This is a genomic window from Nocardia sp. (genome assembly GCF_025465275.1).
Classification (GTDB): Bacteria; Actinomycetota; Actinomycetes; order Mycobacteriales; family Mycobacteriaceae; genus Nocardia.
Genome location: NZ_JAODNK010000112.1, coordinates 1 through 56,013, shown reverse-complemented (window position 1 = coordinate 56,013; position 56,013 = coordinate 1). Strand labels below are relative to the sequence as shown.

The following is a 56,013-nucleotide window of genomic DNA, read 5'->3' as shown; positions in this document are numbered from 1 at the left end:
CGCTCTCCGGAACGGCGAGGACACGGGCGGCGGCGGCCACCATGCCTTCGAATTCGATGACACCGCCGTCGAGGCGGACCGATACGGACCGGACATGTTCGGTCAGCGGCGAATTGCGCGGTCCGAGTGCGCCGGCCGCCTGCTCCATGGCGACCACATCGGAGGACAATGCATGCAGCGCCGCGGCACCCGACGAGGCCGTTTCCATCATGTCGGTCAAATCATCGACCGGTAGCCGACCGGATCTGGCGATCTGCGCGCCCAGGCCGTGCAATGCCCGTTCCGCGCGCACCAATCGGGCGATCGAGGCCCGCGCCGCCGAACGCAGGGGCGGCAGCCGGCGCGGCACGAATGTCGCCTGCGGCAACGGTTCCCGGCGCAGCTGCAAATACCGCTTGGCGGTCACGGCGGTACCGGTCACCAGTGCGACGGCGCCGCCGCCGACCACGATCACCGCCCAGGCGGGCGCCGAAATCAGCACCAGCCCAACAGTTCCCGCAGTGGTCAGTCCCGATGCTGTGCCCAGCCGCAAACTCCGCCGCCGAGTCCGGCGCCGCTTGCGCAACTCCCGCTCGCGCGGATCCGCCCACTTCCGCACCGCGACCAGCGCCTGCTCCCCCACCCCCCTCAGGGTGTCGGGTAACCGCTGTGCCAGTTCTTCCGGACCAATCCCGGTGGGGGCCAACATCTCCCGCGCCGCCTGGGCCGCCCGCGCACGCTTACCACGCCGGGACGAACCCTTCGCAGCGCGGGCATCCGCCGTATGCCACTGCTCGGATCCGGCTGCCGCACCGGCAAACCTGCCCTGCACAGATTGCGCCCATCCGGGATCGGATTCAGCTGCCGGACCGCCGAACCCGTACTGCGGCCGCGTATCCGCCGCAGGCGGCACCCAGCCGCCCGCCGAATTCGCGGCCGTCGGCCCCGATGCGGATCGTCCTTGATAGTCACCAGCCCGGCGCGCTTGGCCATAACCAGGATTCGCGCCCGGCTGCGACGCCGCACGCGCTGAAGTAGTTGTGCGCCGCTCTCGCGACGCGGTGTTCGGCCCGGGCCCGGCCATCGGACCGCCGAACCCGTTCCGCGCCTGCGTATCCGGCTCCGAAAGCAGCCAGCCACGAGCTGAATCAGCAGCGGCGGGTCCGGTCGCTCCGGATTCGGGTCGTGACGGGGTGTCACTCGCAGTTGCAGTAGCCGAAGACCATCCCGTTGCCGGGACGGAATTCGGTGCCGGATAGCCGGATTCGGAGCTCGGCGAATCCGGCTGGGCCGCTCCACCCTCGGCGGCGGGGCCGAAGGGTGAGGGGAAGCCGGGGATAGGGGCGGCTTCCTTCATGCGCGAACGGCGGCGGAAACGGGCAGGGGAGGTCGCGGGATTGTCTTGCGCCCGCGAACTCCCCATCAGCAATCGCCTTCGTTCCAAGGACCCAGCGCTACTGCTGAGCGGCCTGGCCCTTGTTGGTGTTGATCTGCGGCGCGGCCGCAGGATTCGGGACAGCCTGCGGCTGGTTGTTCCCACCGGCGGGCAGCGCGTCACCGCGCATGGAGGCGCGGATCTGCTCGAGGCGGCTGTGGCCGGCCATCTGGACGCTGGCCTGCTGCACCTCCATCATGCGACCCTGGACGGTGTTCTGAGCCAGCTCGGCCGAACCGAGCGCATTGGCGTAGCGGCGTTCGATCTTCTCGCGCACCGCATCCAGGCTCGGGGTGGTGCCCGGCGCGGAAAGTGTGGAGTCCATCTGCTGCAGCGAGGCCGAAACCTGCTCCTGCATCTTGGCCTGCTCCAGCTGGGACAGCAGCTTGGTGCGCTCGGCGACCTTCTGCTGCAGCAGCATGGCGTTCTGCTCGACTGCCTTCTTGGCCTGCGACGCGGCCTGCAGCGACTGGTCGTGCAGTACCTTCAGGTCCTCCACCGCCTGCTCGGCGGTCACCAGCTGAGCGGCGAAAGCCTCAGCGGCATTGGTGTACTGGATCGCCTTCTCGGTATCCCCCGCAGTGCCCGCCTGATCGGCCAGCATGACCGCCTGGCGCGCATTGGCATTGAGCTTCTCGACCTCGTCGAGTTGGCGGTTCAGCTTCATTTCCAGCTGACGCTGGTTGCCGATCACCGACGCCGCCTGCTGCGACAGCGCCTGGTGCTGCCGCTGGGCCTCCTCGATGGCCTGCTGGATCTGGACCTTCGGATCCGCATGCTCTTCGATCTTCGAATCGAAGAGGGCCATCAGGTACTTCCAGGCCTTCACGAACGGATTAGCCATCGATTGATCCCGCCTCCATCTGACGTGCCACGCGCGATCGCGCGACATAGTGCGCGACCGTCACGCACCCGGTTGTCCCTATCCTCCACTGCGCGGCAGAGAACCGGAAAAACCCGCACCCGTATGGCGCCTCCGGCTCAAAGCCTACAGAGAATTTATCCCTTTCGAGTCCTGTGCACCGCGATCACTTGGCTGCCACCAAAACCAGGCGATCCGACTTGGGTGCCGGAATGACGATGCGGGGGCCGAAACCGGCATCCCCGGAACGCGGCGTACCGGCGTCCCCACCGCGCGGCCGGACACCCGCACCGGCGGTCGCGAGCGAGGCATTCGCCGTGGCCACAGACTTTTTGGCGGTAGCGCGGTCGGCATCGGCCAGGGCCGAGCTGACGTCGAAGAGTACCTGCGCCAGTGGCACATCCAGGGCCGTGCAGATGGCCGCCAGCAGCTCGCTGGAAGCCTCCTTACGACCGCGCTCCACTTCCGACAGGTACCCGAGACTGACCCGCGCAGAGGTCGAAACCTCACGCAGCGTCCGGCTCTGAGCGACCCGAGCGCGCCGCAAACTGTCCCCGATCGCTTCTCGCAGCAGCGTCATCCCGTTCTCCTCACACTCGTCTCGCCGGACCCAGCGTTTCACTGGACAACGTCCGGCGTCGGCCGCGCGTTCCCGGCCGCTTCACCCGTTTCGAACCCTCCGGACGAGCTCTGCGACCGCGGCGCGGACCGCGCCCACCCTGATAGTCCACCGGTCGCCCGACAGTTTCAACCGGATGACCTCCGTGCCCTCCGCACCGGCGATGCCGAGGAACACGGTGCCGACCTCGCGTCCGTCCTGCGGATCCGGCCCGGCGACACCGGTGAGACCGATTCCCCAGTCCGCTCCGCAGCGCAACCGCGCACCCACAGCAAGCTGCTGCGCGGTGCTCGCGGCGACCGGGCCGTCGGTAGCGAGAGTGTCCGCGCTCACACCGGCCAGATCGCGTTTGAGCTCGGTGGCGTAGACGATCAGTCCACCCCGCAACACTGTGCTCGCGCCCGGAATTCCCGCAATGGTGGCGGCCAGCAGGCCGGCGGTCAGCGATTCCGCGGTCGCGACGGTCTGCCCGGCGGACTTCAGGGCATCGACCAGATCGGCGGCGGGCACGAGCGAAGTGAGTGGATCTCCCGATCCGGGGTCTGAATCAAGCGCAGGATGCGCTAGCTCAGGCGGCACGACTGCCGCCGGGCGAGCCGAACCACAACCGGGCCGCCTGCACCACATAGTCGAGGCCGGTGACGACCGTGAGCACCACGGCTACATACATCAATGCCATTCCGGCACTGGCGAATCCGCCGGAAAGGGGCAGCAAAATCACAGCAATCGCGACCGACTGCACCAGGGTCTTGAGCTTGCCGCCACGTCCGGCCGGGATCACGCCGCGGCGGACAACGGCCAGCCGCAGCAGGGTCACGCCGAGTTCGCGAGCCACGATCACAATGGTCATCCACCACGGCAGATCGCCCAGCATGGACAGGCCGATCAGGGCGGCGCCGATGAGCGCCTTGTCCGCGATCGGATCCGCGAGCTTGCCGAAGTCGGTGACCAGGCCGTACTTGCGGGCCAGCTGACCGTCGATGCGATCGGTGATGGCGGCGACGCCGAACAGCGCCGCGGCGCCCCAGCGCCAATGGGCATTGTGGCCATCGGCGGCGAACAGGGCGGCCAGGAACAGCGGAACAATCAGAATCCGCAGGATCGTCAATATATTGGCAATATTCATCAGCGGCACTGCCGCCGGTTCCACTACGCCGGGGGTGGGCACGAACCCCGATCGCGCTGGACCGGCATCGGCCCAGCGACCTTCCAACTCATCGCGCTGCACCGTCACCAGCGCCCCCACCGGCCGCGAAACCCGACAGGGTTTCCGGACCATTCCGGTATGCGGGGAGGCTGGATGTACGACACACGTAAAGACTATCCGCACGGGGGCCGACTACTGTGCACCCCATGACAACACGGGTACCTCACAGCGGTTCGGTCGGCGGCGAGTCGGGAACACAACCGACCATCCGCCGCGCCCGAACCTCTGATGTACCCGGGATAAAACGACTCATCGACTACTACGCCGGCAAGATCCTGCTGGAAAAGAACCTGGTCACGCTGTACGAGGCGATCCAGGAATTCTGGGTCGCCGAACGCGACGGGGAACTCATCGGCTGCGGGGCGCTGCATGTGCTGTGGGCGGACCTCGGTGAGGTGCGCACTGTTGCGGTGCATCCGGATATCAAGGGCACCGGCGCGGGGCACCTGCTGGTGCAGCAATTGATCACCGTCGCGCACGAGCTGGCGCTGGGACGGGTCTTCGTGCTGACCTTCGAGGTGGACTTCTTCTCCCGGCACGGGTTCGTCGAGATCGAGGGCACGCCGGTCACCGCCGAGGTGTACGCCGAGATGTGCCGGTCCTACGACACCGGTGTGGCCGAGTTCCTCGACCTCAGCTATGTGAAGCCGAATACGCTCGGCAATACCCGAATGCTGTTGACACTCTGATTCATTCGACCTCAGAAAGCGGAACCGTGCCGATCTTCGCCGTCCACTACACCTACTCCGACGCCACCGTTCCCGGTCGCGACGAGGTCCGTCCCGTGCATCGCGCCTATCTGGGCGGCCTGGCCGAGCAGGGCATACTGCTCGCGCGCGGGCCGTACCCGGACGGGTCGGGTGCGCTGCTCATCTTCCAGGCCGACGATGCCGACGCGGTATCGAAGCTGCTGGCCGAAGACCCGTTCGCGCTGGCGAAGCTCATCGACGACACCCGGATCGTGGAGTGGCTGCCGACGGACGGGTTCCCCGGCGCCGGTCCGGCGTAACCGGTCAGCGAGTAATTCGCACCCGGGCGCCGGTCTCGGCTGATCGGCGGATGGTGTCGAGCAGGCGGTGCAGGTGCACGCCGGTCTCGAAGGTCGGCGCGGTATGCGTGCCGGTTCGGATGTCCTCGGCCAGCCACTGATACAGCCTTGCCACATTTTTGGATTCGACGGGCAACTCGGAGAAGGGCTGCTCGTCGGATTCGGTCAGGTCCTGCCAGGCTCCTGCCGGGCCTTGTGCGCCCAGCAGGCGCAGTTCGCTCATCTGAATACCGCCGGGGCCGTGCGGGCCTGCGGAGATAATCGCCAGATCGCCTTCGATGCCTGCGATTTCGATACGCGTACGGCCATCGGTGAGCTTGGCGTCGTGAATATGGGCCGAGACGACTGCGCCGCTCGCAAGCGTGGCGTTCAGCAGCAGGTGGTCGGGACTGGTGACCGTGATTCGCGCGCCTGTTTCGGCAATCGTGTTGTGTGAGTTACGAATAGCCAGGTCCGCCGACAGTTCGGTGATATCGCCGAGTAGGTATTCGAGCGGGTCCAGAGTGTGCCCGCCCGCGACCTCCAGTAGGCCAGCGCCATTGTGGCGATCCAGCGTGTAGGCGGCCCACTCCGGGATCAGCCCGCCCGCGCCCTTTCCTCGGGCGGCGTATACGGTCACTGAAATCACCTGCCCCACATAGCCTTCGGCGATCAATCGCCTGGCCTTGTCGATGGCTGGCGAGAACCTGGCCTGCAGGCCTACCGTTTGATGCCCCTCGCCACCGAGCGTGATGACGGCTTCAGCTTCCTCGGTGGTCCTGGTCAGCGGCCACTCCGAGTAGACATGCTTGCCCGCTGCCAGCGCCGCCCCGATCAGTTCGGCGTGTGCGGGCACCTTCACCGTGATCGCCACCAGGTCGACGTCCGGGTGCTCGGCGAGCCGACGCGCATCGGTGAAGGCATGCGCGGCCCCGAACAGTCGCGCCGCCGCGTCCGCGCTCTCCTGCCGACTGGTCCCGACGGCCGTGAGTTCGAAGTCGGGCAATGCCCGCAGGGCTGGAATATGCGCCCGCGCCGCCCAGCCCCGATCCGGGCTGGCGCCAATGATTCCGACTCGGATCCTGTCCGACATCTGCCGCTCCCATCCATAAACGGACTCACTTGGTCCGTTTACTACGGTAGCTAACCGGACCCACTGAGTCCACTTTTGTTAGGATCGCACCCATGACCGCCGTCGATCGCCTCCTGACCCGCGAATCCGGCCCGGCTCCACGCGCGGATGCCCGCCGCAATTTGGAGCGGCTGGTCGTCGCGGCCCGCTCGGCCATCGCGGACACCGGCGTCGCGGTGACCGCCCAGGAGATCGCGCAACGCGCGGGCGTCGGCAAAGGCACCTTCTACCGCCGCGTCCCCTCCCTCGAAGCGCTACTGCAAGCAGTGCTCGAAGAAGTCCTCGAAGAAGCCGTGGCCGCCGCCGACCGCGCCCTCGCAGATCCCAACCCCTGGAACGGTTTCCGCGACTTCGCCGCCACCTACGTCCGCCTGCGCGCCGAAAGCTGCGGCGTCAACGAAGCGCTGGGCGGCACCGGCGCCTGCGACCTCGAAACCACCATCACCGACCTCCGAGAATGCCTCCGCACCTTGGTCGAACGAGCCCAATCCGCGGGCTCCCTGCGCACCGACATCACCTGGCAGGACGTCGCGTTCGCCCTCGCAGGCGTGGCCACCGACCCCCACACCATCGGCCTGCAGGCAGCCCCCGACCAATGGAACCGCAACCTGCGAATTGTCCTGGACGGCTTAGAAATTCGGCATTGATCAGCTGCGCGCGACTGCCTGCCGGGTGTCGGCAACGATCTCATCGATGCCGGAATGCTTCGGCGACCAACCGAGTTCGGACTGGGCCTTCGCCGGATTGCTGATCAAAGCGGCGGGTTCGGGGGTCACGGGGCCGTAGACCCGGGCGACTGTTCGCCCGGTTACTCGTTCTACCGCGTCCACCACGTCGAGAATGCTTGTTCCACAGCCGCTTCCGATGTTGTAGCGGGTGTGTGCGCCGGGTGACGGAACACGTTCGATGCAGGACACAAAGGCTGCGGCCGCGTCGTCGACGTGAAGGTAGTCGCGTACTGCCGTGCCGTCGCCATTGATGTGGAGCACGCTTTCGCCTGCCGCTGCGGCGATTACGCGGGGGATGAGGCGAGTCGGGTCCGGGTCCGCTCCCCCGGCGACATTCAGCAGCCGGACAATAACTGCGCCCATGTTCCCCGCCTGCGCTTGAGCTTCGATTGCGAATTCGGCGGCAAGCTTGCTGGCTGCGTACGGATGAGGCGGGGCATCCGGTAGGTCCTCGCCCATCGGCTGCCGCTCCGGCGATCCGTAAATGGCTCCGGTCGAAGAGAACACGATCTTGGACACCCCCTCGTCGGCCATTGCCCCGAGCAGCGCAACGGTCCCCGCGGTATTCACACGGAAGAACGGCAACGGATACCGCACCGATTCGCGAGCGCGGCCGAGTCCGGCCAGATGGCACACCACCTCGACCCCGGCCACTGCACGCCGCAACCCCTCAGGATCGAGGAGATCAGCCACTCGCACCTCACTCACTGCGGGAACCTCCCCGCCGCGGGTGCTCACCATCGCGACCGGCTCATGCCCAGCCGCACCCAGCGCCACCACAACAGCCCGCCCCAGATAGCCACTCGCCCCAGTCACCAGCACTCGCACACCCCCATCCTGTCATCACGGGCAATCGCTCAGATAGAAAGGCGCTGACAAGATCACCAGGACCTGAGGGCGGCATAACGCGAAAGACCACTACCGGCGCGACAGATGGCGTCCACACGCCGCAGACTCCGCTGTCCGCATCGGTTCAGTGCCGACACATACCGAGGCGCTACGGCACATCGCCGCGCTAACGATCCGCGCCCTGGATCCGACAAGGGATACAGATCATGCATTTCGAGCACAGGGGGGAACCTATGCCCAAGAACATTTTCGACAGCGCCGGGCCTGTTGCCGGTCCGAGAACTCTGCGGATCATGGTGGGAATTCTCGGTATTGCCACCTGTGCGGTCACGATCTGCGGGTGCACGAGCACATCGACGGTGTCGTCCACAGCCTCACCTACGACTATTGCCTCGACGGTGCCCGCCGCGCCACCGGCATCCTCGGAGCCCGCCGTGTCCCCGCCCCCGACATCCGCATCGGGGCCTTCTGAACAGCCCGGGTCGAGTAACCCACCGTCGTTGAGTATCCCGCCGTCATCGACGGCCCAGACCCCTACCACCGGAACGACATTCAGCGGAGAAGGGCTCAGCGCGCAGCAGAGCACCGCGTTGCAGGATGCCGTAAACAGCGGCCACCAGCCGTGGCGAACGGATCCGGTCCAGGTCGCGGAGTCGTTCATGCTGGGAACATTCGGATGGACCGGCGTCCAGGCGAGTGCCGGTAACCCGGCGGCCGTCGTGGTCACCGACCACAGCGGCCACCAGGTCACCTTGCATCTCTCCCAACCGGCGACACACGGAAAGGGCGGAATCTGGGTTGTCGATAGTGGCGTGTGGAACTGACGCCGATGCCGCGCAGCGGGGGGCAGGGGTTCAGACGCTGGATGAAATCGGCGGAGTCGATCACGTCGGCCTGCGGCGGGAACACCTTGTCCAGCAGGACCCGGTTCACCTCGGAGTCGGTGTCGGTCACACAGTCCGACAGCACGATCACCCGGTAGTCGAGGTCGGCGGCCCCGCGTAGCGTCGAGAGCACAACTCCGCTGGTGGCGATGCCGGCAGAATCTGGTCCAGCGATGTCGAGCCGAACGCTCCCACACGATGTTTGGTGATCACCGGCTCGTCTGCGACGTCAGCGTTCGAAGACGCCGGTCAGCCGGCCGCGGTCGAGGACGGGTGCGGTAATGCCGGGCAGGAAAGCGCGGGGCCGTGCCCGGTGCGCGCCGGAAGCGCTGCCCACGGGGGCGGCGAGGGCGAACAGCTGGAAGATGTAGTGGTGTGGCCCATGGCCTTTGATGGGTGCGGGACCGTGGTACCCGCATCCGACGGTGGACCGCAGCAGCTGCACTCCGGCGGCCGGCTGCCGTGTGTTGAGAGCGCCGGGGTCCAGGTGCCCGATGGACGGGTCGATCAAGGCGGCGCAGTGCACGGCGGGCTTGGCTATCGGCACATCGATGTCTTCGACAACCAGCAGAAGTTGCGCGGTGCCCGATGGCGGCGGGGTCCAAGCCAAGTGGGGAGACAGGTCGTCGCCGCCGATGGTCTTCGCGCACTGCTCGAGCGGGATGGCGTCACCGTGGCCGAAGTGCTCGCTCGTGAGGGTCAGCAGCTCAGGGCCGCGGAGGTTGGGCAGGTTCCAGGCAATGTGGGTATCGCCCGCTCTGCGCTTGTTCAGGAGTCGGCCGAGCAGCGTCATCGTGTCGCCTCGACCATGTCGATAACCTCTGCGGTGGTGGCGGTTTCGCCGAGCTTGGGGAAGACGCGTTCGATGCTGTGCCGGTGCGAGTCGGCATCGGGGTCGATCATGGCGTCGGTGGCCAGGACGACGTGGTACCCGTAGTCGGCGCCCGAGCGTGCGGTCGACTCGACGCCCGCACTGGTCGAGATGCCGGCGAGCACGATCTGGGTGACGCCCAGATCCCGCAGCAGCGTGTCGAGGCCGGTGTCGTGGAACGCACTGCGCCGCCGCTTGGTGATCAGATGGTCGGTCGGCTGCACGTCGAGTTCGCCGATGAGATCGGCCCAGCCGGGCGGCAGTGCGGCGCCGCCTCCAGACCGTCCGGCCTCGGTGCGTCCCGGCGCGCGGCCGGTGACATTGACCAGCACCACGGGCAGGCTGTGCCGGCGGAACTCGGCGGTCAGGTGCGCCGCCTGCTTGACGACATCGGTGACCGCGGGGTCGCTGTGGGCGGAGACGATGCCCTGCTGCAGGTCGATCACGACGAGCGCGGAGGTGGGGTCGATCGTTGTCAATGTCATGGTTGCTCCTCCTGAGGTGGGCTGGTTGCCGGGGGTGGGCGATCCCGGAGTTCTTGCGGCAGAGCTGGTTCCGCGCAGCAGGGAGGCGATCGCGGCGAGGACTGCGAGTACGGCGCCGAAGGCGAACACGATGACCAGACCCGAGTGGAAGGGCCCGGAAATCAGGGTCGGGAAGAACTCGCGTCCGGTCAGGGTCTGCTGCTGCGCTGCCGTCAGGTGGGACAGCGCCCCACTGGGCTGGAGCAGGTTCTGGATCGGGTTGACGCCGAGTTGGGCGGCGAACAGAGACGAGACCGGGGGCAGATTGCCGACCTGGGCGGCGACGTCGGCCGGCACGCCCTGCTGTTGCAAACCGCTGGTGAGGGTGTGCGGAAGGCTGCTCGCCAGCCCGGCGATCATGAGGGAGAAGAACACGCCGATCGAGACGGCGGTGCCGGAGTTCTGGAAGGTGGCCCGCATACCGGAGGCCACACCTCGCGACTGCGCGGGCACGCTGCCCATGATCGAGGACGAGTTCGGGGAGGCGAACATGCCGCTGGCGATTCCATTGAGCGCTATCAGCACCGCGAAGATCCAGTAGCTGAAGTCGATCGGCAGCAGCATCAGGCCCAGGAAGCTGGCGCCGAACAGCAGCGCACCGCCGGTGGCCAGGCCCCGGGAGCCGAGGCGGTCGGACAGGTACCCGGAAACGGGCCCGGCGGCCAGGAATCCGGCGGTCAGCGGCAGCATGAAGATGCCCGCCCACAGCGGTGTGCTCTCGAAGTCGTAGCCGTGCAACGGAAGCCAGATGCCCTGCAGCCAGATGATCAGCACGAACTGCATTCCGCCGCGGCCGATCGAGACGGCCAGGCCCGCCAGATTGCCGAAAGTGAAGGCGCGCAGGCGAAAAAGACTCATCTGGATCATCGGCGCACTGACGCGGTTCTCGATGACGACGAATGCTGCCAGCAGCGCAAGTCCGCCGATGATCAGCCCGTCGACCAGCGGGTTGGTCCAGCCCATGGTGTGTCCGCCGTAGGGCTGCAGGCCGAAGGTGACCGCGATCAGGACCGAGCTCAGGCCCACCGCGAAAGTGATATTGCCCCACCAGTCGATCCGGCCACCGTCTCGCTTACCCGTCTCGCGCAGGGTGCGGTAGGCCCAGATCGTAAAGAACACTCCGACAGGCACATTCACCCAGAACACCGCCCGCCAGTCCCACGCCGCCAGCAGACCACCGGCGACCAGGCCGATGAACATCCCGGCCAGGGCGGCGACCTGGTTGATGCCGAGGGCGAAGCCGCGCTGCTCCTCGGGGAAGGCGTCGGTGAGGATCGCGGCCGAGTTCGCGGTCAGCATCGACCCGCCGATGGCCTGCAGCACACGCCACGCGATCAACCACATCGCCGCGTGGCCGCCGTCGAGCGGATCGAAGGACAGCAGGATCGAGGCGAAGGTGAAGACCACGAACCCGGCGTTGTAGATCCGGACCCGGCCGTACATATCGCCCAGCCGGCCCACCGTGACCACCAGAACGGCTTGGACCAGCCGGTATCCCATGATCATCCACAGCAGGTAGGCGATATTGCCCGGAGCCAGCGGGTCCAGGTGAATGCCCCGGAAGATCGCCGGCAGGGCGATCAGCACGATCGAGCCGTCCAGCGCGGACATGAAAACCGCGGCGGTCGTATTCGTCAGTGCCGTCCACTTGTACCGGTCACCGGGCGCACTGGGTGGGGCGGAAGTATCCGTCATCAGGTTGGTACTCATAGCTCCGTCTGCATCAGATGTTCTGGGCCAGCCGTTCCAGCAGCGCCGCGGCCGCCGCGAGCTGCTCCAGCTCCGCCGGAGTGAAGGTGCCGCTGGTCAGCGCCTGGGCGATGAGTTCGTTCCGTGCGTCGCGCTTGTTCTTCAGCGCCTGCAGGCCGGTGTCGGTGATTGTCAGTACGACGCGCCTGCCGTCGTCCGGGTCCGGGCTGCGTTCGACCAGACCACGGGCGCGCAGTGCACTGATCGTCGTCCCCATGGACTGAGCGGTGATCTGCACCGCTCGAGCGAGCGCCGAGGAAGTGGTGGGGCCCGAGCGATCCAGGTGCGACAGCGCGGCTCGCTCCGGCATCGTGAGCTCACCCGGCGTCGGCACCTGGCGAACCCGCCGCACCAGCACGCTGACGCTTGCCAGCAGCACGGCGGCAACCTCGGCGGGGTCCAGATCAGCATCCATATACTAAGGCTAACTTATAAGTTCCACTTAGTAAATTCAGCTCCTACATCACCGCGATGTAGGCGCGAACCCGGCAGAACTGTGGGCGTGACAATGTCGACGCGGCTGCCTACCGTGCGGTGTCACCCGGCCGATTGCCGCCGGCGAACGGAACGGACACACTGTGAACTTCATTTCAGCGATCGCCGCCCTGCTGAGCCCGGTGGCGTCGACAGGCAGCTTCAACCCGCTCTGCTGGGAATCGCCGTCGACGACTCCGTCGGGTTGCGGTTCGGCCTAGAGCCCACTCGAACGACACCTGCAGCGGTCCGGTTCTTCTTCGGAAGACCGGGCCGCCCTGCTGCGAGAGAGAAGGCGCAGTGCCGGCCGAAGATCTGAAACGAATATGTGTCTGAAAAGCCTGCGGAACCGGCGGCGAGTGGCGACAATGAGCCATGACTGCGCGGCGGGACCTGGCATCCGCCGCACTAGCCCCGAAACCCCATCGGCAACAGAGGAATTGGACAATGAGCAGGCTGGCGACCTCGTGCGCGGCGACATTGGTCGCCGTGGCCGTCATGGTCGGGACCATGGTGGTCGGCGATGCGCGAGCGCAGACGCGCGGCGCGCAGCCCTGCACCCCGTACACCGCGATTCTCGCGCCGGGGACCTGGGAGACGCGCTCCGACGCGGATCCGACAGTGCCGGTCGGCATGCTCAGGCCGATCGGTGACGGTCTGCAACGGCAATTCGGCGGCGATATCACCGTGCTCTTTGCCCCTTATGCCGCAAGCGCTTTCGACCAGGGGCTGAGCTACGCACAATCGCTGAGCACCCTCGAATCCCGATTGCACAAAATGGTGAGCGGGCTGTGCGGGTCGACGCGGGTCGTACTCGCCGGGTACAGCCAGGGCGCGGACGGCATCGGCGATGTCGCTACCGAAATCGGCAATGGCGAAGGTCCGATCAGCGCCGATCGGGTGGTCGCCGTCGGGCTGCTGGCCGATCCGCACCGCGATCCGAATACCACACGCTCACTGGGCAATCCGCAACCCGGCCACGGTATCGCCGGAAAGCGCAGTCAGGATTTCGGCGCGCTGACCGACAGGGTGCGCACCCTGTGCGTCAACGGCGATCTGTACTGCTCACTCAATGCCACCACGGCGCCGTTCCTGGCGGCGCTCGGCCGGGTACTCAGCGGCGATCCCGCACCGATCGCCAATCTGATCCCGGCCACCATCGACCCCGCGACGCTCATCGCGCAGGCCGTGAAGGTAGGCGCGGGCTGGGCGGCGACCGCGGCCAAACTGCCCACCATCCTCGACGGCCTCACGGATCTCCCGGGTGCGATCCAAACCGGCGATATCCGCGGTGCGCATCAGATCGCGAGCGATCTCAATGCCGACCTGGCCCCGATGGTCCAGGCGGCCGCGGGCGTGGACCTGCCGCTCATCGCCTCGGTCATCCGAGCGGCCGGCACCGTCGACCCCTCGGGCTGGACCGCCGCCGAAAGCGTCATCGCCGATACCCTGACCCGGATCGACCTCATGCGAATCGCCGGAGACGTCGGCCAAATGCAGGAAACCCTCTGGCGCGCAGTCGAATCCCTCACCCGGGCAGGCCCGCTCGCCGCCGCCGCCGACATAGCGGCCCTCGCTCCGACCGGAGTCGACCTGGCCGGGGCCGTCGTCGGCCCCTTCGCCACCGCCGTCCGCGGTGACCTCCGCGTAGCCACACATGCCCTGCTCAGCATCGCCGGCCCCCAATGCATCAACGACCTGGTGCAACTGAGCCGCCAAGGCATAACCATGGCCAACTTCTACGCCTCGAACGCTCACGTCGACTACGGCGACGACGCCCAAATCCTCCTGAACTTCCTTGGCTCCCAGGTCAATTCCTAGGCGGCAGGGCCGTCGCATCGGCTCAGAAGTACTCGCCCATGAGCTCGGTCGACCACTCGGGCTGGCGCAGGTCTCCCCGAGGCCCGAACTCACTCATATAGGGCTTGATGTCGAGCACCGGAGTCCCGTCGATCGCGTCCAACCCGGCGACCCGCACGGTCAGGCCGTCGACGCCCAGCAGGCGGCACCTGGACACGCCGATCCGGTTGGGCCGGTTCTTCCCCCGCTGCGCGAAGATCCCGACCAGCGGCCAGTCCTGGCGGTTGCGCGGGTGCCGGGCCCCGGTCTCCACCTTCTCCTCGGGCACCAGGTGAAAGTGGTAGACCACCTCCAGGTGTGAGAAGTCCTCGAGACCGGCGAGCGCTTCGGGCGTGAACCGCTCCGGATCCAATTCGATGGTGGCCTCGACGGACCCCCAGTGATCGTCGAACGCCTCACCGCGGCCTCCGACCACCCGGCCCACGGGCTCGATCTCCAGTGCAATAGGTGAGTTCGTCATATCCGGAATATATTAGGTTTCCCAACCGAATACGCGGTGCTACCGTCATTTCAACGATCCACCGAACCTCCACGGAAGGCAGAGTTATGACCGGGCAGCTACTGAATCAGCGGCAACGCTTGATCCATGGTGCCCGTATGCCGCAGGCACTTCTCTCCGTATCGGTTCTCCGCCAGCGCATTCGCGGCGGTCCCTGAGGTCTACCGGTAGACCCTGCAGGGCCGCTCTGGCGAATTCGCAACGGAGCGGCCCTTTTTCATACGTACCCAATCCCTCGTAGCCCAATTGGAAGAGGCAGCAGTCTCAGACCCTGTCCAGTGCGAGTTCGAATCCCGCCGAGGGAACCCGACCCAACCAGCCCCGCGCACCTCAGTGCGGAGTAGATGTCAATGGCGACATCCGCGCGGGGCCATATGCCCGTAGCTCAAACGGATAGAGCGTCTCGCTACGAACGAGAAGGCTGGAGGTTCAATTCCTCTCGGGCATACCAATTTTCGATGAAGCGTGGTGTAAACGGCAGCACGGCAGATTCTGATTCTGTCAGTTCAGGTTCGAATCCTGGCGCTTCAGCTCACTCTTCTTCCGGGGCCTCGTCGTCGGAGTCGGGGGGTTCGCCGCCGCCGCCTCGGATGGTCCAGAGGAGGCCGTCGAGTTCGTCGGATTTGATGAGGACGTCGCGGGCCTTGGAGCCTTCGCTGGGGCCTACTACGCCTCTGGTTTCCATGAGGTCCATGAGGCGGCCGGCCTTGGCGAAACCTACGCGGAGTTTGCGCTGCAGCATTGAGGTGGAACCGAATTGGGAGGTGACCACCAATTCGATTGCCTGCACCAGAACTTCGAGGTCGTCGCCGATATCGGCGTCGACTTCCTTCTTTTCACCGGCCTTGGCGGCGGTGACACCCTCCTGGTATTCGGGTTCGGCCTGAGTCTTGGCGAATTCGACTACGGCGGAGATCTCTTCATCGGAGATGAACGCGCCCTGCAGGCGGGTGGGTTTGCTGGCACCCATGGGGAGGAAGAGGGCGTCGCCCATGCCGATGAGCTTTTCGGCGCCGGGCTGATCGAGGATGACTCGCGAGTCCGTCAGCGAGGAGGTGGCGAAGGCCAGGCGGGAGGGGACGTTGGTCTTGATGAGGCCGGTGACCACGTCCACCGAGGGTCGCTGGGTGGCCAGCACCAGGTGAATGCCTGCGGCACGGGCCTTCTGGGTAATGCGGACGATGGCGTCTTCGACGTCGCGGGGGGCCGTCATCATGAGGTCGGCGAGCTCGTCGACGATGGCGAGAATGTACGGGTAGGGACGGTAGACGCGTTCGCTGCCCAGGGGTGCGGTGATCTGGCCGGATTTCACCTTGCGGTTGAAGTCGTCGACATGGCGAACCTTATTGGCCTGCATATCCATATACCGCTGTTCCATCTCCTCCACGAGCCAGGTCAGCGCGGCGGCGGCCTTCTTCGGCTGGGTGATGATGGGCGTGATCAGGTGCGGAATGCCTTCGTACGGCGTGAGTTCCACCATCTTGGGATCGATGAGGATCATGCGCACCTCGTCGGGTGTCGCACGGTGCAGCAGCGAAACCAGCATGGAGTTCACGAAACTCGACTTGCCGGAACCGGTGGAGCCGGCGACCAGCAGGTGCGGCATCTTGGCCAGATTGGCGGAGACGAATTCGCCCTCGATATTTTTGCCGAGGCCGATGACCAGGGGATGGTGATCGCCGCGCGTGGAGGGCGCCTTCAGCACATCGGCCAGGCGCACCAATTCCCGGTCGGCATTGGGGACTTCGATGCCGACCGCCGACTTGCCCGGAATCGGGGCGAGCAGACGCACATTCTCGGTGGCGACCGCATAGGCGATATTGCGGGCCAGCGCGGTGATCTTCTCGACCTTCACACCGGGGCCGAGCTCGACCTCGTAGCGGGTGACCGTCGGGCCGCGCACGAATCCGGTGACCGCCGCATCGATCTTGAACTGGATCAGCACCTCGCTGATCGCCTCGATCATGGAATCGTTTGCGGCACTGCGTAGCTTGGGCGGTTCACCATCGGTGAGCAAACTGAGCGGCGCGAGCTGATAATCGCCGTCCACCTCACGCTCGGTGACGAACTCCAACTGCTGCGCGACCGGCGGCGGCGGGGTCTGGTCGACCACCTTGGGAGGCACCTTGCGCGCCTTGGGTTTCGGCTTCTCCTCGGCGGCGATCTCCTTGGCGGCCTGCAGCGGCGGTTCGCCGATCACCTCGGTAGCGGCATCGGATCCACCGAATTCGTCGACCGGATAGTTCTCCGACGGTGCGCGACCGCGGCGCTTGCCGCGCACGCCCTCGTGGCGCGGGAAGCCGTCCGCATCATAGTTTTCCGGGTCGTAGAGACCGGGTTCGTCTGAGTAGCTTTCGTATTCGTCGCCGCCGCTACCGGTGCCGAAGATCTCCCGCAACGCCTCCGGAACCTCACGCACCGTGGTGCCGGTGAGCAGCAGAATGCCGAATCCGATGACCAGCAACAGCAGTGGAACGGCCAGCCAGGCGCTCAAACCGTCACGCAGCGGGCCGCCGATGACATAGCCGGCAAAGCCCGCGGCATGCGCGCGACCGTGCGCATCGGTCGGCGCACCGGCCGCCATATGCCACAGACCCAGCACCGGCAGGCCGACCAGCAGCCCGCCCAATACCAGGCGCGGCCGGATTTCCGGGTGCGGTTCGGTGCGCATCAGAATCACCGCGATACCGATCAGCACGAACGGCAGTGCCGCCGAGACGGATCCGGCCACGGCGCGAATCGCGGCATCCACCCAGTGCCCGACCGGCCCACCCGCGGACAGCCATACCGCCGCCACGATGAGGAATCCGAAAGCGACCAGCCCCAGCGCGATTCCGTCCCGCCGATGCCCGTGCTCGATCTCCCCGGCGCGGCTCAAGGCCCGGGTACTCGCGCCCAGTCCGCGAGCCAGCATGTTCCACCCGCTGCTCACGCTGCGGGTAACCACCGCCAGCGGCGCGGTATTCGACTTGCGCCTGGGTGCGGGACGGCGTCGCGCCGGAGCGCTCCGACCGGCATTTCCGCGCGCGGCGCCCGTGGTGCGACCACGCGCAGCAGTGCGCGGAGTGCTCGCCCGAGACCGTGCAGGAGTCTGGCCCCGCGTCGATCCCGCTCGCGAACGTGACGTTGCGGTACCGCGGGACTTACCTGGCATGCACCCCAGGCTAGCCGCAACCGCACCATACGGACCATCCGCAACACTCGACCCTCCCACAACAGCGCTGTGGGATAGGCAACGAAAACGGGCAGAACAGTCAGCTGGCGGCGGGGATCGCAGCCGGTCGATTGCTGATGGGAGTGGGTCCGGGCGGCGCACTCCAGCGGGTCAGGGCCGCTTCGAAGTCGGGGATCTGGCTGGCGGCGGTGCGGTAGCACTCGGCGGCGTCGATAGTGCGGCCCAGGCGGCGCAGGGCGGTGTAGCGGACGAGCATGTTGTAGGTGTGCAGGCCGCCTACCCGGGAAGATTCTCGGGTGGCCTCGGCCCGCTCGGCCTGTTCGACGGCCTGGAGGAGGCGGTCGGCGCTCAGGTGGGCGAGGGCGGCGCGGGAGTGGACCGTGGATTCGAAGCGCAGGGAACCGGCGCGGCGGGCGGCGCGCAGGGCGGCGTCGAACAGCAGGGTGCCCAGCTCGCCGTCACCCTCCTTGCTGATCACCCAGGCGGCTTCGGTCAACGCCCACATGACATTCCGGCGGGTGCCCGGCTGGCTGTCGCCGACCACGGCACGCGCGGCCGCGGCGAGGGAGTCGCGATTGCGGCCGGCCGCCGAATACGCCTGGGCCAGGCACGAATAGGCGACCCGCACGCATTCGGGACTCGCGCCCTGCCGATACAGGCGCAGCGCATTCGCGAAATGCGTGGCGGCGCTCATCGGATCCTGGCGGTACAGCCCGATAATGCCCGCGAACACATGCGCGGTCCCCACCACCCACGGTTCGGCATCGGGATCGGTGTCGGCGAACAGCCGGTGCAGATGCCCGGCCGCCCGCTCGGGTTCACCGAACTCCGAGACCAGCGCGAAAACCAGTGCCAGCCGGGCTCGACCGGCGGCCACCGTATTGCCGTCGGCCTCGGTCGCGCGGATCAATTCCTCCAGCGCCTTCTCGACGTCCACCGTGGCATCACCGGCGAGCATGGTTTCGGCCACCGACAGGGCGAGATCGGCGGCCAGAATGCGATGGTGCGGGGTGCCCGCGGCGGCCAGGCGGTACAGCGCGACCAGATTGCGGCGCTCGATATTCAGAAAATCGCGGGTGGCGTCCAGATCGGCCAGGCGGGTGCCCGGATGACCCGTCGGGGCCAGGGCCAGGCGCAGGCCCGGATGCCGCACGCGCAGCACCGTTTTCATGGTGGCCAGGTAGTAGTCGAGCAGCCGCTCGGTGACGTCCACATCGGCATCGGCGCCCTCGCGGCCGAGCGCGAACAATCGCATGAGGTCGTGATAGTGGTAGCGACCGCGCCCAACCGTCTCGAGCATGCCGCGATCCACCAGCTCCTCGCACAGATCCTCGGCCAGCGGCTCGGTGGTATCGAGCACCGCGGCGGTGGCCGCCAGCGGCAGATCCGGCAGCTCGGCCACGGCCAGCAGGCGGAATACCCGCGCGGCATCGGCAGGCAGCTGCTCGTATCCGGCACGGAAGGCCACGGCCAGCGCCAGATCCCCGGTCCGGAAGCGGTCCAGGTCATGGCGTTCGGCGGCCAGCCGGTCGGCCTCGGAGATGATCGTCCACTGCGGCCGGGCCGCGACCCGCGCCGCCACAATGCGCACCGCCATGGGCAGCAGTCCGCACAGTTCGGCAATGCGCCGGGTGGCATCCGGTTCGGCGACCACCCGCGCCGCGCCGACAATGCGGGTGAACAGCGCTACGGCCTCCTCGGTTTCGAGCACCGGCAAGGCCGCCGATCGCACCCCGGGCAGCGCGGTGAGCGGGCGGTGCGCGGTCACCAGCACCGCGCAGCCGGGTCCACCGGGCAATAGCGGCGCGACTTGGGCGGCGTCACAGGCATTGTCGAGCACCAGCAGCATGCGGCGACCACTGACCACGGACCGGAACAGCGCCGCACGCTCGGCCACCCCGTTCGGCACCTCACGCTGCGCCACATTCAGGGCGCGCAGAAATACCCCGAGTACCTGTTCGGGCTCGGCCGGATCCGCACCCGCGCCGTGCAGATCGACATACAGCTGTCCGTCGGGATAGTGATCCCGAATCCGGTGCGCCACATGCAGAGCCAAGGCGGTTTTGCCGACTCCGCCCATACCGGAGATGGCCACAATCGAGGTTCCGGCACCGAACGTGGCGCTCAGCTCCCGCACCAGCTCGCCGCGGCCGGTGAAATCGGCCGTGTCCGGCGGCAATTGAGCCGGCATGGGCGCCACCGCCGGCATCGGCGCGGCGACGTACACGCGGGCGGGCAATTCGTCGGCCAGGATCTGCCGATGCAGCTCGAGCAAAGCCGGACCGGGCTCGATGCCCTGCTCGGACACCAGCAGTCGCCGGATGCGCTGATATTCGTCGAGCGCCGCGGTGCGACTGCCCGCCCGGTACAGCGCGGTCATCATGAGCCCGCGCAGCCGCTCACTGAGCGGGTCGCCCGGGATCAGAGCCTCCAATTCGGCTATGCCATCGGAATAGTCGCCGCGCTGCACCGTGACCTCGATGAGGTCTTCGCGCAGCGCCCGGTGCAGGCGGCGCAGCCGGGCGCGTTCGGCCGTGGCCCACGGACCGGGCACACCACTGAGCGGATCGCCGCGCCACAGCCCCAGCAACGAGCGCAGCGCGGCATCGGCCTGCTCCAGCTGTCCGGCTCCCCGCGCGGTCTCGGCCGCGGCGCGATACCGGTCGATTCCGTCGATATCGAGCTCGAGCGGCCCTTCCAGCCGGTAGCCCCGGGACTCCGAGGACAGCAGTATCGTCCCCGGTTGTGCGGACAGGTGTTTACGCAGCGCCCACGCGTAGTTGCGGAGCGCACCCACCGCGGAGGTGGGGCGTTCCGCACCCCAGATGCCGTCGGCCAATTCTTCGATCGACACCGTCCGCCCGCGCGCGCAGGCCAGCATGACAAGCGCCGCTTGCTGTTTGGGCGGCATGGGCGAGCTGGGCGCACCATCGGACACCAACTCGACCGGCCCGAGCAGCGCCAGTTGCCAAGTCATTGCCTACCACCTCATCACCACGGGCTACTGCCGCTCGCGGAAGCTACCGTCCGGCGCGTGATCGTTTCATGATCAGCGGCCGGACCGCCACTCGAGCGCTCCCGGCGGACCAAATCTCACACGCTGCGATCCAGAGCCTGGACCGCGGCCACATCCTCCGGGTCACCGGTGGCTTCCAGCCGCACGGCACTACGGCCGAAGGCATGGAGCAGCAGTTCCGAAGGCGGACCTGCCAATACGACGGTGCGCTCCCCCGCGCGATGCGCAACGGTGCGGCGACCGTCCGGCGTCGCAAGCGCGACGGTAACCGGTGATTTGCGATATGCCATGCGCGCCAAACCGGTCAGGACCTTCCAGAGCCGACTCTCGTCCTCGGCGGACAGTTCACGCGGCTCCCAGTCGGGCTGAGCGCGGCGCACATCCTCGTGGTGGACGAACATCTCGGTGAGATTCATGAGCGAATCCACCGGGCGCAGCAACCACGGCGGGCCGCTGCTGACCAGGTCCAGCAGCTGTGGGAAGGGCCGCTGCGCCACCCGGCGCTGGACGTTCTCCAGGTAGGAGGCGAAGGGCTTCAGCATGATGCCGGGTGCGGCATCGGGGCGGCGCTCGCGGACGATCAAGTGCGCGGCCAGGTCTCGCGTCGTCCATTCACCGCAGAGGGTGGGTGCGTCCGGGCCGGCCGCGGCCATCGTCTGCACCAGGGCCTGCCGTTCCCGCTGTGCCATGCTCATAGAGGGAACCCTAACCGGACACCCCCTGGAATGCATCGCACGCGTTGCACCTCGCGATAGCGATTCAATTGCTGAATGCCCAGGCCTTTAAGCGGAACACCCGGTCCGTCATAAGGCGCGCATTCGATCATGAAGCCATCAGCCGCTACGGCATTCGCCGGCTGGCATCGGTCGAATCGGATCGGTAGCTTGTGCACTCGGTCCATCGGGTCATGGACCCACAGCACTAGAAGGGCAACACACTTGAAGAAGATCGTCAGCGGCGCCGCCGTGATGGTTGCGGCAGCCGGTTCCCTACTGGTCAGCACCGCAGCTCCGGCCGGTGCCGACACCGACAATTTCGGCGCGATCGCGCTGTCACTCTCGACCGGCCACATCGGCTACTCCTACGACTATTCCGACCGCGGGTCGGCGCAGGACGGCGCGATGGCCTCCTGCACCTTCGACGACTGCCATGTGGTCGCCACCTTCGCGAATGGTTGCGGCGCAGTTGCCTACTCCGCCTCCCGCGGCTACTACACCTACGGTGCGGCGTACTCCCGCTCGGCGGCCCGGTCCCAGGCGCTGACGCGCAGCTACGGCGACGCCACCATCATTCACTGGAACTGCACCACCGGTTATCAGCTCTGATTCCGAATTCCATTCAGGGAGAACATCGTTGAAGCACACCATCTTCCGCGCTACCGCCGCCGTGGCGCTGGCCGCCGCCGCGCTGGGCCTGGTCGCCTGCAGTTCGAGCGATAAGTCCGACAGCGCGACCACCACCAGCGCCGCCGCACCCGGCAATGCGTTCCAGGGCACCACCGACGACACCAAGGACACCGGCTCCGCACCGTCCACCTCCCAGGTGCCGAACCTGCCGAAGCCGACCGTGGCAGAGCTGAACGACAAGATCACCAAGGCCTTCGACCCGTCCATCGACGCCAAGACCAAGGTCGACTGGATCGAGGATGCCGGGCAGGACCCGCAGCTGGTCGCCAAACTGGTCGACGCCGCCAAGAAGAACGACGTCAAGGTGCAGATCACCAATGTCCCCGATCCCGCGGACGGCAAGATCAAGGCTGATGCCAATGTCACCATCGGCGGCTCCCCGGTCAACAATGCCACCGTCTCCTTCGTCGCCGACGGCAACGACTGGAAGGTCGACCACAATTTCGCCTGCAGCATCGTGAAGGCCGCCAAGCTGGATTCCGCGGCGTGCCAGGATAAGTAGCGACTCTCGTGATCCCGCCCCTGGCAGCTGTAGCTGCCGGGGGCGGATTTGTATCGGGCAGGCTTCCCCGCTGGAGGCAGCAGCTCAGAGCTTCGGGTCTGGGCTGCTTTTGTTTTCAGACGTCGGCCGGAAACTTTGCTTGAGCATCGACATACCGATCACTCATAATTAAATGCGCATATTTCAATGTAGATATGCTTGTGAAGCCTGCTGCACAGTGGATCCGAGAGTGGTTGGCAGACAGCAAGAGCGCCCGGCAGCTGGTGCTGCCGGGCGCTCTCAGGCTGTGGCGCTTGCCTTTTCGGGCGTCAGACGCCGATGACCGTCGGGACGATCATCGGGCGGCGGCGGTACTTGTCCGCGACCCACTTGCCGACAACACGGCGCACGCTCTGGGCGATGCGGTGGGTGTCGGTAATGCCTTCGCTCGACAGGCGGCGGAGTTCGGCCTCGACGAGTTCGTGCGTTTCGGCCAGGGCGTCGGGGTCGTCGGAGAAGCCGCGACCGTGCACCTCCGGAGCGCTGACCGCCTTACCCGTGGTGGAGTCGACGGCGACGGTGATGGAGATGAAGCCGCCCTCCCCCAGCACCAGACGATCCGAGAGGGTGGATTCGCCGACATCGCCGACGGACAGACCGTCCACGTACACCTGACCGACCGGCACGCGACCGGTGATCGAGGCAATGCCGTCGACCAGATCGACCACAACGCCGTTCTCGGCGAGCATGACCCGCTCCTCCGGAACACCGGTGGCCACCGCGAGCGCGGCATTGGCGCGCAGGTGCCGCCATTCGCCGTGCACGGGCATGGCATTGGTCGGGCGCACCGCGTTGTACAGGTACAGCAGCTCACCGGCCGAAGCATGTCCGGAGACATGGACTTTCGCGTTCTGCTGGGTGATGACGGTCGCGCCGATCCGGGTCAGCCCGTTCACCACGGTGAACACGGCATTCTCATTACCGGGGATGAGCGAGGACGCCAGCACCACCAGATCGTCGGCGCGAATATTGATCTGGCGGTGATCGCCGCGCGCCATGCGCGAGAGCGCCGACAGCGGTTCGCCCTGCGAGCCGGTGGAGATGAGCACCAGCTTGTGCACCGGCAGGTTCGCGGCCTGATCGATATCGACCACCAGGCCGTCCGGCAGATTCAGGTAGCCGAGATCCTGGGCGATCTGCATATTGCGGACCATGGACCGGCCGACGAAGCAGATGCGGCGGTCGTACCGCTGCGCCACATCCACGACCTGCTGAATGCGGTGCACGTGCGAGGCGAAGGACGCCACGATGACTCGGCCCTTGGCCTTGCCGATCACATTGTCCAGAACCGGGCCGATCTCACGCTCGGGTGTGACGAAGCCGGGTACCTCGGCATTGGTGGAGTCCACCAGGAACAGGTCCACGCCCTCGTCGCCGAGGCGGGAGAACCCGGCCAGGTCGGTGAGGCGGCCGTCGAGCGGCAACTGGTCGAGCTTGATATCGCCGGTGTGCAGCACCATGCCGGCGGGAGTGCGCACCGCGACCGCGATGGCATCCGGGATCGAGTGGTTGACCGCGAAGTACTCGCAGTCGAACGGGCCGTGCTGCGTGCGCTGCCCCTCGGTGACCTCGATGAGCTTGGGCTGCAACCGGTGCTCGCGGCACTTGGCAGCCACCAGCGCGAGGGTGAACTTGGCGCTGACGACCGGAATATCGCGGCGTAGGCGCAGCAGGAACGGCACCGCACCGATGTGGTCTTCGTGACCATGGGTGAGGATGACGGCCGCGATATCGTCCATGCGGTCTTCGATGGGACCGAAGTCGGGCAGGATCAGATCCACACCCGGCTGCTGGTCCTCGGGGAACAGCACACCGCAGTCGATGATCAGCAGCTTGCCGTCGTATTCGAAAACGGTCATATTGCGGCCGATTTCGCTGATGCCGCCCAGCGCGAATACGCGCAGGCCGCCCTTGGGGGCCTTCGGCGGCGGGGGCAGCTGACGACGCTCGGGTCGCGGCGCGGCGACCGGCTCGGAGCGGTCGCTACGACCACCCTGCCGGGAACGGGTGCCGCCCGGCTTACGGGTGCGATCGGCCTGCCGCGACTTGGGCGCGGAGTCGTCCTGGCGTGCCTTCGCTGGCGCGGCGTCGGCCTGCCCGTTCTTGGCGGCCCGGGTGCCGTTGCGCTTGGCCCGGGCTTCCTGCGGTGCGGGGCTTTCGGCCTGCACGGCAGTCGGCTGCGCTACGGCCTTCTCCGGTTTTGTGGCAGCGGACTTCGGCTGCGCGACAACAGGTTCCGGCGCACCTGCGGCGCGGGATGCGGTACGACGCGGTCGGCGTCCTTCGGGGTTGCTCATGCAAGCACCCCCGCGGTTCGCAGATCTGCAGCAAGCTCGGCGAGCTGCTCGGTATTGGGCATGAGTTGTGGCAAACGTGGCTCCCCGGTCTCGACCCCGAGCAGCCGCAGCGCACCCTTGGTCATGGCGACGCCACCCAAACGGGACATGGCCCGATTGAGCGGAATCATGCTGACATTGATTTCACGAGCCCGGGCCACATCACCGGCGGCATGAGCCGCAGCGAGTGCACGCAGGCGATCCGGCACGAGATGGCCGATAACACTGATGAATCCGACCGCACCGACCGACAGCCAGGGCAGATTCAGCCCGTCGTCGCCGGAGTAGAAGGACAGGCCCGTCTCGGCGATGAGCTCGGCACCGGCATTGAGATCGCCCTTGGCGTCCTTGACCGCGACAATGCGCGGGTGCTCGGCGAGACGGCGGATGGTGTCCGAATTGATGGCCACCATGGAACGCGGTGGGATGTCGTAGAGCGTGACCGGCAGGTCGGTGCTGTCCGCAATGGCGGTGAAATGCGCGAACAGGCCGTCCTGCGAGGGACGCGAGTAGTACGGAGTGACAACCAGCAAACCGTGGGCACCGGCGCGCGCCGCATTGCGTGCCAGCTCGATGCTGTGAGCGGTGTCGTAGGTGCCGGCACCCGCGATAACGGTGGCGCGGTCACCGACCGCGTCGACGACGGCGTGCAGCAGATCGAACTTCTCGGACTCGGTGGTGGTCGGCGATTCTCCGGTGGTGCCGGAGATGGCGAGCAGGTCGACACCACCTTCGACCAGGCGAGCGGCGAGCGCTACCCCGGCATCGACATCGAGCTTGCCCTCGGCGGTAAAGGGGGTCACCATCGCGACACCGACTGTGCCGGACGCGCGCAGCTCGATCCGCGTCGATTCACCGTTCGTCATAGCCAGAAGGCTACCCGGTTACCGAAACACCTTTCGCATCGTTATACCCGAACCGGCCCGTCGGCGACGGTGATTCGCGTCGCCGTCATGCGGTGACGCCAAATCACACCTTGAATGATGTCATTTATGACAGCACACTGGTGTCATGGATCTGAACAAGTACACCGCCCAACTACGCGAGAACCTCGTCGCGGCCGCCGCGCTCGGCGACGAGAAGACGCAGTCGACGGCCGCCGCCCTGGCCGCGGCCACCGAGAACTCGGCGCGACTGGTGCTGCTGGCGGCGCTGTCCGAACTCGCCACCGAGGTGAGTGCCGCGGTCGGCGATCACACCGTGCACGTCTCCTATGACGGGGGCGAAGCGCACGTGGACGTGCGCAAAACAGCGGGCGCCGAGGAGGAGCACCCGCCGACGTTCGAGGAGATGACCGGGGATATCAGCCGGGTGACGCTGCGATTGGTCGAGCAGATCAAATCGCGCGCGGAGGATGCCGCGGCGCAGAGCGGGCAGTCGCTGAATTCGTGGATGGCGACGGCCGTGCAGGGCGCGCTGCGCGATCAGATGAAGAAGGGCGGCGCGGGCCGCTGGGATATGCCGCGCGATCCGCGCCGGCCCAAAGACACCAAAAGCCCTGAGGACCCGGCCAATTGACACGGGTCCCGCCGCATTCAGTCCGTGACGCTGACCTGACCGTCCGTATCGATCTCGGTGCGGCAGTCGTGATCGGGCGCGTGCGCGAGCACGGTGGCGAGCACCCGCCGCCCCAGCGGCAGTACCCGCACCGTCACCGCTCCGGTGTTGGCCGCATCCAATTCCCTTGTCGCCGCGTCGATCACACGTTTGCGCACCCATTCCGGGACGCCCGCGAAGCCGCCGTCGTCGAGGAGCACGACCTCGACGCCCCGGGCACGCGCACCGCGCGCCGCGCCGCTGAGCTCGTCGGTCATCAGTTGCGGCGCCCGCAGGCCGTCGCGTAGTTCGGCCTCGAGCAGACGGCACTCCTCACGTTCGGCGGCGGTGAGTTCGGCGCCATCGGCAATGCGTTCCAGAATCGGGCGCGCCACGCGGTCCAGCCGGGCGAGTTGGCGGGTGCGTTCACTGTCGGCGGCGGCCATGGTGGCCTCGGAGGCGGCCCGCATCATGGCGTCCTCGCGAAGCAGTCGCAGTGAGCGCTGCATCGGGCGCATGACCATGCTGAAGACCGAGATCGCGGCCACGGTGCCGATCGGTACCAGACTGCCGACCACGGTGTTCGATTGCAGGTGCGCGGTCATGCCGGCGACCAGCAGCACACCCGCGACCGCGGCCACGCCGACCCAGGCGGTCCGGACCCGGCCGCGCAGTACCAGCACGGCGAGGACATAGGACGAGGCGAAGGCCGACCACACCGAGTGGTGCACGGTATCGGTCGATGGCGTCAGAACGGTGAGCGCGGTGGCCACCGGCCCGGCCGCGGCGGCGAACAGGGCGAGTGGAAGCGGAAGCGGATCCACCGGTACGACAACGACCAGCACGCCCGCGCTCAGAATGAGCACCGTGCCGAGCAGGGCCGCCCACTGCGGTGATTCGCCGAAATTGCGAATCATGTACAGCGCGATGGTCGCCTCGAGAATCAGCAGGAACAGCCAGGCGGCGCGGCCGCGCAGGCCGAGCATATCGCGCAGGTCGAACCGCGAATCCAGTTCGGCCGCATGGTAATCAGCGGGAACCATCGCCACCCCACACCAGTGTCACGGTCGTACCCTCTCCCGGTTGGGATTCCACGAACGCACTGCCGCCCGCCAATTGCCGCATGCGGCCGAGAATGCTCATGGAGATGCCGAGCCGGTCCGCGGAGACCTCGGCGAGGTCGAAACCTGCTCCGTCATCGGTGAATACGATGCGGATGCTGCCCGCACTCACGGTGGCGGTGACAATGCGGCGCACCTCGCGACCGGGTAGTTGGGCATGCCGCAGACTGTTGCGCACCGCCTCGGCGAGCGCCGCGGCAATGGTGCTGGCGGCGTGCACCGGCATGCGCAGATCGTCGAAGCCCGGCCAGGTTCGGGTCGCGAATCGTACGACCGGATTGATCTCGTGCACGGCGGCGCGCAGGAAAAGCACCGCCGAGCGCGCATCGAGCAGATCGGGATCCCGGTCGCTGCCACGACATTCGTCGAGTTGTTCGAGAGTGCGTTCGGCTTGGCGGCGCAGCACATTCGACTGTGCGCCCGCACGCGAGGCCTCCAGCAGCGTGGAGAGCACCGCATCGTGAATGAGTGCGGCGAAACGAGCACGCTCGTGGTCGCGGCCCTGTGCCGAAGCAGCGGCTGCCGCCCGGCGAGTGGCAATGACCGATTCCCGGTCGACACGCGCGGCCGCACCCGTGGCGGCCGTACCGCACCAGACGAACAGGGCCGCCAAACCCACTGCGCGCAAGAAGTTTTCGACCACCGTGTACGGCGTGACCTCGCCGACGGTATAGATGACCGACAGCGCCACCGAACTGGAGGAAGCCACCAGGTAGGTGACGGCCCATCGCGGTGGCCAGGCCAGCACGGCCGCGATCACCGCCAGCGCCGCCACCCGGTACGGCCACACCGTGGTCGAATCCACCGAATGGACTGTCAGCGCGAACGGCATGGTGGCCAGCGCACCGAGGAAACTCAGTGCGGCACAACCGGACACGACCCGCACGGGCCCCGGACCGGCGATGGCCGAGACCACCGCCAGTACCGGGAACCAGCCGAAGGTCAGCACCACGGCGAGCACCGTCCACCAGCCGGGTGCGTGCCGCCCCTGCTCGGCGATCTCGGGCAATTCCATGGCGCAGACGATGATTCCGGCAATGCCGACGGAAACGCCGAGCCGGCGCATGATCCGGTCGTAGGCGGCGGTCGCCGGATCCTCCTGCGCGATCACCAGCGTGCGGCGCAGCCACTGTAGAAATGCGGTGAGGACGGACATCGGATGCTCGGCGGGCCGGGTTGCGAGGGTGCCGGACGCGGTCATGCGCGCGGGTGCCGTTTTTCGGGAACGGGGAGCCACCCGTCCTCGACGGCCCGCTTGTACAGATCGGTTTTCGTGGGCGCAGGACGACCGGCGTCTGCGTACTTCTGCCGGATGCGGCCGAGATAGTCGTTCACGGTCTGCTCCGACAGGCCGGTCATGCGCGCCACCCGCGACGCTTTCTCACCGGAGGCGTAGAGCTGCAGCACCTGCTGCTGCCGCGGGCTCAACCCGACATTCGACAGCTGCGGATCACCATCGATGGCGGCCGCCCAATCGGTGGTCACCACCTGTTCGCCCTGTGCGGCGCGGCGCACGGCCGCCACCACGGTCGGAACATCTTCCGATTTCCGGACCACGCCCAGCACACCCGCCCGGGCGGCCTCGCGCACCATGAACGGATTGTCCGCACCGGTGAACACCAGCACCTCGATGCCGCGTTCCCGCAGCGCCCGCACATTGTCGTCGGGCGAGGATCCGTCGGCGAGCCGCAGATCCAGCACCACCAAATCCAATCGCGGCCCGGCAGACAACAGCTCCGCCACCGTCCCCGCGGTGATCACCAACTCCAGATCGGCCTCGGGCGACAGCATGGCCGCCAGCCCGATCGCGACCGATTCATGATCCTCGACCAGCCCGATACGGCGTATCCCCGAATCCTGCGCCTGCACGCCGGCCCTCACCTCTTCTCAACTCCCGAATATTCGTATCGAGTATGACGGCAAGCACGGCAGATGCGTCAGCCACCAGAATTCGGGGGGAAGACAGTCGTCGTGACGCAGATCGGAATCGAACCGGCGAGGATCTCGAGTGAAAGTCAGGCAAAACCGCCGACCCCGTTCCGGGTGAACTGTCCGTACGCTCGACGCCATGAGCGAGAATCTGGAATCGGTGACTGTGCATTCGAGCGGCGGCGGGGGCACGGCCCGGTTGCTCTCGGTCATGCTTTTCGGTATGGGGACATTGCATTTCGTGGCGCCGAAGCCGTTCGACGCCTTGATTCCCCCGCAGCTGCCGGGATCGCCTCGGGCGTACACACTGGGTTCCGGCGTGGCCGAGCTGGCGGTGGCCGGGGCACTCGCGGTGCCGCGGACACGGCGGCTCGGCGGCGCACTCGCGCTGCTGCTGTTCCTCGCGGTGTTCCCGGGCAATCTGCAGATGACCTACGAATGGGTGCGCAGTGACAAGCCGCTGGCTTTGAAAGTCGGATCGATTCTCCGGCTGCCCTTGCAGATTCCCCTGATTCTGGCCGCGCGCAAGGTGTATCGGCAGACCGCCAGGGGCTGAACTGCCGCGGTCAGGGCATGAGTTGTGCGGCCAGGGTCGCACCGAGTTCCCAGCAGCGCTGCACCTCCTGTTTGGTCGGCGGCCCGGAGACGATGACCGCAGACGCGGCCTTCTCCCAGCCCAGCCCGGTGGCAATGTTCTCCACACCGCGTTCGGCGCCTTCGGTTCCCTGATTCCCGTGCATGTACATGCCGTAGGGCCGGCCTCGGGTCGAATCCAGGCACGGGTAGTAGAACGTATCGAACGCGTGCTTGAGGGCCCCGGACATATAGCCGAGATTCGCCGGGGTGCCGAGGAGATAACCGTCGGCCGCGAGCACATCGCTCGCGGTCACCGCCAGGGCGGCCCTGCGCACCACCTCGACACCTTCGATCTCCGGATCTGTGGCTCCGGCCACCACCGCCTCGAACATCTCCTGCATATGCGGCGACGGCGTGTGGTGGATCAGCAGCAGCTTCGGCACGAAGTCGAGCCTAGCGCCGCAGCTCACCTACGCCGGTCGCCGCAGTGGGTCAGTCCTGGTGCTCCGTGAAGAGCGCCTGGTACTGCCCGTACCCCTGCGCTTCGAGATCGTCGAGGTGGATGAACCGCAGCGCCGCCGAATTGATGCAGTACCGCAGACCACCCGCCGCACGGGGGCCGTCCTTGAACACATGGCCGAGATGGCTGTTACCGAGCGCCGAACGCGCCTCGGTGCGGACCATCAGATGACTGAGGTCACGCTTCTCGACCACAGTCTCGGCTTCGATCGGCTTGGTGAAACTCGGCCAGCCCGAACCACTGTCGAACTTGTCGACCGAGGCGAACAAGGGCTCGCCGGACACCACATCCACATAGATTCCCGGCTCGTGGTTGTCCCAGTACTCGCCGGTGAACGCGCGCTCGGTCCCGTTCTCCTGCGTCACGTGGAACTGCTCGGGTGAGAGCGCCGCGACCGCTGCGGGATTCCGGTTGTATTCCTGTGTCACATGACCTCCTCAGATGGGCATCCGGTACAACCGGACCCCTGCCCCGGAAGTTCCCGCCGCACCGCAGGCGTCACACTTCGGTCATCAATCGCGCGCGGCAGCCCTCGTCACGACATGACGCGGACGCTGCGGCCGTCGGAGCTGACCGTGCTTCCGTAGGGGGAAATGGTTTCCACGGGGCCCGTGCAGTCGGTGGTGGTGTAGACGTACGCGTAGGTGCTGGTGTCATTGTGAATCGCAAGTGGGGCAACAAGATCCCCATAGCAGCCGGCCGGATCCGGGTAGAGCCTGCCATCGATGATCAATTGCCCGCCATCGTCGGCCGCACTTACTCCGGTTATGCCCAGGGTCAATATTCCGGCCACGATGAGCACGGCCGGCAGTGCGACGAATCGTCGCATCAGCTTCTCCTTTTTCAGCGAAAAGCGGCTTACAACAATTCGAGCCCGGACCGGCCTCGCGCAGTTACCTCCGCTGTCCCTCCAGATTAGTCGGTCTCTCCGCTGGCCTCGCCGATAAGTTCGGCGAGCACATCGACGGCGTCCTGATTGCCGGTGGCGGCGAGCCGCCGCAGCTCGTCCATATCGTCGAATTCGATTGCCAACTGCACGAGTTGGTCGGCCGCGTCCTGATTGCCGGTGGCCGCCAGCCGCCGCAATTCCTCCATATCGCCGCGCTCACCGGCGAGTTCGACAAGCTGATCGACCGCGTCGGTATCACCGGCAGCCGCCCTACTGCGAAGGTTCATCAGTTCGGAATCAGTCATGCCGGCCAGAGTATCGGCGAGGGGTGACAGGTCACGAGCAACGACCCGCCAGGCGCCTGGTGCCCGGCGGGTCGCGGCGGTGGCTCGCTACCTGCGCTGGTGGCGGCGGAGCACCGTGGAGGCTGCCGACGCGACGAGCGAAAGCACCGCGATCGCCGCGAAGGCGAAGTGGTAGCCGGAGATCTGCTCCCATTCGGATGCCGTTGCGCGGGAAAGGATTACCGCGATCGCGGCCACGCCGACCGCACCGCCGACACGCTGCAGGATATTGACGAAGGCCGCGGCGTCGGGCAGCTGGTCGTGGCGGACGGCCGCATACGCCGCCGAGATCAGCGGTATGCCCGACAGGGCGGTGAAAACACCCGCCGCGAACAGGAGCACCTCCATCACCCAGGTATTGGCATCGACCGGGAGGAAGGCGAAGGGCAGCACGGTCAGCGCCACCCCGAGATTGCCGCCCACCGCGATGACACCGCCGCCGAAGCGGTCGGCCAGGCGACCGCCGAGCGGGAGGGTGACAACGCCGCCCGCACCGAAGGCGATCAGCAGTACACCGGTGCGAATCAGGCCGTCACCGTGCAGCACCTGGAAGTACAACGGCAGCAACACCATGACGCTGAACATGGACGCGCCCGCGAAGAAGCTCGCGACGTTCGCCGCCGCGAAGACCCGGTTCTTGAACATGCGAATGTCGAGCAGCGGACGGCTGCTGCTGATGGTGCGAGCGATGAATGCTGCGAGCGCGGCCAGGCCGAGCAACACCGGCAGCCACACCGACGGCGCGGTGAACGAGCCGTCGATGCCGATCTCCGACAGGCCGTACACCACGGCCGACACTCCCCCGCCGCCGAGAATCAGTCCGAGCAGGTCCAGGCGCTGCGTCGGTGCGCCGCCCTGCAGCGGCAGATACCGCAGCCCGAGCGCGATTCCGATCAGGCCCAGCGGGATATTGATGAGGAACAGCCACTGCCAGCTCCAATTCGCCAGCATCAGACCGCCGATGGTCGGGCCGATGGCGGGCGCACCCACCACGGCAATGCCGACGACACCCATGACCCGGCCCATGCGCTTCGGTCCGGCGGCCTGGCCGAGGATGGTCTGACCTGCCGGAATCATGACTCCGGCAGCGAGCCCCTGCAGAACGCGCAGTGCGATCAGCCATTCCGCCGATCCGGCCAGCGCGCAGGCCGCCGAGGTGAGGGTGAAGGCGAGCAGGGCGCCGATCCACAGTCGGCCGACGCCGACACGGCGCGCCAGCCAGCCGCAGACGGTGAGCGAAACACCAAGGGCGAGTAGGTATCCGCTGGCCACCCATTGAATCGTGGCGAGCGAGCTGTGCAGGTCCGCACCGATGGTGTGCAGGCCGATATTGATCAGCGAGGTGTCGAGCATGCCCATGACCGCGCCGAACACCACGACGCCGGCGGTGCGCCAGACATGCGTGGGGATCTTGTCGGAGGCTTCGGGGGCAGCGGGGTTGGGGGCAGCGCTGCCGAGTGCAGCGGGGTTGGGGGCATTGGGGGCACTGGCATCCGTGCGCGGCTGCGACATCGGACCCCTCCTTCAGTTGTGCTTGAGCTTCTCAATTGCGGAGCCTAACAATGATTGAGCTACTCAACAATAGATATAATCCACAGGTGACCGAAAACCGCGAGTATCACCCCCGGGGACTGCTGCGCTATCCCACGTACGCCTTCGGCAAGTTGCACAAGGCCATACACGCCGACCTGGATACGCCGCTGCGGGAGCACTGGGTGCTGACCTATCTCGAGGAGAGCGGCGACATCACACAGCAGGAAATGGCGAATGCGCTGGCCATCGACCGCAGCGAAGTGGTCCGGCTGATCGACAGCCTGGAGAAGGCGGGCCTGGTCACCCGCACCCGGGACGCGGACGACCGGCGCAAATACCGGCTGACCATCACCGCCTCGGGCCGCAAACTGCGCGAGGAGGTCGGCGCTCGCGTCGATGCGGCCACCGACGTGCTGCTCAGCCGCCTCACCCCGGCGGAACGCACCACGCTGCACCGGCTTTCGCTCAAGGCGCTGGGTTACGACATCGACGAACTCTGAGCCGCCGGACGCGGCGGCCGGTGATGCGGTCCCCGGCCGGGAGCCGGACGACTACCGTGGACTGGTGCCTTCCCGACCGCGACTACCTCGACTACCCCAGCTCACGCCTGCGCTCGACGCGCATCGCGGGTACTCGCAGCACGAAATTCTCGACGAGATGCGCAGGCTCATCCTCGAGGGGAATCTCCCGCCCGGGACCGGGATGCCGCTGGGGGAATTGGCCCGGCAGTTCGGGGTCAGCGCCATTCCGGTGCGGGAGTCGCTGCAGACCTTGATCGGCGAGGGACTCGTCGAGCACAAGACCAACTTCGGGTACCAGGTGACCCTGTTGACCGCGGCCGAGCTGCGTGAGCTGTATGTCGTGCGCGAGAGCCTGGAGGCCGCGGCACTGGCCGCCGCCGTGCACCAGGCCACCGCGGAAGATCACGCGCTCGCCGAGGAGACCCATGCCCGGCTGGAGCGGGCGGTGCTGACCGAGAATGCGGTGGCCTATCACCGGGAGACGCGCAACTTCCATCTCGCGCTGGTGCGGCCGTCCGGAATGCCGCGGGTGGTGCACATGCTCGAATACGCCTGGAATATCACCGAACCGGTGCAGCCGATGGTGCACGCCAGCACCATGGACCGGGTGGTGCTGCACGCCGATCACAGCAAGCAGCTCGCGGCCTTCCTGGCCCGCGATTCCGACGCGCTGCTGGCGGCCACAGGTGCGCATCACGCGCGGCTCAACGGAGTACTGTCGCGTCTGCCCACCGATACCGGACTTTTTGCGGATTCGGCCGGTCAGAAAGATATATAGTTTCAGCAACAACCGGGCAATACCCGCTCGATAGCATCGCGAACACCTTTGTTTCCGAAGGTCGGACCCATGAGATCGGATGTGCGACGTGCCTGACAAGAATCCGCAGCGCGGCAGCCGGCGGATGAATGGCACGATCGCAACGGCCGGCACACTCGCCGCCGTGTTCCCGGCGCCGGTCTCCGGCAAGATCACCGGTATGTACACCGCCGCGCGCCCATCCGGCCCCGTATTCGAAACTCGGTGAGACCCATGCGAATTCGAGTCATCAATCCCAATACCACTGCGGCCATGACCGATCTGGCCGCGGCCGCCGCACGGGCCGTGGTCGCACCCGGGACCCTGGTCGAGGGCATTACCCCGACCATGGGTCCGGCCTCGATCGAAAGCCATTACGACGAGGCGCTTTCCATTCCCGGCCTGCTCACCGAGATCGCTCGCGGTGAGGCCGAGGGCGTGGACGGCTATGTGATCTCCTGCTTCGGTGATCCCGGCCTGGATGCGGCGCGCGAGCTGGCGCGCGGGCCGGTGATCGGCATCGCGGAGGCCGCCATGCAGGTCGCGAGCCATCTCGGGCGCGGTTTCAGCGTGGTGACCACCCTGTCCCGTACCTCCGGCCGGGCCGCCGAGCTGGCCGAACGCTATGGCATGCAGCGGTTCTGCTTCGGCATCCACGCCTGCGAGATTCCGGTGCTGGAGCTGGAGGATCCCAAGGCCCGCACCGTGATCGTCGACGCCTGCCGCGAGGCCGTGCACGCGGACAATTCCGATGCGATCGTGCTGGGCTGCGCGGGCATGGCGGATCTGTGCGAATACCTGACCCGCGAGGTCGGGGTGCCGGTGATCGACGGTGTCGCCGCCGCCACGCTGACGGTGCAGTCGCTGGTCACCATGGGACTGCGCAAATCCGGGCGCGGGGAGTACGCGACTCCGCTGCCCAAGCACTACACCGGCCTGCTGGCCGAATTCTCCACCGATGCCGAGGAGGCGCGTTCGTGACCCTGCCCCCGTATGTACTGGGCGATATCGAAGGCCGTTTGCAGGCCGTCGATTCCGAGTTGGCACAGCGATACCCGGGCGATCGGGCAGGTCAGCCGATCCACACCGTCTATGTGAGCGCGGCCGATGCCACGCCCGAGCTCCCGCGCGAATGGGGTGCGACGGCAATCGAACTGGCCGGCAAGCACAGTGCGGTGCTGACCGAACTGGCCGGCGGCGAGGTGCTGTCGCGGGCACTGACCGCACTGCGCTGGCGGCCGATCCAGGATCTGCGACTGGATTTCGAGGACGGGTACGGCACCCGCGGCGATGCGGTGGAGGATCGCGACGCACTGCGCGCCGGCGCCGTACTCGCCGCACTGCCCGCCGAGGTGGTCTCGCGCGGTATTCGCATGAAGGGCCTCACCACCCTCGAATGGGCGCGCGCCGTGCGCACTCTGGAGAAGGTGCTCGAAGGTGCGGGCGGGGTGCCGACCGGATTCGTCTTCACCATTCCGAAGATTCGCTCGGCCGATCAGGCCGAGGCGGCCGTACTGCTGTGCGAGGCAATCGAATCCGCGCACGGGCTGCCCGATGGGTCGTTGAAGTTCGAGCTGCAGATCGAGAGCCCGCAGGCCGTGATCGCCGCCGACGGCACCGCGACGGTGGCCCAGGCCATTCACCGCTCGGCCGGGCGCTGCACCGGATTGCACTACGGGACATACGATTACAGCGCGGCCTGCGGTATCGCACCGCAGTTCCAGTCGCTGGAGCATCCGGTGGCCGATCACGCCAAGGCGGTCATGCAGGCCGCGGCCGCGCAGACCGGCGTCTGGGTGTGTGACGGCTCCACCCAGGTACTGCCCATGGGCACCGATGACGAAGTGCGCGCGGCCCTGGCCCGACACTACCGCCTGGTCACCCGCTCGCTGGAGCGCGGGTACTACCAGGGCTGGGATATGGGCGCGGGGCATCTGGCCACGCGCTGGCTGGCCACCTTCGCCTTCTACCGCACCGCGCTCCAAGTCGCTGCACCACGAATCGGCCGCTATCTGGAACGGCAGGGCGGCGCGGTGGTGGATGAACCAGCCACCGCGCAAGCCCTTGCCACTGTTGTACTGCGTGGCCTTGACTGCCACGCCTTCGAACCCGACGACGTCACTGAATTGGTTCCCGCCGCCACTATTGAGACCTTGCATCAACTGCGCGAAAGGAAAATGCCCTCGCTTTGACGTCACCCTTTCCTTGCGGATCAGGTTTCTGTATCACTGACGGCTGCCCGCCCGAATTGCTCCGTTGAGGTCTTACATCGTCTCCACAGACTGTCACCGGTTGCCCCGCGGCCGGTCCACACATTAGCACATCTGTTCGAGAAACTTCCCGATTTGAGGGAACCAAAGGAGTCTTATGAGCAGCGATTCGCCCGAGTTCACCATGCTGCCGGACTTAGCCGTCCGCTCCCTCGGCGGCGCGGTGATCTGGGCCAATGACGAATCCTTCGCGGAGAAGGAGAATCTCGTCCGGCCGGAGGATTCCACCTATCAGCCTGCGACCTTCGGTCACAAGGGCCAGGTATACGACGGGTGGGAGACTCGGCGGCGGCGCGACGAGGTCGGGGATGCCCCGGAGCCCGATGACTGCGATACCGCCATTGTGCGACTGGGTGTGCCCGGTGTGGTCGCGGGCGTCGTGGTCGACACCGCGTGGTTCAAGGGCAATTACCCGCCCGAGATTTCGGTGGAAGCCATTACGGTGGAGGGCTATCCGGCAGCCGAGGAGATCGCCGCGCTGGATGGCTGGACCACCATTGTCGAGCGCAGCGCGGTCGGCGGTGACAGCCGCAATCCCTTCGCGGTCGATTCGAAGCGCCGGTTCACCCATGTGCGCCTGCGCATGTTCCCGGACGGCGGTGTGGCCCGGCTGCGGGTGCACGGTGTGGCCAAACCTGATCTGCACTGGCTGGATTCGGGTCCGTTCGATCTGGCCGCGCTGGAAAACGGTGGCCTGGTGGCGGATTGCTCCAATCGCTTCTATTCGCATCCGCAGAATGTGCTGCTGCCCGGCCGGGCGCAGTCCATGGGCGGCGGCTGGGAGACCGCGCGCCGACGTGACAAGGACAATGACTGGGTGCAGGTGCGGCTGGCGGGCGAGGGCGTGCTCACCATGGCCGAGATCGACACCTCGTACTTCCTGTTCAACAGCCCGGGGGCGGCCGCGCTCACCGGTGTTCGCGCCGACGGCTCCGAGGTGGAGTTGTTGCCGCGCACCGTGATCCGGCCCGATACCCGGCACCGGTTCGCCATCGACTCGGACGCGGCGGTGGTCGAGGTGCGGCTGGACGCCTTCCCCGACGGCGGACTGGCGCGACTTCGCCTGTACGGCAACCTCACCGAGGCCGCACGGGCGCAGCTGGCGGCCGAGCAGGAGGACATCGCATGAGCGACTTCGATCCGAACTATCCGCGGGACATGGTCGGCTACGGCCCGAACCCGCCGCATCCGCAGTGGCCCGGCAATGCCAATATCGCCGTCAACTTCGTCCTCAATTACGAGGAGGGCGGCGAGAACAATGTCCTCGACGGCGACGAGGGCTCCGAGACGTTCCTGTCGGATATCGTTCCGGCACAGTCGTTCCCGAACAGGCACCTGTCTATGGAGAGCATCTACGAGTACGGCTCGCGTGCCGGACTCTGGCGGGTGCTGCGCATGTTCGAGCAGCGCGATATCCCGCTGACCATCTTCGGAGTGGCGCGGGCTCTGGAGCGCAATCCGGAAGCGGTCGCGGCCTTCCAGCGGCTCGGCCACGAGATCGCCTGTCACGGCCTGCGCTGGATCTCGTACCAGATGGCCGATCCGGAGATCGAACGCGAGCACATGAAGGAGGCGGTGAGCATCATCACCCGCCTCTTCGGTGCGCCTCCCCAGGGCTGGTACACCGGGCGCGACTCACCGCAGACCCGCGAACTGGTCGTCGAGCACGGCGGCTTCGCCTACGACTCCGATTCCTACGCCGACGATCTGCCGTACTGGGTCGAGGTGGGCAACCACGATCAGCTGGTCATCCCGTACACCCTCGAAACCAATGACATGCGCTTCTCCTCCCCCGCGGGCTTCGCCAACGGTGACGAGTTCTACGCCTACCTGCGCGACGCCTTCGACGTCCTCTACGCCGAAGGCGAAGCGGGCGCCCCGAAAATGCTGTCCGTCGGCCTGCACTGCCGCATCGCCGGAAAGCCCGCCCGCGCAAAGTCTCTGGAACGTTTCCTCGACTACGTGCAATCCCATGACAAGGTCTGGCTCACCCGCCGCATCGACATCGCTGACCACTGGCGCAAGGTGCATCCGGCACGCTGAGGCAGCACAAAGCTGAGTGGATAACAGAATGCGGCCCGGAACCTTGGTTCCGGGCCGCATTTCCATAGCCTCACCACTAGGACTGCTGCGTGGCGCGTTCCTCGCGTTCCAATTCCACTGCGCGGCGCATGATTTCGCGGGCGCGGGTGCGGTCGCCGGCGTAGTCGTAGGCGCGGGCGGCGCGGTAGTTGCTGCGCCAGTTGTCGGGGTCGGCTTCCCATTCCGTTTTGACCTGCTCGAAGAGCTGGTCTGCCGCTTCGCGTTCCAGGCGGCCGGAGGGGCGGTGCGGGAGGTCGGAGGTGTCTAGTTCGAGGCCCTCGGCGTGGATGCGGCGGGCCAGGTGCTGGTGGGCGAAGGCGGCGCGGACGCTGGAGGCGACCACCCAGACGCCCAGCAGCGGCAGCAGGAAGACGCCGACGCCGAGAATCGCGGCGGGGATGGAGCCCGAGGTGATGAGGCTGACCGCGATGCGGCCCAGCAGGATGAAGTAGAACCCGAGCACCAGCACCAGGGCCGCGATGAAAGCGACCCGCTTGCCGACCTCGCGCCCATTGTTCTCCGCGGTGGCGCTCACAGGTCCAGCAGCGGGTCGATGCCCACGGTCAGGCCGGGACGCAGCGGAGTCTTGCGCACACCGAGCAGCACACCGGGGACGAACGAGGTGCGGTCCATGGAGTCGTGGCGAATGGTGAGGGTCTCGCCCTGGGTGCCGAAGAGCACTTCCTGATGCGCGACCAGCCCGGCCAGGCGGACCGAGTGCACGCGCACCCCGTCGACGTCGGCGCCGCGCGCACCCTCGAGCTCATCGACGGTGGCATCGGGGCTGCGGCCGACACCGGCCTTCTCCCGGGCCGCCGCGATGATCCCCGCGGTGCGGTAGGCGGTGCCGGACGGCGCGTCCAGCTTGTTCGGGTGATGCAGTTCGATGACCTCGACGGAGTCGAACCAGCGGGCCGCCTGCTCGGCGAAGCGCATGGACAGCACCGCGCCGATGGCGAAGTTGGGGGCGATGAGAACGCCGACCTCGGGCTTGGCGGCGAGCCAGTCGCGGACCTGGCCGAGCCGGTCGGCATCGAATCCGGTGGTGCCGACAACGGCGTGAATACCGCTCTCCACCAGCCACTTCAGATTCGGCATGACCACGCCGGGGCTGGTGAAGTCGACAACGACCTCGGCAGCTGCGGCGGTGAAGGTCTCCAGGGCGTCGTCCTTGTCGACCTGGGCCACGAGCTCCAGATCGGCGGCCGCCTCGACACCCGCGCAGATCGCCTGCCCGACCTTGCCGCGCGCTCCGAGTACACCCACCCGGATCCGGTTCGTGGTCACCACGTCTCCTCACATACTTCGTCTGGACAACCCCAACGGGTCTCGCCTGAGCCTATCGGGTCCCTGAACAGCGCTGTGGAACCCCCGGGACGGTGACGAATCGGGACCGGCGAGCTACCGAATGGCAAACTGTTCAGGTTGTCGTCAACTCACCGTCGGATAGGCGCGGTATTGATCCCTGGTGAGAATTAGCCGCAATACCCCGAGCGCGCTCGTCGCTGTTGCCGTGTGCGCCGCTGCCCTCGCCGCCTGCTCGTCCTCCGGCCCCGGTGCGGACTTCACCGCGAGCAAGGACCAGCCGCTGGTGATCTCCCTGGACGATCTGCTGGCCAAGACCGGCGGCAGCGCGGCGGTGGCGATCGCGGATCCGCAGCACGGCGGCGTGAGCCGCCGCACCGACGGCGCCCTCGTCTACACCCCCGCCGCCGGGTACACCGGCGCCGACAGCATTACCGTCACCACCACCGATGCGGTGCGACTGTTCACCACCGATATTCCCCCGCTGGGCACGTTCGGCGGAGTCACGGTGCAGGCCAGCGGATTCGGTTCCGCGCTCGCGCCGGTGCCGGGCTCCAAGGACCAGTTCTACGGACTCACCGACCGCGGCCCGAATGTGGACGGCAAGGGTAAGAACGAGAAGCTCGCCGCCGTACCGGATTTCACCCCGTCCATCGCCAAGTTCAAGCTGGTCGGCGCGCGCGCCGTGGTGGAATCCACTATCGCGCTGAAGAATCCGGTGGGGCAGCCGTTCAACGGCCTGGTCGACACCGCGGCCTCCACCGGCGAGACCATTCGCGACCTCGAGGGCAATGCGCTGCCGCCCACCGACCACGGCATCGACAGCGAGGGCCTGGTGGCGCTGCCCGACGGCACCTTCTGGGTCTCCGACGAATACGGCCCGTTCCTGGTGCATTTCGATGCCAAGGGCAGTGAGCTGGAGCGGCTGGCTCCGGGTCGCGGTCTGCCCCAGGAGCTTTCGCTGCGCACGCCGAATCAGGGCATGGAGGGTCTCACCGTCACCCCGGACGGGAACACGCTGGTGGGCATCATTCAGAGCGGTCTCAGCGCGCCCGGCGTGACCTCCTCCCGCGAAGTGCCGATGACCCGCATCGTCACGGTGGATCTGAAGTCCCGGGCGGTCAAGGAGCTGGTCTACCCGCTGGAGGATCCGAAGGAGAAGCTCGCCGTCTCCGAGATCACCGCGCTGAGCAATACCACCTTCGTGGTCGACGAGCGCGACGGCAACAAGGCGCCCAAGGCGAACAAGAAGCTGTGGACCATCGATATCACCGGCGCCACCGATGTCGGTCCGCAGGCGAATGTGCCCGGCGCGCAATATGATTCGAAGAACGGCCTGCTGGTCGACGGTAAGCCGCTGGAGGCCTATGTCGGTACGGTTCCCACCGCCGACGGCGTGGCCGCGCTGAAGAAGGCGGGAATCACCCCGGTCACCAAGAAGTCCGATCTGGACTTCGGCGGACTGCTCGACGGACTGAACTCCGAGGGCAAGTTCTTCGGCCACGACAAGATCGAAGGCGTCGCCACGAACGACGGCGGCAAGACCCTCTACATCTCCGATGACAGCGATTTCGGACTCGAAGGTGCGACCGGCGACAAGGCGCCCTTCGGTCTGAAGGCCAAGATGCTGCCGAACGGTGTGCAGGATTCCGGCGAGATCCTGCTGGTCGATACCACCAAGCTGCCTGCGAAGACGCAGACCAAGACGATCAATCTGACCGTGCACTAGCAGACACAAGACTGCGCCCGCCACGGCAATCCGTGGCGGGCGCAGGCATTTCGGCGCAGTCATGTCGACCAGTGCCGGAACATGTTGTCCGTCAGTCGAAAACGATCACCTGCCGCAGGGCATGGCCCGCGGCGAGTTCGTCCATACCCGCATTGATGTCCTCCAGGCGAATACGTGACGAGACCAGGCGCTCGACCGGCAGCTTGCCCTCACGCCACATGCGGACGTACTCCGGAATATCGCGGGACGGGACCGCCGAGCCCAGGTAACTGCCGATAATGGTGCGGCCCTGGGCAACCAGGGCGAGCGGCGAGATGCTCGCCATCGCATCCGGCGCGGGCAGGCCCACGGTGATGGTCTTACCGCCGGTGGCGGTGGCGGCGACCGCGGTTTCGAAGGCCCGCACATTACCGGCGGCCTCGATGACCACTTCGGCCTGAATGTGCTGTTCGGCGATCTCCTGTGGCGTATACGACGCCGTCGCACCGAGTTCCAGGGCGATCTTCAGTTTCTCCGGCACCGTATCGACGGCGATCACATCGCGGCCGGTGCCTTCCCGCAGCGCGGCCGCGACGAGCACCGCTGCCATACCGACGCCGCCCAACCCGACCACCATGATGCGATCCGCCGGTGTCGGTTGCGCCGAATTCAGCAGCGCCCCACCGCCGGTCAGCACCGCGCAGCCGAGCACGGCCGCAACGTCCGGCGGCACATCGTCGTCCACGGGCACCACCGAATGCCGGTCCACCACGGCATGGGTGGCGAAGGCCGAGACGCCGAGGTGGTGATGCACGGGCTCACCGTCGCGCAGCAGCCGCCGGCCGCCGTTCATGAGTTCGCCCGTGTTGTTGGCCATACTGCCGGGCAAGCACGGGGTGCGGCCCTCGGTGGCGCAGCCGGAGCATTCACCGCAGCGCGGCAGGAAGGTCATGACGACCCGCTGCCCGACGGCGATATCGCTCTCGCCCGGACCCACGGCCTCGACCCGGCCGGCGGCCTCGTGCCCGAGCAGCATGGGCACCGGCCGCACCCGATTTCCGTCGACCACCGACAGATCCGAGTGGCACAATCCGGCCGCCTCGATCCGTATCAGCAGCTCACCGGGGCCGGGTTCACCCAGGTCGAGCTCGCTCACCGTAATCGGTTTCGACTCTGCAAAGGGCGCGGACGCCCCGATTCGTTCCAGGACAGCTCCACGAATCCTCATGGGCCCGACGCTACTCCACCGCACCGCCCGCCTACAGCTCGCCAAACCTTCCCAGACAGTTCGAAATCTGCTTCGATGAGTACAAGATTAGGAGCACACATGAACAGCACTTCCCTCACCACGGGCAACCGCGCCCTCAATCGGGTGGTGACCGGGTTCTTCGGCAATGTCGCCCGCGCCTACGACACCGCGGCACTGCAGCAGGCGGTCTATCGCCCGCCGCAGGACCAGGTGGTCGCCGAACTGCGGGCCGCCGGTTCCCGCCGGATCGCCGATATCGGTTGCGGCACCGGCATTCTCACCTCTCGCATCGCTCGCGAACTGCATCCGGAGGTGACGTACGGCGTGGACGCCTCCACCGGCATGCTGGAGCAGGCCCGCGCCCGGTCCGCCGTGGTGCACTGGCGGCATGCCGCCGCCGAACATCTCCCGCTCGGCGACGGTGAATTGGATGCGGTGGTCTCCACCAGCGCTTTCCACTTCTTCGACCATCCGGTCGCGCTGCGCGAATTCCATCGGGTGCTGGTTCCCGGCGGCCTGGTGGCCATTGCCACCATGCACCCGTCGGCGCCCACGGCTCGCCCGATCCAGCGCCTCACCCGCAGTCCCCTGTTCCCCGCGCACGCGCCGTCCCCTCAGGAAGTCCAGAAGCTGCTGAAGGATGCCGGCTTCGAACTGCAGGACCAGCGCAAGGTCTCGCGTCCGCTGCCGTCCTGGCTCATTCCGGACGTCATCACCATCGCCCGCCGGGTGTAATCCGGCGTCCAGGTCCCGGTGCGAGCAGCTCCGGTCCGCGCCGGGGACCTGCACGTCACTTACCGGGGTTGTCCCCGCCGCGGAAGCAGACGGTCATGCGGCGTTTGTCCCAGACCACCCATACCGCGCCCTGGCCGTCCCGCGGGCAGCCCGCGCCGCTGGTGGAGTTCTCCAGCACCGCCGTGGCCTGCACAATGTGATCGCCCGGTGTACCGCAATCGACCTTGGACGGTTCGTCCATATGCGCTGTGTCGTAACAGACTCCGACGCGCCAGTCGAAGGCCAGGCAGAGGTGGTAGAGCTGCTTTCCGGCGTGATCCTTGCGGCTGGTCTCCAGTTTGAACAGCGGTCCGGTGCAGGGGTCGGGGCCGGTCTGCAGGACCCGGTAGTTCGCGTCGAGGGAACTGCAGTCGGCGGGATCGGGCGACCCGGGCTTCCAGGTCGGGGCGCCGGAGGGATCGGTCGCGGCCTCCATCGGAACCTCGACGCAATCACCCGGGCGCAGCAGCGACATCGGGTCCGGGGCAGCGGGTTTAGCGCTGGTCGTGGTGGTCATCGAGCCCGCCGGAATCAGGCCGGGCGCGGTCGGAATCGCGCTACCCGCGACGGTGTCCCCCATCAGTACCGCCACGCCGGGCTGCACGCCCGCCGCCAGGGCCAGCCAGCCGGAAATCCCCAGTGCGAGGGTCACCAGCACCAGTGCGCGCCTGCCCCTGATGACCAGAAATCCCACGATCGCGGCCGAGAACAACAGTGCCACTGCCACTTCGACGACGACCCATTGAACGCCCAGCGTCCCCACTACCATCCCCTACTCGTTACCGCTGCAAGCTATCGCACGGGACGATACGAGGGCAATCCGACAAATCGGTGAACGGTCGCGCTAGGTGGTGCGCTCCGGCAGATTCTCCGCCGGGACCGGCGGCCACTGCTCGGGCAGAATATTGGCGGGTTTGGTGTCGGGCGTCTCGTTCCAGTCGAAGTTCACGCCGACCCAGGCCTTGGGGCGTTCGAAGCTGATTTCCCTGGCGTCGAAGACCGCGCGCCGGAAGGAGATCTCACCGAAGAAGTCACCGCCGACAAAGACAGCCGACCGGCCGCCGAATACCGCATCGGCGAAGGACACCTTGCCGTGGTACTCGGCGCGGGAGAAGTTCACCTCCTGGGTGCGGCCGGACCGCCAGCGGGTATTGCCGCCGAGGTGGGCACAGTCGAAGGAAGTGGCGTCGGAATAGAAACGGGCCGAGGTGAAAACCAGTCTGGACCCGAAGAATTCGGCGCCGGTGAAGGTCACCCGATCGCCGTCGAAGATGGCGCGTTCGAAGGAGGTCAGCTCGGCGGTGAACTTGGCATTGGCGAAACCGCTGCGCTCACCCGCGAATTTGGCGCGAGTGAACGCGGTGCGCGCACCGCCGAATTCCGCGCCGTCGAAGCTGACCGGACCACCGAAGGTGGCATCGATGAAAGTGGTTCCCGCACTGTCCCGTTCGCTGCGGGCAACGCGCGCATGGCTGAAGCGGGCGTGATCGAAGGAGGTGGTGGCGCCCCGGAACATGGCCCCGCGGAAGGTGACCCGCTTCCCGAGGAAGGCCGTCTTCTCGAAGCTGGTGGCGCGGCCGCCGGTGAACATGGCATTGCTGAAACGGGTATTGCGACCGGCGAACACGGTGTAGCGGAAGTCGGCATTCTCGAATGCGGCATCGGAGAAGTCGAAATCGCAGGCGGACCAGGATACTTCGGCGGAGGACCGCAGATGTTCGGTAATGACCCGCACGATGGTTTCGCGTACCTGCCGATCGTTCTGCCGGTAGTGATACACCCGCTCGACCGCGGTTCCGGCATCTTCGATGCGCTGGGATTTGGAGACCAGATGGCTGGCGCCCTCATCCGGCGCATACGGCAGTCGCAGATATCCGCAGAGCACATCGACGCACTGCTGCCGCCGCCCGCGCGCGGAGAATTCGTCCGCGACACCGGCCATGGCATACACACCGGCAAGGCGCACCGCCACATCGGGATTGCCCAATTGGGTCGCCGCGGCGCCGAATACCTCGGCGAACCTGCCGCGCTCATTGTCCCGCTGCCGCCGATAGGCGACCACCAGCGCCACCGCACCGCCCACGCCCGCCGTCACCGAGAGCGCGATCTTGGTGAGGTCCACTTGATTCGGCGTCTCCGCCTTGGCGCCCAGCAGCTCCCACATCACCCACCAGGTGAGCGCCGCAATGGCCAGTCCACCGAGGACCGCGATCACCACCGATAGCAAGAGGGCCGACCGATGTACCGCCCGGTTCAACATTCCCTCGAACCTCCCCCACCACCGCATAGCGGAAGGATAGCGATCGCGCCCGCGCAACGCACGGCAAGCCCGAAACACCATGGCCCGCCCGGCTTCTCACCGGACGGACCATGAGGGTGTGCTTCGGGTCGTGCGTGCTCAGGCCGCCTGCCGCCGCATACCCAGCCCCGCTGCCGTCAGGCAGGCCAGCGCCACCGCGACAACGAACCATGGGAAGACGGTGGTCAGGCCCCAGGTGGTCGCCGCCCAGCCCGCGACCACGGTCGGCACCGCCATGGCCGAGTAGGCGAGCAGGTAGTAGGCCGACATGGTCTCGCCCCGCTTGTGGTGCGGCACAACACTGGACAGATGCCGCAGCGAACCGCCGAAGCCGAGCCCGAAGGTGCCGCCCAGCAGGAATCCGGCCGCCAGCACCAGCACCCAGTTGTGGGTGTTCAGTGCCGGAATGGTCAGCACCAGCGCAATCGCCATGCCGACATCACCAATGATCGCGGCGCGACGTGCGGGAATTCCACCCGCGAAGTACTGCGCTCCGGCGCCGGCGAGGGCCGTCGAGGCCACCACCGCACCACCGAAGACCAGATTGTGAATGCCGGTCTTGGCCGAAGCCAGTGAGGGATACAGCGACAGCAGCACGCCGAGCACCGACCAGGCCGCCATCACACCGAGCGCGGAGAACCAGAAGTCACTGCGAATCTCCGCGGGCACCGACGGCTTGGCAATGGTGATGCGTCCCGCGGTACGGGCGGTGTGCGGCTCCCGCAAGGCGAGCACACCCGCGCCGATAGCCAAGCAGGCCAGCGTGATCACCACGTACGGCGTGCGCAGCGGATACGGTGCGTACTGCGCGAGCAGCGCCGAACCCAGAATCGCCACTGCCATGCCGACATTGAAGGCCACCCCGGTCAGCTGTCCGGAGCGCGCGCCCGCGGTGGGTCGCATATCCAGCAGCGCCGCCGCGCCGGCCACCACGGTCGCGCCGACCGCCAGGCCGTGCAGCGCCCGCGCCACCAGCAGCATGGCCACATTGTCGGCGAACAGGAACACCACCAGGCCGAGAATCATGAGGGTGAAAGCGCCCAGCAGCACCGGCTTCCGGCCCACCACATCGGAGATGCGGCCGGAGACGAGCACCGCGACCAGGGCGGCGACGGCATAGACGGCGAAAACGAAAGTCGTAGTGAGCGGCGAGAAGTGCCACGCCTGCTGATACATGCCGTAGAGCGGCGCGGGCGCACCCGATACTCCGAGCGCTACGCCGCCGGCGGCAAGTACGAGCGCGTAGGCCCAGGTCTGGCTGCCCTGCTCCACCGGAGCCGCAACCGTCGCTGTCGCTGCCATCACACCCTCCATCAGGTAAGTTCGATTACTATCGAACCTGACCATACGCCTGGTTCGATGATCGTCAAACCAGTTCCCGAGTGAGGTATTTCATGCCCGACACTTTCGACACGCCCGCGGTGGCCCCGATCGCACCGCTGCCGACCGTCCTCGTCGCGCTGCAGGACCCGGTCCGCCTCGAAATGGTGCGCCGGCTGGGCAATGCGAACGAGCCACTGCGCTGCACCGCGCTCTACGACGCGATCAGCAAATCGACGGCCGCCTACCACTTCAAAATCCTGCGCCTGGCCGGTCTCACCGAACGCCTCACCATCGAGGGCCAGACCTGTCAGCGACTGCGCCTGGCAGAGGTCGACGCGGAACTGCCCGGACTATTGGATGCGATCCTGAGCGCGGCGAACCGGCTGTCCGACTGACCTCGGGCGACATGGTGCGATAGCGTTTACGAATGCGCATTCGTGCCGCGACGATCGACGATCTCCATATCCTGCAGGACATCGAGGACGCGACCGGCGAACCATTCCGGGAATTGGGCATGATCGAGGTCGCCGATGACGACCCACCCGCGATCGAGGTACTCGAAGAGCATCGGCGCGATGGGCGTGCGTGGGTCGCCGTCGACGACACCGACACTCCGATCGCCTATCTCATCAGCGAAGAAGTCGACGATACCGAGCACATCGGCCAGGTCTCCGTGCATCCGGACGCCGCCCGCCGGCGCATCGGCGCCATGCTCATCGACACCGCCGCCGACCATGCCCGCGCCGCCGGCCTCTCCGCCCTGACCCTCACCACTTTCACCGAAGTCCCTTGGAACGCACCGTATTACGCGCGCATTGGCTTCCACGAGGTCGAGGAGAACGAGCTGACCCCCGGCCTCCGCAAAATCCGCGCCAACGAAGCCGAACTCGGCCTCGATCGCTGGCCGCGGATTGTGATGCGCCGCGAGCTGTAGCCGTCAGAACGGGCGCGGGTCACCTATGCGATAGGTGATCCGGTTCTTGCATTGGTTCGTCAGCCTGGTGTTTCCGTAGTAGCGCGCCTGCGATTGCACGATCACCGGCACCCACGAGAAGGAGAATTCCGCCAGATCGGCGTCGAATTCGATCTGGACTTGATAGGGCGAGTGGAACCGCAGCGGGTTCGAGTGCGGGTTGGAGGTCCACAGGGTGCCGAAGTCGAAGAGCCCGGACCCGTGGAAGTAGTACCAGTCTCCATCCAGACCGGGAGCGACCGCACCGCCGTGCTGGTGGTCGGTCTTCCAGTGGTACTTGCGCTGCCAGTGGTGCCAGGATTCGTGCACCAGGACCGAGGCACGGTTCGATGGATCGTCGGATGGCCCACCGAGGTCGAACACCGGGCATTTGTAGTTGGTTCGGTCACGCGTGGCGAAAAGACCGGTCTCCGAAGTGGCTTCGTGGTCACTGCTATTGCGGAAGCGGAGATAGAACGGCCCATGATACTGATTGTCGATGGCCCGGGCCGCGGCCAGATAGTCCGCGCGCGCATGCCACTGCGGCAGGTACACATCACGTAGCGCGTAGGCGAGCAGGTAGATCGCGTGGATCATCTTGCCGTACGGCTTACTTCCGTTCCAGCGCTCGGTGCCGCCGGCGGGATCCCAGGAATCGTCGGTGATCGCGAACGCGTCGTGTGCCCAGGAATAGAACTCCGGCCATTGACTGGGTGCCGGAATCAACCGGTCCACCGCCAGGTCGGCCATGCCCATACCGTCAACGCACATCACTGTGCTCCGATCCGCTGGTGGCCGATCCGTCGTCGACGTCCGGAAGGTCTGGGTCGGTGCCGAATTCGCTCAGCTGCCGGGTGACTGCGGCGTCGAATTCCGCGACGTCGAATTCCCCGTTCCGGTTCGCCGCCCGCCGCGGTAATCCGACCGCCCACCGATCCCCAACCTGGACGATTCCCCGCAAGGTATCCAATGTCGCCGGATCGTCCCCGGCGGCAAATGCGCAGGCATCGATGGTCGCCACCCGCACCTGTGTGGACGGATGCTCGTTCAGGATCAACTGGATTCCCTGCATATAGGAACCCTTCGTCACCCACACCAGCATCTCGGCCGCTCGCGCCTGCAGCGCCCCCAACGGCTCGAAAACACATGCGGATCCTGACGAATCCTGGTGCGTATCAGGCGGATTCACCTGCGCCTCATCGAGCCAGACGAATCGCTCCAACGGCTCCACCGAGGATCCGTGTCGCAGCTCCCCGATGAGCGACATCACGATTCCCTGGCGGCCGACATCGTGCACCGGCACCTCCAGCAAGGCCGTGTTCAGCAAATCCGCGACCTGCTCCCGCCCCTGGAACGCCGCGACCGTGTCCACGATCAATTGCCGATCCGACGACGGCGTCAATGCCACCGCAAGGATCAAGCGCTCCAATTCATCCCGGTTCTGCGGCGGCGGCAAGGGCAGCGTCGGCGAATCGACATCCCCTCCGTGCCGAGTCGCACCCCCCGCCTCGCGAAATCGCTGCTCCGGAATATCGGATAAAGGCCCGTCCGATGAGGACATGGCAGGCTCCCTTCAAGCCACCGCGGCCACCGGCCGCCGTACCTCTCAGAGTCCTCGCACACACCCCGCCCCACACGAGTAGTCCACCACCCGAGTCCCGGACCGGCTGGCAAGATCACCAGGAACTCACGGCGCCGAAGTACGAGTACCGCCCGCCCTCAGTTCCTGATCAACTCGGGTCAGCGGAGGATGCCTGCTCGGGTGGCTTCGTTGATCCAGGCGGGGAATTCCGAGAGCAGGCGGTCGTAGAGTTCGGGGTCGGAGATCTGGTCTATGTCGTCTACGGCGAAGAAGCCGACATTGTCTACGCGGCGGCCCGCCATGGTGTCGAGGCGTTCCAGGACGCCGTAGCCGGAGCGGGTGCCCAGGCCGACGAACTGCCAGAAGATGGGTTCCTCCACGGCGGCGCGGAGTTCCTGTTCGATCTCGTTGTTCTTGTAGACACCGCCGTCGGAGAAGAAGAGCACGAGGGTGGGGGCGGGCAGCGGTTCGGAGCGGATGTAGGAGCGGACCTCGGCGATGACCTTCTGTTCCTCGTTCTGGATGCCCACGGTGCGCATGTCGACCTGGCCGGGCTGCAGGTCGCGGGGCGGTTTGCGATTGCCGAACAGCGAGAGCTTGCCGCACCGGACGTGCAGTGAAATCCATTGCGGCATATCGGCAATGGCCAGATCTGGCAGGCGGGCCGGAGTGCTGGCGAAGGTCCAGGCCTGCATATCGCCATTGTCGTCCAGCTGCGCGGCGACCGCGGCCATGCGCTCCACCACGCGATGCACCAGTTGCTTGTCGTAGAGCGGGGTCATGGAGCCGGACGCGTCCAGCACCAGCACGACACGTGCTGTGAGGCCGGAGATTCCGCGCTTGGCGAGACTGACGGCGACCTGTTCCTTGCGCAGCGACAGACGCTTACGCATATCGACGGGCAGGTGCTCTTCACCCTTGGTCAACCGGATACCGGGCGGCGCGGCAGCGGCCAGGACGGGTCCGCCGGGCGCTGGGACAGGCCCGGCAGGCGGCGGGAGATACCCGGCCGATGGGGTGGGCGCGGCCTTCGGCGGCAGGTGAGGTGCAGGTGCAGGTGCAGGTGCAACAGCCTGCGCGGGTTCCTTCTCGACCGTGATACCGAAATCCGTTGCCAGCCCGGCTAATCCACTGGACCAGCCCTGCCCGACCGCCCGGAATTTCCAGGCCCCGCCGCGCCGATACAGTTCGCCGCACCACATGGCCGTCTCCGGGCCCGCCGCAATATCGAAGTGCGCTATCTCGGCATCGCTCGCGGCATCGATCAGGCGCAGCTGCAATCCGGGCACCTGCCCGAAGCTCCCGCCATCGGCGGACGCACAGACCGCGATGCGTTCGATATCCCCCTCGACCGCAGCCAGATTCACCTCCAGGGCGTCGAAGTCGCCGCGTTTGCCGAGATGCCGCACGGCCGCACCGGGGTGCTGCGGCTGGTTGTAGAAGACGAAATCCACATCCGACCGCACCCGCCCCGCCGCGGTCAGCAATAGCGCCGACGCGTCCACCCCGGGCACCCCCGGCCCACCGGACCAGGCGAGCACGGCACGAACAGCATTGGCAGAGACCGGCACATTGGACCCTTTGCTGAGATTCGTCACGCGCACCAGTGTGCCCGCATCGCAGCAATCGCAACACCGAGCAGCAGATTGCGCATAGGCGCAGCGATCTCGCGCGCGTAGGCTTCGGACATGACAATCGCCGACAATTCGGTTGTCAGCATTCGTGATCGGATCGTGGGCCTGGCCTACGACGTGGTCACCCGCCAAGGCGTGCGGGCTCTCGACGTCCATGCCATCGCGGCCGGTGCCGGAATCACGTACCTCGAACTGCAGCAGCACTTTCCCACCACCATCGACCTGGTCACGGCGGTATTGCAGCGCCGGGAACGACTCTGGACGTTCGGGCTCATCGAGGAACAATCGCGGCTCCGGGGCAGCACACCGGAGCAGCAGCTGCTGGCGATGTTCGATGTCTTCGACGAATGGATTGCCACCGAAGATTTCGACGCCTGCACCTTCATCAGCGTGCTGCTCGAAATGGGCGCGGATCACCCGCTGGGCCGCGCGGGTATCGAACACCTGCAACGCATTCGCGACCTGGTCCGCCACCGCGCCGAACGCGCGGGCCTGTCCGATGTCGACGATTTCGCCCGCTGCTGGCACATTCTCATGAAGGGTGCGGTCATCGCCGCCGCCGAGGGCGATCTACTGGCCGCGCGCCGCGCGAAGAAAATGGCCCGCACCCTCCTCGAAGCGCACCGCCCGACCCCCGACAGCCATCCCGACTGAACCGGCAACCCGGCCTCCCCGCGCCACCGGCCCCAACAGCCCGTCGGCTCGAGTCGACGGCACAGCGGTTCGCCAGCGCCACAGCCCTTATCCAAGTCGCACAGCACTCACTCGAACTGCGCGGCACCAACACGAGCTGTGTGGCCCGGAGAAGAGCACGGCCCGCCGACGGCACAGCACATAGCCAAGTCGCACAACACCCACACGAACTGCGCGGCACCAACACGAGCTGTGTGGCCCGGAGAAGAGCACGGCCCGCCGACGGCACAGCACATAGCCAAGTCGCACAGCAATTAGACGAGCTGTGGGGCTTGGAGATGGGCTGTGGGGCAGGGTCAGTCGACGAGGCGGCGGACTACGGCGGGGAGGTCGCGGGTGCGGCGGTAGGGGCCCGCTACCGATGCGCCGATGGGGCGCGAAAGGAGTTTGGCCGCGATGCGGGAGACCTCGTCGGTGGTGACTTCGTCTATGCGAGCGAGGGTTTCGGAGACACTGCGGTGATTGCCGTAGCTGAGTTCGCTGCGGCCGATGCGGTTCATGCGGGAGCCGGAATCCTCCAGGCCCAGCACCAGACCGCCGCGCAGCGAGCCCTTGGCACGGGCGCACTCGGCATCGGTAATGCCATCCGCCGCAACCTCTTCCAACACGCCGCGCGCGAGACTCGCGACCTGGCCGAGGTTTTCGGGCTGGCAGCCGATGTACACCGAGAAGGCACCGGTATCGGCGAAGGTGTCGACGCTGGAGTACACCGAGTACGCCAGGCCGCGCTCCTCCCGAATCCGCTGGAACAGACGGGAACTCAGGCCACCACCGAGCACGGTATTGAGAATCGAGAGCGGCCAGCGCTTATCGCCCTCATGCCGGCCGAAGGCGCGGGTACCGAAGACCAGGTGCGCCTGCTCGCTGTCACGGTGGATGCGAATCAGCTCGGGGCTGGTGCGCGGGCGGAATTTGCCTTCGCGGCGCGGTGCGGGTTCGCGGACCGGATCGAGCCGGCCTGCGAAAGCGCGATGCACCAGTTCAACGGTGTGCTCATGCTCGATATTGCCGGCCACCGCCACCACCATCTGGTCGGGCCGGTAACGCCGCTGATGGAAACCGCGCAGCTGCGCGGCCTGCATACCCTCGATGCTCTCGATACTGCCGATCACCGGACGGCCGATGGGATGGTCACCGAAGAGCGCGGTCAGGAAGGCGTCGCCGACCATATCCTCGGGATCGTCGTCGCGCATGCAGATCTCTTCGAGCACCACCTGCCGCTCGACGGCGACATCCTCGGCGCGACACAGGCCGTTGAGCACCACATCGGATACCAGATCCACTGCCATGGGCAGATCCTCGTCGATGACGTGCGCGTAGTAGCAGGTCTGTTCCTTGGCGGTGAACGCATTCAGTTCGCCGCCGACAGCATCCATGGCCTGGGCGATATCCAGCGCCGAGCGGGTGGGTGTGGCCTTGAAGAGCAGATGCTCGAGGAAATGCGCGGCCCCGGCGACCGTCGAGCCTTCATCGCGCGAGCCGACGCCGACCCATACGCCGATGGAGGCGCTGCGCACACCGGGCACATGCTCGGTGACAATTCGTAGCCCGCCGGGCAGCACGGTTTTGCGCACACCGGTGTCGGCGTACACCGCTTCGGACGTGGAGAGAACCAGTGCAGAACTCTTACCCGACAGTGGAGTGTCCTTCTTCCGACCCATGCTTCCCAACCCGCGTCTCGAACTCACTGAGTGTCTACGAACTATGTTCCTGCAGAAGCCGGTGGCCCCTCGCTCCATTATCCGGAGCAAGGGGCCACCGCACTTTACGTCAGAGCTACGACAATCACTCGGCCGCTACGGTTTCGGCAACGGGGGCTTCCGCGTTCTCAGCGGAATCCTCGTCGACCGGAACCAGCGAGATCTTGCCGCGGTTGTCGATATCGGCGATCTCGACGCGGATCTTGTCGCCGACGTTGACCACGTCCTCGACCTTCGCGACCCGCTTGCCGTTGCCCAGCTTCGAGATGTGGACCAGGCCGTCACGGCCCGGCAGCAGCGAGACGAACGCGCCGAAGGCGGTGGTCTTGACGACCGTGCCCAGGAAGCGCTCGCCGACCTTCGGCAGCTGCGGGTTCGCGATGGCATTGATCAGATCGATCGCTGCCTGCGCCGCAGGGCCGTTGGTCGCACCGACGTAGACGGTGCCGTCATCTTCGATCGAGATGTTGGCGCCGGTTTCCTCGGTGATCTGGTTGATGACCTTGCCCTTGGGCCCGATCACCTCGCCGATCTTGTCGACCGGGATCTTGATGGCGGTGACGCGAGGCGCGTACGGGCTCATGTCGTCCGGGGTGTTGATGGCCTCGGCCATGACATCCAGGATGGTCATGCGGGCGTCGCGCGCCTGGTTCAGCGCACCGGCCAGCACCTGCGACGGAATGCCGTCGAGCTTGGTGTCCAGCTGCAGCGCGGTGACGAACTCCGGGGTACCGGCGACCTTGAAGTCCATATCGCCGAAGGCATCCTCGGCGCCCAGGATGTCGGTCAGCGCGACGTAGCGGACCTCGTCCTCACCCTTGGCGTTCTTGATGGTGTCGGACACCAGGCCCATGGCGATACCGGCGACGGGGGCCTTGAGCGGCACACCGGCGTTCAGCAGCGACAGGGTCGAGGCGCAGACCGAGCCCATCGAGGTGGAACCGTTGGAGGACAACGCTTCCGACACCTGACGAATGGCGTACGGGAACTCTTCCTGCGACGGCAGCACCGGCATCAGAGCGCGCTCGGCAAGGGCGCCGTGGCCGATCTCGCGACGCTTCGGCGAACCGACGCGGCCGGTCTCACCGGTGGAGTACGGCGGGAAGTTGTAGTGGTGCATGTAGCGCTTGGAGGTCTCCGGCCCGAGGGAGTCGACCTGCTGCGCCATCTTCACCATGTCGAGGGTGGTGACACCCAGGATCTGGGTCTCGCCGCGCTCGAACAGCGCCGAGCCGTGGGCGCGCGGGACAACCGCGACCTCGGCCGAGAGGGCGCGGATATCGGCCAGACCGCGACCGTCGATACGGAAGCTGTCGGTCAGAATGCGCTGGCGCACAAGCTTCTTGGTGACCGAGCGGAATGCCGCGCCGATCTCCTTCTCGCGGCCGACGAAGTCCTCGGCCAGCGCCGAGAGCACGTCGAGCTTGATCTCGTCGATCTTCTCTTCGCGCTCCTGCTTGGCGGCGATGGACATCGCGTTGTTCAGCGGAACCTTCGCGGTGCC

58 protein-coding genes, 3 tRNA genes and 1 pseudogene (1 of these 62 only partly in view) are annotated in these 56,013 nt (G+C 66.7%); 25 read left to right on the top strand and 37 right to left on the bottom strand.

The features are described from left to right. The 5 genes from pspM to pgsA all read right to left on the bottom strand — a co-directional run. On the bottom strand, positions 1-811 hold the 5' portion of the coding sequence (pspM, locus tag JWN03_RS25610) for a phage shock envelope stress response protein PspM (RefSeq protein ID WP_297620071.1). It extends 122 nt beyond the left edge of the window; 811 of the gene's 933 nt are visible here — the first part of the coding sequence; its start codon is at positions 809-811; its stop codon lies beyond the left edge, outside the window. A 622-nt stretch (positions 812-1,433) separates the two neighbouring features. Then, positions 1,434-2,258 carry a PspA/IM30 family protein gene (locus tag JWN03_RS25605; RefSeq protein ID WP_297620068.1) on the bottom strand — a complete coding sequence of 275 codons (825 nt, stop codon included), beginning with the start codon at positions 2,256-2,258 and terminating at the stop codon, positions 1,434-1,436. Positions 2,259-2,442: 184 nt separating this feature from the next. Continuing rightward, entirely contained in the window at positions 2,443-2,856 is a 414-nt protein-coding gene (locus JWN03_RS25600; RefSeq protein ID WP_297620065.1) for a helix-turn-helix domain-containing protein, read from the bottom strand. Positions 2,857-2,937: 81 nt separating this feature from the next. Beyond that, positions 2,938-3,405 carry a CinA family protein gene (locus JWN03_RS25595; protein ID WP_297620062.1) on the bottom strand — a complete coding sequence of 156 codons (468 nt, stop codon included), beginning with the start codon at positions 3,403-3,405 and terminating at the stop codon, positions 2,938-2,940. 58 nt (positions 3,406-3,463) lie between these two features. Beyond that, on the bottom strand, positions 3,464-4,129 hold the full coding sequence (gene pgsA / locus JWN03_RS25590; protein WP_441343058.1) for a CDP-diacylglycerol--glycerol-3-phosphate 3-phosphatidyltransferase: 666 nt from the start codon (positions 4,127-4,129) through the stop codon (positions 3,464-3,466). A gap of 119 nt (positions 4,130-4,248) precedes the next feature. Between pgsA and JWN03_RS25585 the strand changes: the two genes are divergently transcribed. Beyond that, positions 4,249-4,791, top strand: a complete 543-nt coding sequence (locus tag JWN03_RS25585; RefSeq protein ID WP_297620059.1) for an amino-acid N-acetyltransferase — start codon at positions 4,249-4,251, stop codon at positions 4,789-4,791. A 26-nt stretch (positions 4,792-4,817) separates the two neighbouring features. Next, a complete protein-coding gene (locus tag JWN03_RS25580) occupies positions 4,818-5,111 on the top strand; it encodes a YciI family protein (protein WP_297620056.1) in 294 nt (97 codons plus the stop codon). Positions 5,112-5,115: 4 nt separating this feature from the next. On the opposite strand, the gene JWN03_RS25575 is transcribed toward JWN03_RS25580, so the two are convergent. After that, on the bottom strand, positions 5,116-6,222 hold the full coding sequence (locus JWN03_RS25575; RefSeq protein ID WP_297620053.1) for a Gfo/Idh/MocA family protein: 1,107 nt from the start codon (positions 6,220-6,222) through the stop codon (positions 5,116-5,118). A gap of 92 nt (positions 6,223-6,314) precedes the next feature. Between JWN03_RS25575 and JWN03_RS25570 the strand changes: the two genes are divergently transcribed. Further along, the gene (locus JWN03_RS25570; protein WP_297620050.1) at positions 6,315-6,908 is read left to right on the top strand and encodes a TetR/AcrR family transcriptional regulator; all 594 of its coding nucleotides are present in this window, start codon (positions 6,315-6,317) and stop codon (positions 6,906-6,908) included. Here JWN03_RS25570 and JWN03_RS25565 read toward each other — a convergent pair whose 3' ends face one another. Beyond that, positions 6,909-7,817: an NAD-dependent epimerase/dehydratase family protein gene (locus JWN03_RS25565; protein WP_297620047.1), complete on the bottom strand. Its 909-nt coding sequence runs from the start codon at positions 7,815-7,817 to the stop codon at positions 6,909-6,911. It abuts the gene before it with no gap. A 361-nt stretch (positions 7,818-8,178) separates the two neighbouring features. Here JWN03_RS25565 and JWN03_RS25560 point away from each other — a divergent pair, with 361 nt between their 5' ends. Together JWN03_RS25560 and JWN03_RS25555 are read left to right on the top strand one after the other, a co-directional pair. Beyond that, positions 8,179-8,310 (top strand): hypothetical protein, encoded by a 132-nt coding sequence (locus JWN03_RS25560; protein ID WP_297620044.1) that lies wholly within the window; start codon positions 8,179-8,181, stop codon positions 8,308-8,310. Positions 8,311-8,338: 28 nt separating this feature from the next. Next, positions 8,339-8,662 (top strand): hypothetical protein, encoded by a 324-nt coding sequence (locus JWN03_RS25555; RefSeq protein WP_297620041.1) that lies wholly within the window; start codon positions 8,339-8,341, stop codon positions 8,660-8,662. On the opposite strand, the gene JWN03_RS25550 is transcribed toward JWN03_RS25555, so the two are convergent. From JWN03_RS25550 to JWN03_RS25530, 5 genes and pseudogenes are all read right to left on the bottom strand, one after another. Beyond that, a complete protein-coding gene (locus JWN03_RS25550; RefSeq protein ID WP_297620105.1) occupies positions 8,586-8,873 on the bottom strand; it encodes an isochorismatase family protein in 288 nt (95 codons plus the stop codon). The genes JWN03_RS25555 and JWN03_RS25550 overlap by 77 nt on opposite strands. Positions 8,874-8,951: 78 nt before the next feature. After that, positions 8,952-9,515 carry a YbhB/YbcL family Raf kinase inhibitor-like protein gene (locus JWN03_RS25545; protein ID WP_297620038.1) on the bottom strand — a complete coding sequence of 188 codons (564 nt, stop codon included), beginning with the start codon at positions 9,513-9,515 and terminating at the stop codon, positions 8,952-8,954. After that, complete coding sequence (locus tag JWN03_RS25540; RefSeq protein WP_297620102.1) at positions 9,512-10,078, bottom strand: isochorismatase family protein; 567 nt, start codon at positions 10,076-10,078, stop codon at positions 9,512-9,514. Before JWN03_RS25540 ends, JWN03_RS25545 begins: the two co-directional genes overlap by 4 nt. Positions 10,079-10,123: 45 nt before the next feature. Next, positions 10,124-11,812, bottom strand: a pseudogene (locus tag JWN03_RS25535) (MFS transporter); the annotation flags it as partial. Between the two features lie 28 nt (positions 11,813-11,840). Next, positions 11,841-12,281: a MarR family winged helix-turn-helix transcriptional regulator gene (locus JWN03_RS25530; protein ID WP_297620034.1), complete on the bottom strand. Its 441-nt coding sequence runs from the start codon at positions 12,279-12,281 to the stop codon at positions 11,841-11,843. A 506-nt stretch (positions 12,282-12,787) separates the two neighbouring features. Here JWN03_RS25530 and JWN03_RS25525 point away from each other — a divergent pair. Beyond that, positions 12,788-14,161, top strand: a complete 1,374-nt coding sequence (locus JWN03_RS25525; RefSeq protein ID WP_297620031.1) for a cutinase family protein — start codon at positions 12,788-12,790, stop codon at positions 14,159-14,161. Positions 14,162-14,183: 22 nt separating this feature from the next. On the opposite strand, the gene JWN03_RS25520 is transcribed toward JWN03_RS25525, so the two are convergent. After that, complete coding sequence (locus JWN03_RS25520; protein WP_297620028.1) at positions 14,184-14,660, bottom strand: SAM-dependent methyltransferase; 477 nt, start codon at positions 14,658-14,660, stop codon at positions 14,184-14,186. 270 nt (positions 14,661-14,930) lie between these two features. On the opposite strand from JWN03_RS25520, the gene JWN03_RS25515 reads away from it, so the two are divergent. The 3 genes from JWN03_RS25515 (at position 14,931) to JWN03_RS25505 (ending at position 15,230) form a co-directional block, all read left to right on the top strand. Continuing rightward, positions 14,931-15,004, top strand: a tRNA-Leu gene (locus JWN03_RS25515). Positions 15,005-15,073: 69 nt separating this feature from the next. Next, positions 15,074-15,150 (top strand) — tRNA-Arg (locus tag JWN03_RS25510). 8 nt (positions 15,151-15,158) lie between these two features. Next, positions 15,159-15,230 (top strand) — tRNA-Gln (locus JWN03_RS25505). 1 nt (position 15,231) lies between these two features. Here JWN03_RS25505 and JWN03_RS25500 read toward each other — a convergent pair. From JWN03_RS25500 to JWN03_RS25490, 3 genes are all read right to left on the bottom strand, one after another. Further along, positions 15,232-17,853, bottom strand: coding sequence for a DNA translocase FtsK (locus JWN03_RS25500; RefSeq protein ID WP_297620025.1), 2,622 nt, complete (start codon positions 17,851-17,853; stop codon positions 15,232-15,234). Between the two features lie 100 nt (positions 17,854-17,953). Beyond that, positions 17,954-20,851, bottom strand: a complete 2,898-nt coding sequence (locus tag JWN03_RS25495) for an AfsR/SARP family transcriptional regulator (RefSeq protein ID WP_297620022.1) — start codon at positions 20,849-20,851, stop codon at positions 17,954-17,956. Positions 20,852-20,967: 116 nt separating this feature from the next. After that, entirely contained in the window at positions 20,968-21,585 is a 618-nt protein-coding gene (locus tag JWN03_RS25490) for a TIGR03085 family metal-binding protein (protein ID WP_297620020.1), read from the bottom strand. Between the two features lie 243 nt (positions 21,586-21,828). Here JWN03_RS25490 and JWN03_RS25485 point away from each other — a divergent pair, with 243 nt between their 5' ends. Continuing rightward, positions 21,829-22,215: a DUF4189 domain-containing protein gene (locus tag JWN03_RS25485; RefSeq protein WP_297620017.1), complete on the top strand. Its 387-nt coding sequence runs from the start codon at positions 21,829-21,831 to the stop codon at positions 22,213-22,215. A 28-nt stretch (positions 22,216-22,243) separates the two neighbouring features. Beyond that, positions 22,244-22,798 carry a hypothetical protein gene (locus JWN03_RS25480; RefSeq protein WP_297620014.1) on the top strand — a complete coding sequence of 185 codons (555 nt, stop codon included), beginning with the start codon at positions 22,244-22,246 and terminating at the stop codon, positions 22,796-22,798. A gap of 308 nt (positions 22,799-23,106) precedes the next feature. Here JWN03_RS25480 and JWN03_RS25475 read toward each other — a convergent pair whose 3' ends face one another. Both JWN03_RS25475 and dapA read right to left on the bottom strand, forming a co-directional pair. Then, entirely contained in the window at positions 23,107-25,134 is a 2,028-nt protein-coding gene (locus JWN03_RS25475; protein ID WP_297620011.1) for a ribonuclease J, read from the bottom strand. Beyond that, entirely contained in the window at positions 25,131-26,039 is a 909-nt protein-coding gene (gene dapA / locus JWN03_RS25470) for a 4-hydroxy-tetrahydrodipicolinate synthase (RefSeq protein WP_297620008.1), read from the bottom strand. Before dapA ends, JWN03_RS25475 begins: the two co-directional genes overlap by 4 nt. A 145-nt stretch (positions 26,040-26,184) precedes the next feature. Between dapA and JWN03_RS25465 the strand changes: the two genes are divergently transcribed. Beyond that, on the top strand, positions 26,185-26,691 hold the full coding sequence (locus JWN03_RS25465; protein ID WP_297620006.1) for a hypothetical protein: 507 nt from the start codon (positions 26,185-26,187) through the stop codon (positions 26,689-26,691). Positions 26,692-26,708: 17 nt separating this feature from the next. On the opposite strand, the gene JWN03_RS25460 is transcribed toward JWN03_RS25465, so the two are convergent. Genes JWN03_RS25460 through JWN03_RS25450 form a run of 3 tightly spaced genes read right to left on the bottom strand, consistent with a single transcriptional unit; the run spans position 26,709 to position 29,699 of the window. Continuing rightward, positions 26,709-27,752 carry a hypothetical protein gene (locus JWN03_RS25460; RefSeq protein ID WP_297620003.1) on the bottom strand — a complete coding sequence of 348 codons (1,044 nt, stop codon included), beginning with the start codon at positions 27,750-27,752 and terminating at the stop codon, positions 26,709-26,711. After that, entirely contained in the window at positions 27,739-29,031 is a 1,293-nt protein-coding gene (locus tag JWN03_RS25455) for a sensor histidine kinase (protein WP_297620001.1), read from the bottom strand. Before JWN03_RS25455 ends, JWN03_RS25460 begins: the two co-directional genes overlap by 14 nt. After that, positions 29,028-29,699: a response regulator transcription factor gene (locus JWN03_RS25450; RefSeq protein ID WP_297619998.1), complete on the bottom strand. Its 672-nt coding sequence runs from the start codon at positions 29,697-29,699 to the stop codon at positions 29,028-29,030. Before JWN03_RS25450 ends, JWN03_RS25455 begins: the two co-directional genes overlap by 4 nt. Positions 29,700-29,898: 199 nt before the next feature. On the opposite strand from JWN03_RS25450, the gene JWN03_RS25445 reads away from it, so the two are divergent. Further along, a complete protein-coding gene (locus JWN03_RS25445; protein WP_441343057.1) occupies positions 29,899-30,315 on the top strand; it encodes a DoxX family protein in 417 nt (138 codons plus the stop codon). A gap of 10 nt (positions 30,316-30,325) precedes the next feature. Here JWN03_RS25445 and JWN03_RS25440 read toward each other — a convergent pair whose 3' ends face one another. The 5 genes from JWN03_RS25440 to JWN03_RS25420 all read right to left on the bottom strand — a co-directional run bounded on the left by JWN03_RS25440 (position 30,326) and on the right by JWN03_RS25420 (position 33,600). Then, positions 30,326-30,778, bottom strand: a complete 453-nt coding sequence (locus JWN03_RS25440; protein WP_297619995.1) for a flavodoxin family protein — start codon at positions 30,776-30,778, stop codon at positions 30,326-30,328. Between the two features lie 49 nt (positions 30,779-30,827). Continuing rightward, positions 30,828-31,283, bottom strand: a complete 456-nt coding sequence (gene msrB / locus JWN03_RS25435) for a peptide-methionine (R)-S-oxide reductase MsrB (protein ID WP_297619992.1) — start codon at positions 31,281-31,283, stop codon at positions 30,828-30,830. A gap of 107 nt (positions 31,284-31,390) precedes the next feature. Beyond that, positions 31,391-31,684 (bottom strand): hypothetical protein, encoded by a 294-nt coding sequence (locus tag JWN03_RS25430; RefSeq protein WP_297619989.1) that lies wholly within the window; start codon positions 31,682-31,684, stop codon positions 31,391-31,393. Positions 31,685-31,770: 86 nt separating this feature from the next. Beyond that, positions 31,771-32,049 carry a hypothetical protein gene (locus JWN03_RS25425; RefSeq protein WP_297619986.1) on the bottom strand — a complete coding sequence of 93 codons (279 nt, stop codon included), beginning with the start codon at positions 32,047-32,049 and terminating at the stop codon, positions 31,771-31,773. An 87-nt stretch (positions 32,050-32,136) separates the two neighbouring features. Continuing rightward, positions 32,137-33,600 carry an MDR family MFS transporter gene (locus tag JWN03_RS25420; RefSeq protein ID WP_297619983.1) on the bottom strand — a complete coding sequence of 488 codons (1,464 nt, stop codon included), beginning with the start codon at positions 33,598-33,600 and terminating at the stop codon, positions 32,137-32,139. Between the two features lie 86 nt (positions 33,601-33,686). Here JWN03_RS25420 and JWN03_RS25415 point away from each other — a divergent pair, with 86 nt between their 5' ends. The 7 genes from JWN03_RS25415 (at position 33,687) to puuE (ending at position 39,251) form a co-directional block, all read left to right on the top strand. Continuing rightward, positions 33,687-34,121, top strand: coding sequence for a MarR family winged helix-turn-helix transcriptional regulator (locus JWN03_RS25415; RefSeq protein WP_297619980.1), 435 nt, complete (start codon positions 33,687-33,689; stop codon positions 34,119-34,121). 64 nt (positions 34,122-34,185) lie between these two features. Further along, positions 34,186-34,920 carry a GntR family transcriptional regulator gene (locus tag JWN03_RS25410; protein ID WP_297619977.1) on the top strand — a complete coding sequence of 245 codons (735 nt, stop codon included), beginning with the start codon at positions 34,186-34,188 and terminating at the stop codon, positions 34,918-34,920. Between the two features lie 88 nt (positions 34,921-35,008). Further along, positions 35,009-35,167, top strand: a complete 159-nt coding sequence (locus JWN03_RS25405) for a hypothetical protein (RefSeq protein WP_297619974.1) — start codon at positions 35,009-35,011, stop codon at positions 35,165-35,167. 5 nt (positions 35,168-35,172) lie between these two features. Continuing rightward, entirely contained in the window at positions 35,173-35,919 is a 747-nt protein-coding gene (locus JWN03_RS25400; protein WP_297619970.1) for an aspartate/glutamate racemase family protein, read from the top strand. Further along, complete coding sequence (locus JWN03_RS25395) at positions 35,916-37,130, top strand: DUF6986 family protein (RefSeq protein ID WP_297619967.1); 1,215 nt, start codon at positions 35,916-35,918, stop codon at positions 37,128-37,130. Before JWN03_RS25400 ends, JWN03_RS25395 begins: the two co-directional genes overlap by 4 nt. A gap of 175 nt (positions 37,131-37,305) precedes the next feature. After that, on the top strand, positions 37,306-38,337 hold the full coding sequence (gene alc, locus JWN03_RS25390) for an allantoicase (protein ID WP_297619965.1): 1,032 nt from the start codon (positions 37,306-37,308) through the stop codon (positions 38,335-38,337). Beyond that, entirely contained in the window at positions 38,334-39,251 is a 918-nt protein-coding gene (gene puuE / locus JWN03_RS25385; RefSeq protein ID WP_297619962.1) for an allantoinase PuuE, read from the top strand. The genes alc and puuE overlap by 4 nt, the downstream gene beginning before the upstream one ends. A gap of 76 nt (positions 39,252-39,327) precedes the next feature. On the opposite strand, the gene JWN03_RS25380 is transcribed toward puuE, so the two are convergent. Both JWN03_RS25380 and dapB read right to left on the bottom strand, forming a co-directional pair. Further along, on the bottom strand, positions 39,328-39,825 hold the full coding sequence (locus tag JWN03_RS25380; protein ID WP_297619959.1) for a hypothetical protein: 498 nt from the start codon (positions 39,823-39,825) through the stop codon (positions 39,328-39,330). Beyond that, the gene (gene dapB, locus JWN03_RS25375; protein ID WP_441343056.1) at positions 39,822-40,577 is read right to left on the bottom strand and encodes a 4-hydroxy-tetrahydrodipicolinate reductase; all 756 of its coding nucleotides are present in this window, start codon (positions 40,575-40,577) and stop codon (positions 39,822-39,824) included. The genes JWN03_RS25380 and dapB overlap by 4 nt, the downstream gene beginning before the upstream one ends. Positions 40,578-40,758: 181 nt before the next feature. Here dapB and JWN03_RS25370 point away from each other — a divergent pair, with 181 nt between their 5' ends. Further along, complete coding sequence (locus JWN03_RS25370) at positions 40,759-42,324, top strand: esterase-like activity of phytase family protein (protein WP_297619956.1); 1,566 nt, start codon at positions 40,759-40,761, stop codon at positions 42,322-42,324. Positions 42,325-42,415: 91 nt separating this feature from the next. Here the strand turns inward: JWN03_RS25370 and JWN03_RS25365 are convergent, their stop codons facing one another. Further along, complete coding sequence (locus tag JWN03_RS25365) at positions 42,416-43,531, bottom strand: alcohol dehydrogenase catalytic domain-containing protein (protein WP_297619953.1); 1,116 nt, start codon at positions 43,529-43,531, stop codon at positions 42,416-42,418. A gap of 99 nt (positions 43,532-43,630) precedes the next feature. On the opposite strand from JWN03_RS25365, the gene JWN03_RS25360 reads away from it, so the two are divergent. Further along, on the top strand, positions 43,631-44,287 hold the full coding sequence (locus JWN03_RS25360) for a class I SAM-dependent methyltransferase (RefSeq protein ID WP_297619950.1): 657 nt from the start codon (positions 43,631-43,633) through the stop codon (positions 44,285-44,287). Between the two features lie 55 nt (positions 44,288-44,342). On the opposite strand, the gene JWN03_RS25355 is transcribed toward JWN03_RS25360, so the two are convergent. The 3 genes from JWN03_RS25355 to JWN03_RS25345 all read right to left on the bottom strand — a co-directional run bounded on the left by JWN03_RS25355 (position 44,343) and on the right by JWN03_RS25345 (position 47,927). Continuing rightward, the gene (locus tag JWN03_RS25355; RefSeq protein WP_297619947.1) at positions 44,343-45,095 is read right to left on the bottom strand and encodes a hypothetical protein; all 753 of its coding nucleotides are present in this window, start codon (positions 45,093-45,095) and stop codon (positions 44,343-44,345) included. A 75-nt stretch (positions 45,096-45,170) separates the two neighbouring features. Continuing rightward, positions 45,171-46,586, bottom strand: coding sequence for a pentapeptide repeat-containing protein (locus tag JWN03_RS25350; protein ID WP_297619944.1), 1,416 nt, complete (start codon positions 46,584-46,586; stop codon positions 45,171-45,173). A 138-nt stretch (positions 46,587-46,724) separates the two neighbouring features. Then, a complete protein-coding gene (locus JWN03_RS25345) occupies positions 46,725-47,927 on the bottom strand; it encodes an MFS transporter (RefSeq protein WP_297619941.1) in 1,203 nt (400 codons plus the stop codon). 92 nt (positions 47,928-48,019) lie between these two features. On the opposite strand from JWN03_RS25345, the gene JWN03_RS25340 reads away from it, so the two are divergent. Both JWN03_RS25340 and JWN03_RS25335 read left to right on the top strand, forming a co-directional pair. Continuing rightward, on the top strand, positions 48,020-48,343 hold the full coding sequence (locus JWN03_RS25340) for an ArsR/SmtB family transcription factor (protein WP_297619939.1): 324 nt from the start codon (positions 48,020-48,022) through the stop codon (positions 48,341-48,343). Positions 48,344-48,375: 32 nt separating this feature from the next. Beyond that, positions 48,376-48,882 carry a GNAT family N-acetyltransferase gene (locus JWN03_RS25335; RefSeq protein ID WP_297619937.1) on the top strand — a complete coding sequence of 169 codons (507 nt, stop codon included), beginning with the start codon at positions 48,376-48,378 and terminating at the stop codon, positions 48,880-48,882. Positions 48,883-48,885: 3 nt separating this feature from the next. Here the strand turns inward: JWN03_RS25335 and JWN03_RS25330 are convergent, their stop codons facing one another. From JWN03_RS25330 to JWN03_RS25320, 3 genes are all read right to left on the bottom strand, one after another. Continuing rightward, positions 48,886-49,650 (bottom strand): hypothetical protein, encoded by a 765-nt coding sequence (locus JWN03_RS25330; RefSeq protein ID WP_297619935.1) that lies wholly within the window; start codon positions 49,648-49,650, stop codon positions 48,886-48,888. Positions 49,651-49,660: 10 nt separating this feature from the next. Then, positions 49,661-50,461: a hypothetical protein gene (locus tag JWN03_RS25325; protein ID WP_297619933.1), complete on the bottom strand. Its 801-nt coding sequence runs from the start codon at positions 50,459-50,461 to the stop codon at positions 49,661-49,663. Positions 50,462-50,640: 179 nt separating this feature from the next. Then, the gene (locus JWN03_RS25320) at positions 50,641-52,080 is read right to left on the bottom strand and encodes a VWA domain-containing protein (RefSeq protein WP_297619931.1); all 1,440 of its coding nucleotides are present in this window, start codon (positions 52,078-52,080) and stop codon (positions 50,641-50,643) included. A gap of 90 nt (positions 52,081-52,170) precedes the next feature. Here JWN03_RS25320 and JWN03_RS25315 point away from each other — a divergent pair, with 90 nt between their 5' ends. Then, entirely contained in the window at positions 52,171-52,770 is a 600-nt protein-coding gene (locus JWN03_RS25315; RefSeq protein ID WP_297619929.1) for a TetR/AcrR family transcriptional regulator, read from the top strand. A gap of 335 nt (positions 52,771-53,105) precedes the next feature. Here the strand turns inward: JWN03_RS25315 and JWN03_RS25310 are convergent, their stop codons facing one another. Then, positions 53,106-54,470, bottom strand: a complete 1,365-nt coding sequence (locus JWN03_RS25310) for a M16 family metallopeptidase (RefSeq protein WP_297619926.1) — start codon at positions 54,468-54,470, stop codon at positions 53,106-53,108. A 124-nt stretch (positions 54,471-54,594) separates the two neighbouring features. After that, a partial coding sequence (locus JWN03_RS25305; RefSeq protein ID WP_297619924.1) for a polyribonucleotide nucleotidyltransferase occupies positions 54,595-56,013 on the bottom strand: 1,419 nt, incomplete at its 5' end.

Excerpts from the sequence above, each read along its gene's own strand:
- JWN03_RS25525 (WP_297620031.1), top strand. The coding sequence starts at position 12,788 with ATGAGCAGGCTGGCGACCTCGTGCGCGGCGACATTGGTCGCCGTGGCC.
- JWN03_RS25315 (WP_297619929.1), top strand. The coding sequence starts at position 52,171 with ATGACAATCGCCGACAATTCGGTTGTCAGCATTCGTGATCGGATCGTG.
- JWN03_RS25455 (WP_297620001.1), bottom strand. The coding sequence starts at position 29,031 with ATGACCGCGTCCGGCACCCTCGCAACCCGGCCCGCCGAGCATCCGATG.
- JWN03_RS25540 (WP_297620102.1), bottom strand. The coding sequence starts at position 10,078 with ATGACATTGACAACGATCGACCCCACCTCCGCGCTCGTCGTGATCGAC.
- JWN03_RS25340 (WP_297619939.1), top strand. The coding sequence starts at position 48,020 with ATGCCCGACACTTTCGACACGCCCGCGGTGGCCCCGATCGCACCGCTG.
- JWN03_RS25575 (WP_297620053.1), bottom strand. The coding sequence starts at position 6,222 with ATGTCGGACAGGATCCGAGTCGGAATCATTGGCGCCAGCCCGGATCGG.
- JWN03_RS25310 (WP_297619926.1), bottom strand. The coding sequence starts at position 54,470 with ATGGGTCGGAAGAAGGACACTCCACTGTCGGGTAAGAGTTCTGCACTG.
- JWN03_RS25490 (WP_297620020.1), bottom strand. The coding sequence starts at position 21,585 with ATGAGCATGGCACAGCGGGAACGGCAGGCCCTGGTGCAGACGATGGCC.
- JWN03_RS25360 (WP_297619950.1), top strand. The coding sequence starts at position 43,631 with ATGAACAGCACTTCCCTCACCACGGGCAACCGCGCCCTCAATCGGGTG.
- JWN03_RS25425 (WP_297619986.1), bottom strand. The coding sequence starts at position 32,049 with ATGACTGATTCCGAACTGATGAACCTTCGCAGTAGGGCGGCTGCCGGT.
- JWN03_RS25475 (WP_297620011.1), bottom strand. The coding sequence starts at position 25,134 with ATGAGCAACCCCGAAGGACGCCGACCGCGTCGTACCGCATCCCGCGCC.
- JWN03_RS25330 (WP_297619935.1), bottom strand. The coding sequence starts at position 49,650 with ATGGCCGACCTGGCGGTGGACCGGTTGATTCCGGCACCCAGTCAATGG.
- JWN03_RS25365 (WP_297619953.1), bottom strand. The coding sequence starts at position 43,531 with ATGAGGATTCGTGGAGCTGTCCTGGAACGAATCGGGGCGTCCGCGCCC.
- JWN03_RS25430 (WP_297619989.1), bottom strand. The coding sequence starts at position 31,684 with ATGCGACGATTCGTCGCACTGCCGGCCGTGCTCATCGTGGCCGGAATA.
- JWN03_RS25600 (WP_297620065.1), bottom strand. The coding sequence starts at position 2,856 with ATGACGCTGCTGCGAGAAGCGATCGGGGACAGTTTGCGGCGCGCTCGG.
- JWN03_RS25350 (WP_297619944.1), bottom strand. The coding sequence starts at position 46,586 with ATGTTGAACCGGGCGGTACATCGGTCGGCCCTCTTGCTATCGGTGGTG.
- JWN03_RS25605 (WP_297620068.1), bottom strand. The coding sequence starts at position 2,258 with ATGGCTAATCCGTTCGTGAAGGCCTGGAAGTACCTGATGGCCCTCTTC.
- JWN03_RS25500 (WP_297620025.1), bottom strand. The coding sequence starts at position 17,853 with ATGCCAGGTAAGTCCCGCGGTACCGCAACGTCACGTTCGCGAGCGGGA.
- JWN03_RS25420 (WP_297619983.1), bottom strand. The coding sequence starts at position 33,600 with ATGTCGCAGCCGCGCACGGATGCCAGTGCCCCCAATGCCCCCAACCCC.
- JWN03_RS25355 (WP_297619947.1), bottom strand. The coding sequence starts at position 45,095 with ATGGTAGTGGGGACGCTGGGCGTTCAATGGGTCGTCGTCGAAGTGGCA.
- JWN03_RS25570 (WP_297620050.1), top strand. The coding sequence starts at position 6,315 with ATGACCGCCGTCGATCGCCTCCTGACCCGCGAATCCGGCCCGGCTCCA.
- dapA (WP_297620008.1), bottom strand. The coding sequence starts at position 26,039 with ATGACGAACGGTGAATCGACGCGGATCGAGCTGCGCGCGTCCGGCACA.
- alc (WP_297619965.1), top strand. The coding sequence starts at position 37,306 with ATGAGCAGCGATTCGCCCGAGTTCACCATGCTGCCGGACTTAGCCGTC.
- JWN03_RS25545 (WP_297620038.1), bottom strand. The coding sequence starts at position 9,515 with ATGACGCTGCTCGGCCGACTCCTGAACAAGCGCAGAGCGGGCGATACC.
- JWN03_RS25445 (WP_441343057.1), top strand. The coding sequence starts at position 29,899 with ATGAGCGAGAATCTGGAATCGGTGACTGTGCATTCGAGCGGCGGCGGG.
- JWN03_RS25585 (WP_297620059.1), top strand. The coding sequence starts at position 4,249 with ATGACAACACGGGTACCTCACAGCGGTTCGGTCGGCGGCGAGTCGGGA.
- JWN03_RS25460 (WP_297620003.1), bottom strand. The coding sequence starts at position 27,752 with ATGGTTCCCGCTGATTACCATGCGGCCGAACTGGATTCGCGGTTCGAC.
- JWN03_RS25400 (WP_297619970.1), top strand. The coding sequence starts at position 35,173 with ATGCGAATTCGAGTCATCAATCCCAATACCACTGCGGCCATGACCGAT.
- JWN03_RS25495 (WP_297620022.1), bottom strand. The coding sequence starts at position 20,851 with ATGACTTGGCAACTGGCGCTGCTCGGGCCGGTCGAGTTGGTGTCCGAT.
- JWN03_RS25520 (WP_297620028.1), bottom strand. The coding sequence starts at position 14,660 with ATGACGAACTCACCTATTGCACTGGAGATCGAGCCCGTGGGCCGGGTG.
- puuE (WP_297619962.1), top strand. The coding sequence starts at position 38,334 with ATGAGCGACTTCGATCCGAACTATCCGCGGGACATGGTCGGCTACGGC.
- JWN03_RS25530 (WP_297620034.1), bottom strand. The coding sequence starts at position 12,281 with ATGGATGCTGATCTGGACCCCGCCGAGGTTGCCGCCGTGCTGCTGGCA.
- JWN03_RS25335 (WP_297619937.1), top strand. The coding sequence starts at position 48,376 with ATGCGCATTCGTGCCGCGACGATCGACGATCTCCATATCCTGCAGGAC.
- JWN03_RS25325 (WP_297619933.1), bottom strand. The coding sequence starts at position 50,461 with ATGTCCTCATCGGACGGGCCTTTATCCGATATTCCGGAGCAGCGATTT.
- JWN03_RS25345 (WP_297619941.1), bottom strand. The coding sequence starts at position 47,927 with ATGGCAGCGACAGCGACGGTTGCGGCTCCGGTGGAGCAGGGCAGCCAG.
- JWN03_RS25465 (WP_297620006.1), top strand. The coding sequence starts at position 26,185 with ATGGATCTGAACAAGTACACCGCCCAACTACGCGAGAACCTCGTCGCG.